Source organism: Ruegeria sp. D4 (genome assembly GCF_056534475.1).
Genome location: NZ_JBQFPJ010000013.1, coordinates 1 through 56,110, shown reverse-complemented (window position 1 = coordinate 56,110; position 56,110 = coordinate 1). Strand labels below are relative to the sequence as shown.

Annotated in this window: 57 protein-coding genes and 3 tRNA genes (1 of these 60 cut by a window edge); 39 read left to right on the top strand and 21 right to left on the bottom strand. The window is 58.2% G+C overall.

Going from position 1 to position 56,110, the window contains the following annotated elements; translation table 11 throughout:
• The 8 genes from ACR0MI_RS16655 to ACR0MI_RS16620 all read left to right on the top strand — a co-directional run.
• A protein-coding gene (locus ACR0MI_RS16655) for a DUF1330 domain-containing protein (RefSeq protein WP_170616557.1) crosses the window boundary here: on the top strand, positions 1–195 show its 3' portion. 99 nt of this gene lie to the left of the window's left edge; only the last 195 of its 294 coding nucleotides appear in the window; its start codon lies off the left edge, out of view; the stop codon is at positions 193–195.
• A gap of 42 nt (positions 196–237) precedes the next feature.
• Complete coding sequence (locus ACR0MI_RS16650; RefSeq protein ID WP_170616560.1) at positions 238–687, top strand: tellurite resistance TerB family protein; 450 nt, start codon at positions 238–240, stop codon at positions 685–687.
• Between the two features lie 20 nt (positions 688–707).
• Positions 708–1,145, top strand: coding sequence for a tellurite resistance TerB family protein (locus ACR0MI_RS16645; protein WP_170616564.1), 438 nt, complete (start codon positions 708–710; stop codon positions 1,143–1,145).
• Positions 1,142–1,894, top strand: coding sequence for a PhnD/SsuA/transferrin family substrate-binding protein (locus ACR0MI_RS16640; RefSeq protein WP_170817287.1), 753 nt, complete (start codon positions 1,142–1,144; stop codon positions 1,892–1,894). The genes ACR0MI_RS16645 and ACR0MI_RS16640 overlap by 4 nt, the downstream gene beginning before the upstream one ends.
• Before the next feature lie 125 nt (positions 1,895–2,019).
• Positions 2,020–2,796 carry an ATP-binding cassette domain-containing protein gene (locus tag ACR0MI_RS16635; protein WP_170616569.1) on the top strand — a complete coding sequence of 259 codons (777 nt, stop codon included), beginning with the start codon at positions 2,020–2,022 and terminating at the stop codon, positions 2,794–2,796.
• Between the two features lie 33 nt (positions 2,797–2,829).
• On the top strand, positions 2,830–3,579 hold the full coding sequence (locus ACR0MI_RS16630) for a transporter substrate-binding domain-containing protein (RefSeq protein ID WP_170616571.1): 750 nt from the start codon (positions 2,830–2,832) through the stop codon (positions 3,577–3,579).
• Between the two features lie 82 nt (positions 3,580–3,661).
• Positions 3,662–4,549, top strand: coding sequence for an ABC transporter permease subunit (locus ACR0MI_RS16625; RefSeq protein ID WP_170616573.1), 888 nt, complete (start codon positions 3,662–3,664; stop codon positions 4,547–4,549).
• Complete coding sequence (locus ACR0MI_RS16620; protein WP_170616575.1) at positions 4,546–5,352, top strand: ABC transporter permease subunit; 807 nt, start codon at positions 4,546–4,548, stop codon at positions 5,350–5,352. The genes ACR0MI_RS16625 and ACR0MI_RS16620 overlap by 4 nt, the downstream gene beginning before the upstream one ends.
• Positions 5,353–5,465: 113 nt before the next feature.
• On the opposite strand, the gene ACR0MI_RS16615 is transcribed toward ACR0MI_RS16620, so the two are convergent.
• Together ACR0MI_RS16615 and ACR0MI_RS16610 are read right to left on the bottom strand one after the other, a co-directional pair.
• A tRNA-His gene (locus tag ACR0MI_RS16615) sits at positions 5,466–5,542 on the bottom strand.
• A gap of 47 nt (positions 5,543–5,589) precedes the next feature.
• Positions 5,590–6,072 carry a GNAT family N-acetyltransferase gene (locus ACR0MI_RS16610; protein WP_170616578.1) on the bottom strand — a complete coding sequence of 161 codons (483 nt, stop codon included), beginning with the start codon at positions 6,070–6,072 and terminating at the stop codon, positions 5,590–5,592.
• Between the two features lie 77 nt (positions 6,073–6,149).
• On the opposite strand from ACR0MI_RS16610, the gene ACR0MI_RS16605 reads away from it, so the two are divergent.
• Positions 6,150–6,338 (top strand): DUF6324 family protein, encoded by a 189-nt coding sequence (locus ACR0MI_RS16605; RefSeq protein WP_170616580.1) that lies wholly within the window; start codon positions 6,150–6,152, stop codon positions 6,336–6,338.
• Positions 6,339–6,342: 4 nt separating this feature from the next.
• Here the strand turns inward: ACR0MI_RS16605 and ACR0MI_RS16600 are convergent, their stop codons facing one another.
• Positions 6,343–6,774 (bottom strand): MmcB family DNA repair protein, encoded by a 432-nt coding sequence (locus ACR0MI_RS16600; protein WP_170619748.1) that lies wholly within the window; start codon positions 6,772–6,774, stop codon positions 6,343–6,345.
• A gap of 113 nt (positions 6,775–6,887) precedes the next feature.
• Here ACR0MI_RS16600 and ACR0MI_RS16595 point away from each other — a divergent pair, with 113 nt between their 5' ends.
• Both ACR0MI_RS16595 and ACR0MI_RS16590 read left to right on the top strand, forming a co-directional pair.
• Complete coding sequence (locus tag ACR0MI_RS16595; RefSeq protein WP_170616585.1) at positions 6,888–7,208, top strand: metalloregulator ArsR/SmtB family transcription factor; 321 nt, start codon at positions 6,888–6,890, stop codon at positions 7,206–7,208.
• Complete coding sequence (locus tag ACR0MI_RS16590; protein ID WP_170616588.1) at positions 7,205–7,630, top strand: SRPBCC family protein; 426 nt, start codon at positions 7,205–7,207, stop codon at positions 7,628–7,630. Before ACR0MI_RS16595 ends, ACR0MI_RS16590 begins: the two co-directional genes overlap by 4 nt.
• A gap of 215 nt (positions 7,631–7,845) precedes the next feature.
• Here the strand turns inward: ACR0MI_RS16590 and ACR0MI_RS16585 are convergent, their stop codons facing one another.
• From ACR0MI_RS16585 to ACR0MI_RS16565, 5 genes are all read right to left on the bottom strand, one after another.
• A complete protein-coding gene (locus ACR0MI_RS16585) occupies positions 7,846–8,151 on the bottom strand; it encodes a hypothetical protein (protein ID WP_170616590.1) in 306 nt (101 codons plus the stop codon).
• A gap of 59 nt (positions 8,152–8,210) precedes the next feature.
• Complete coding sequence (gene nusB, locus ACR0MI_RS16580) at positions 8,211–8,693, bottom strand: transcription antitermination factor NusB (RefSeq protein ID WP_170616592.1); 483 nt, start codon at positions 8,691–8,693, stop codon at positions 8,211–8,213.
• Positions 8,690–9,241, bottom strand: coding sequence for a 6,7-dimethyl-8-ribityllumazine synthase (locus tag ACR0MI_RS16575; RefSeq protein WP_170616594.1), 552 nt, complete (start codon positions 9,239–9,241; stop codon positions 8,690–8,692). Before ACR0MI_RS16575 ends, nusB begins: the two co-directional genes overlap by 4 nt.
• A 2-nt stretch (positions 9,242–9,243) precedes the next feature.
• A complete protein-coding gene (ribB, locus tag ACR0MI_RS16570; protein ID WP_170616597.1) occupies positions 9,244–10,365 on the bottom strand; it encodes a 3,4-dihydroxy-2-butanone-4-phosphate synthase in 1,122 nt (373 codons plus the stop codon).
• A 115-nt stretch (positions 10,366–10,480) separates the two neighbouring features.
• Positions 10,481–11,068, bottom strand: a complete 588-nt coding sequence (locus tag ACR0MI_RS16565; protein ID WP_480854921.1) for a riboflavin synthase — start codon at positions 11,066–11,068, stop codon at positions 10,481–10,483.
• Positions 11,069–11,209: 141 nt separating this feature from the next.
• Here ACR0MI_RS16565 and ACR0MI_RS16560 point away from each other — a divergent pair, with 141 nt between their 5' ends.
• The 3 genes from ACR0MI_RS16560 to ACR0MI_RS16550 all read left to right on the top strand — a co-directional run bounded on the left by ACR0MI_RS16560 (position 11,210) and on the right by ACR0MI_RS16550 (position 15,729).
• Complete coding sequence (locus tag ACR0MI_RS16560) at positions 11,210–12,505, top strand: capsular polysaccharide export protein, LipB/KpsS family (RefSeq protein ID WP_170616603.1); 1,296 nt, start codon at positions 11,210–11,212, stop codon at positions 12,503–12,505.
• A gap of 80 nt (positions 12,506–12,585) precedes the next feature.
• Positions 12,586–13,719 carry a polysaccharide biosynthesis/export family protein gene (locus tag ACR0MI_RS16555; protein ID WP_170616605.1) on the top strand — a complete coding sequence of 378 codons (1,134 nt, stop codon included), beginning with the start codon at positions 12,586–12,588 and terminating at the stop codon, positions 13,717–13,719.
• Positions 13,720–13,722: 3 nt separating this feature from the next.
• Entirely contained in the window at positions 13,723–15,729 is a 2,007-nt protein-coding gene (locus ACR0MI_RS16550) for a capsular polysaccharide export protein, LipB/KpsS family (protein WP_170616607.1), read from the top strand.
• Here the strand turns inward: ACR0MI_RS16550 and ribD are convergent.
• The 4 genes from ribD to ACR0MI_RS16530 all read right to left on the bottom strand — a co-directional run bounded on the left by ribD (position 15,726) and on the right by ACR0MI_RS16530 (position 18,245).
• On the bottom strand, positions 15,726–16,826 hold the full coding sequence (ribD, locus tag ACR0MI_RS16545) for a bifunctional diaminohydroxyphosphoribosylaminopyrimidine deaminase/5-amino-6-(5-phosphoribosylamino)uracil reductase RibD (RefSeq protein WP_170616609.1): 1,101 nt from the start codon (positions 16,824–16,826) through the stop codon (positions 15,726–15,728). The two genes, ACR0MI_RS16550 and ribD, sit on opposite strands and share 4 nt — an antisense overlap.
• Complete coding sequence (gene nrdR, locus ACR0MI_RS16540; RefSeq protein WP_039525240.1) at positions 16,823–17,293, bottom strand: transcriptional regulator NrdR; 471 nt, start codon at positions 17,291–17,293, stop codon at positions 16,823–16,825. Before nrdR ends, ribD begins: the two co-directional genes overlap by 4 nt.
• 121 nt (positions 17,294–17,414) lie before the next feature.
• Positions 17,415–17,828 (bottom strand): secondary thiamine-phosphate synthase enzyme YjbQ, encoded by a 414-nt coding sequence (locus ACR0MI_RS16535; RefSeq protein ID WP_170616680.1) that lies wholly within the window; start codon positions 17,826–17,828, stop codon positions 17,415–17,417.
• Between the two features lie 18 nt (positions 17,829–17,846).
• Positions 17,847–18,245: a hypothetical protein gene (locus tag ACR0MI_RS16530; protein WP_480441964.1), complete on the bottom strand. Its 399-nt coding sequence runs from the start codon at positions 18,243–18,245 to the stop codon at positions 17,847–17,849.
• 446 nt (positions 18,246–18,691) lie between these two features.
• On the opposite strand from ACR0MI_RS16530, the gene ACR0MI_RS16525 reads away from it, so the two are divergent.
• Positions 18,692–19,714 (top strand): AraC family transcriptional regulator, encoded by a 1,023-nt coding sequence (locus ACR0MI_RS16525; protein ID WP_170817288.1) that lies wholly within the window; start codon positions 18,692–18,694, stop codon positions 19,712–19,714.
• Between the two features lie 185 nt (positions 19,715–19,899).
• On the opposite strand, the gene rpoD is transcribed toward ACR0MI_RS16525, so the two are convergent.
• The 4 genes from rpoD to ACR0MI_RS16505 all read right to left on the bottom strand — a co-directional run bounded on the left by rpoD (position 19,900) and on the right by ACR0MI_RS16505 (position 25,894).
• Positions 19,900–21,888 carry an RNA polymerase sigma factor RpoD gene (gene rpoD / locus ACR0MI_RS16520; protein WP_170616614.1) on the bottom strand — a complete coding sequence of 663 codons (1,989 nt, stop codon included), beginning with the start codon at positions 21,886–21,888 and terminating at the stop codon, positions 19,900–19,902.
• Between the two features lie 114 nt (positions 21,889–22,002).
• The gene (gene dnaG, locus ACR0MI_RS16515; protein WP_480854917.1) at positions 22,003–23,952 is read right to left on the bottom strand and encodes a DNA primase; all 1,950 of its coding nucleotides are present in this window, start codon (positions 23,950–23,952) and stop codon (positions 22,003–22,005) included.
• 78 nt (positions 23,953–24,030) lie between these two features.
• Positions 24,031–24,327: a hypothetical protein gene (locus tag ACR0MI_RS16510; protein ID WP_170616618.1), complete on the bottom strand. Its 297-nt coding sequence runs from the start codon at positions 24,325–24,327 to the stop codon at positions 24,031–24,033.
• 136 nt (positions 24,328–24,463) lie between these two features.
• Complete coding sequence (locus ACR0MI_RS16505) at positions 24,464–25,894, bottom strand: Glu/Leu/Phe/Val family dehydrogenase (protein ID WP_170616620.1); 1,431 nt, start codon at positions 25,892–25,894, stop codon at positions 24,464–24,466.
• Between the two features lie 330 nt (positions 25,895–26,224).
• Between ACR0MI_RS16505 and ACR0MI_RS16500 the strand changes: the two genes are divergently transcribed.
• Genes ACR0MI_RS16500 through ACR0MI_RS16490 form a run of 3 tightly spaced genes read left to right on the top strand, consistent with a single transcriptional unit; the run spans position 26,225 to position 28,960 of the window.
• Positions 26,225–27,862, top strand: coding sequence for a Tad domain-containing protein (locus ACR0MI_RS16500; RefSeq protein ID WP_170616622.1), 1,638 nt, complete (start codon positions 26,225–26,227; stop codon positions 27,860–27,862).
• Complete coding sequence (locus tag ACR0MI_RS16495) at positions 27,859–28,392, top strand: TadE family protein (protein WP_170616624.1); 534 nt, start codon at positions 27,859–27,861, stop codon at positions 28,390–28,392. Before ACR0MI_RS16500 ends, ACR0MI_RS16495 begins: the two co-directional genes overlap by 4 nt.
• Position 28,393: 1 nt before the next feature.
• Positions 28,394–28,960, top strand: coding sequence for a pilus assembly protein (locus ACR0MI_RS16490; RefSeq protein WP_170677620.1), 567 nt, complete (start codon positions 28,394–28,396; stop codon positions 28,958–28,960).
• A gap of 1 nt (position 28,961) precedes the next feature.
• On the opposite strand, the gene ACR0MI_RS16485 is transcribed toward ACR0MI_RS16490, so the two are convergent.
• Complete coding sequence (locus ACR0MI_RS16485) at positions 28,962–29,432, bottom strand: hypothetical protein (protein WP_170616628.1); 471 nt, start codon at positions 29,430–29,432, stop codon at positions 28,962–28,964.
• Between the two features lie 159 nt (positions 29,433–29,591).
• Here ACR0MI_RS16485 and ACR0MI_RS16480 point away from each other — a divergent pair, with 159 nt between their 5' ends.
• Entirely contained in the window at positions 29,592–30,503 is a 912-nt protein-coding gene (locus ACR0MI_RS16480) for a pirin family protein (RefSeq protein ID WP_170616630.1), read from the top strand.
• A 15-nt stretch (positions 30,504–30,518) separates the two neighbouring features.
• Here ACR0MI_RS16480 and ACR0MI_RS16475 read toward each other — a convergent pair whose 3' ends face one another.
• The gene (locus tag ACR0MI_RS16475; RefSeq protein ID WP_170817289.1) at positions 30,519–31,106 is read right to left on the bottom strand and encodes a TetR/AcrR family transcriptional regulator; all 588 of its coding nucleotides are present in this window, start codon (positions 31,104–31,106) and stop codon (positions 30,519–30,521) included.
• Positions 31,107–31,206: 100 nt separating this feature from the next.
• On the opposite strand from ACR0MI_RS16475, the gene ACR0MI_RS16470 reads away from it, so the two are divergent.
• From ACR0MI_RS16470 to ACR0MI_RS16405, 14 genes are all read left to right on the top strand, one after another.
• Entirely contained in the window at positions 31,207–31,455 is a 249-nt protein-coding gene (locus ACR0MI_RS16470; protein ID WP_170616634.1) for a hypothetical protein, read from the top strand.
• Positions 31,456–31,579: 124 nt separating this feature from the next.
• Positions 31,580–32,866 (top strand): homoserine dehydrogenase, encoded by a 1,287-nt coding sequence (locus tag ACR0MI_RS16465; protein ID WP_170616636.1) that lies wholly within the window; start codon positions 31,580–31,582, stop codon positions 32,864–32,866.
• Between the two features lie 70 nt (positions 32,867–32,936).
• The gene (gene glpX, locus ACR0MI_RS16460) at positions 32,937–33,920 is read left to right on the top strand and encodes a class II fructose-bisphosphatase (RefSeq protein ID WP_170616638.1); all 984 of its coding nucleotides are present in this window, start codon (positions 32,937–32,939) and stop codon (positions 33,918–33,920) included.
• 93 nt (positions 33,921–34,013) lie between these two features.
• Positions 34,014–35,756, top strand: coding sequence for a single-stranded-DNA-specific exonuclease RecJ (gene recJ, locus ACR0MI_RS16455; protein ID WP_170616640.1), 1,743 nt, complete (start codon positions 34,014–34,016; stop codon positions 35,754–35,756).
• 109 nt (positions 35,757–35,865) lie between these two features.
• Positions 35,866–35,940 (top strand) — tRNA-Glu (locus tag ACR0MI_RS16450).
• 22 nt (positions 35,941–35,962) lie between these two features.
• Positions 35,963–36,037 (top strand) — tRNA-Glu (locus ACR0MI_RS16445).
• 296 nt (positions 36,038–36,333) lie between these two features.
• Complete coding sequence (locus tag ACR0MI_RS16440) at positions 36,334–38,073, top strand: ABC transporter substrate-binding protein (protein ID WP_170616642.1); 1,740 nt, start codon at positions 36,334–36,336, stop codon at positions 38,071–38,073.
• Between the two features lie 62 nt (positions 38,074–38,135).
• Entirely contained in the window at positions 38,136–39,185 is a 1,050-nt protein-coding gene (locus ACR0MI_RS16435; protein WP_170616644.1) for an ABC transporter ATP-binding protein, read from the top strand.
• Between the two features lies 1 nt (position 39,186).
• Positions 39,187–40,263: an ABC transporter ATP-binding protein gene (locus ACR0MI_RS16430; protein ID WP_170616646.1), complete on the top strand. Its 1,077-nt coding sequence runs from the start codon at positions 39,187–39,189 to the stop codon at positions 40,261–40,263.
• On the top strand, positions 40,260–41,123 hold the full coding sequence (locus ACR0MI_RS16425; RefSeq protein WP_170616648.1) for a carbohydrate ABC transporter permease: 864 nt from the start codon (positions 40,260–40,262) through the stop codon (positions 41,121–41,123). Before ACR0MI_RS16430 ends, ACR0MI_RS16425 begins: the two co-directional genes overlap by 4 nt.
• Positions 41,120–41,917: a carbohydrate ABC transporter permease gene (locus ACR0MI_RS16420; RefSeq protein WP_170616650.1), complete on the top strand. Its 798-nt coding sequence runs from the start codon at positions 41,120–41,122 to the stop codon at positions 41,915–41,917. The genes ACR0MI_RS16425 and ACR0MI_RS16420 overlap by 4 nt, the downstream gene beginning before the upstream one ends.
• 143 nt (positions 41,918–42,060) lie before the next feature.
• Positions 42,061–42,330 (top strand): DUF2160 domain-containing protein, encoded by a 270-nt coding sequence (locus ACR0MI_RS16415; RefSeq protein WP_480441983.1) that lies wholly within the window; start codon positions 42,061–42,063, stop codon positions 42,328–42,330.
• Between the two features lie 66 nt (positions 42,331–42,396).
• Positions 42,397–42,792 (top strand): BlaI/MecI/CopY family transcriptional regulator, encoded by a 396-nt coding sequence (locus ACR0MI_RS16410; protein ID WP_170616654.1) that lies wholly within the window; start codon positions 42,397–42,399, stop codon positions 42,790–42,792.
• Positions 42,779–43,876, top strand: coding sequence for a M56 family metallopeptidase (locus ACR0MI_RS16405; RefSeq protein WP_170616656.1), 1,098 nt, complete (start codon positions 42,779–42,781; stop codon positions 43,874–43,876). Before ACR0MI_RS16410 ends, ACR0MI_RS16405 begins: the two co-directional genes overlap by 14 nt.
• A gap of 9 nt (positions 43,877–43,885) precedes the next feature.
• On the opposite strand, the gene ACR0MI_RS16400 is transcribed toward ACR0MI_RS16405, so the two are convergent.
• Together ACR0MI_RS16400 and ACR0MI_RS16395 are read right to left on the bottom strand one after the other, a co-directional pair.
• A complete protein-coding gene (locus ACR0MI_RS16400) occupies positions 43,886–45,289 on the bottom strand; it encodes an MATE family efflux transporter (protein WP_480441973.1) in 1,404 nt (467 codons plus the stop codon).
• A gap of 184 nt (positions 45,290–45,473) precedes the next feature.
• Positions 45,474–46,382, bottom strand: coding sequence for a LysR substrate-binding domain-containing protein (locus ACR0MI_RS16395; protein ID WP_170616659.1), 909 nt, complete (start codon positions 46,380–46,382; stop codon positions 45,474–45,476).
• Positions 46,383–46,476: 94 nt separating this feature from the next.
• Between ACR0MI_RS16395 and ACR0MI_RS16390 the strand changes: the two genes are divergently transcribed.
• On the top strand, positions 46,477–47,997 hold the full coding sequence (locus tag ACR0MI_RS16390; protein ID WP_170616661.1) for a trimethylamine methyltransferase family protein: 1,521 nt from the start codon (positions 46,477–46,479) through the stop codon (positions 47,995–47,997).
• A gap of 134 nt (positions 47,998–48,131) precedes the next feature.
• Positions 48,132–50,600 (top strand): FAD-dependent oxidoreductase, encoded by a 2,469-nt coding sequence (locus tag ACR0MI_RS16385; protein ID WP_170616663.1) that lies wholly within the window; start codon positions 48,132–48,134, stop codon positions 50,598–50,600.
• A 154-nt stretch (positions 50,601–50,754) separates the two neighbouring features.
• Here ACR0MI_RS16385 and ACR0MI_RS16380 read toward each other — a convergent pair whose 3' ends face one another.
• On the bottom strand, positions 50,755–51,384 hold the full coding sequence (locus tag ACR0MI_RS16380; protein WP_480854909.1) for a LuxR C-terminal-related transcriptional regulator: 630 nt from the start codon (positions 51,382–51,384) through the stop codon (positions 50,755–50,757).
• 221 nt (positions 51,385–51,605) lie between these two features.
• On the opposite strand from ACR0MI_RS16380, the gene ACR0MI_RS16375 reads away from it, so the two are divergent.
• Genes ACR0MI_RS16375 through ACR0MI_RS16360 form a run of 4 tightly spaced genes read left to right on the top strand, consistent with a single transcriptional unit; the run spans position 51,606 to position 55,933 of the window.
• Entirely contained in the window at positions 51,606–52,847 is a 1,242-nt protein-coding gene (locus ACR0MI_RS16375; RefSeq protein ID WP_170619745.1) for a pyridoxal-phosphate-dependent aminotransferase family protein, read from the top strand.
• A gap of 28 nt (positions 52,848–52,875) precedes the next feature.
• Positions 52,876–54,072, top strand: a complete 1,197-nt coding sequence (locus ACR0MI_RS16370) for a malate--CoA ligase subunit beta (RefSeq protein WP_170616667.1) — start codon at positions 52,876–52,878, stop codon at positions 54,070–54,072.
• Positions 54,072–54,962: a succinate--CoA ligase subunit alpha gene (gene sucD / locus ACR0MI_RS16365; RefSeq protein WP_170616669.1), complete on the top strand. Its 891-nt coding sequence runs from the start codon at positions 54,072–54,074 to the stop codon at positions 54,960–54,962. The genes ACR0MI_RS16370 and sucD overlap by 1 nt, the downstream gene beginning before the upstream one ends.
• Positions 54,962–55,933 (top strand): 2-hydroxyacid dehydrogenase, encoded by a 972-nt coding sequence (locus ACR0MI_RS16360; protein ID WP_170616671.1) that lies wholly within the window; start codon positions 54,962–54,964, stop codon positions 55,931–55,933. The genes sucD and ACR0MI_RS16360 overlap by 1 nt, the downstream gene beginning before the upstream one ends.
• Positions 55,934–56,110: the final 177 nt, after the last annotated feature.

Below are 56,110 nucleotides of genomic sequence, written 5' to 3'. Positions count from 1 at the left end.
GCAAAGTTCATGGTCCGCGGTGGTGAATACGAAATCAAGGAAGGCACCTCGCGGTCGCGTACGGTCGTGATTGAATTTCCAAGCTATGAGGACGCGCTGGCCTGTTATGATAGCGACGCCTATCAATGTGCCAAGGCTTTGCGTGACCCGGTCGCGACCAGCGATCTGGTGATTGTTCAGGGCTATGACGGGTAGTCCACGCTTGGCGACCTACAAAATATGGGATAAGCTGCGCTCATGCTAAAAAAGCTTTTTCAGGCCTTTCGCCCACCCCAGCAGACGACCCTGCCCGACCCGGATGCCGAACTGGCTCTTGGGGCCCTGATGGTGCGGGTGGCACAGGCGGATCGGGATTATAAGCTTGAAGAAATCAGCCTGATCGACAGGATTTTGGCCCGCCTCTACCAGCACAACGCGATCGAGGCTGCAAAAGTGCGGGCAACTTGCGAAAAGCTGCACGCGGCGGCCCCCGACACCGACACATTCGGCAAGCTGATCCGCGAAACAACAGACCTGAAAGAACGGTTGGCGGCTTTGGATGCCTTGTGGGAGATCGTGCTGGCCGATGGCAACTCTGACGAAGGTGAAATGAAAATCGTGGAAGAGGCCCGGATTGCCATGGGCCTTAGCTTCAAGGACAGCCAGATTGCCCGCGAACGGGTGCTGTCACGCTTGGAAGCTGAATAAACCGGATCTATATCTCTCTCATGTTCAAGGATTTTCTGTCACGGCTTTCCCAGCCTCAGCCCGACCCGCTTGCCGAAGACGATGCCCGATTGGCGCTGACCGCCTTGCTGGTTCGTATCGCGCGGTCCGACAACGACTATGCAGACTCTGAAATGGCGCGGATCGACCGGATTTCGGCGGAACGCTACGGCCTGTCCCCTTTCGAGGCCGCCGGTCTTCGTGCCCGCGCGGAAGACCTTGAAAGCGAGGCACCCGACACCGTGCGCTTTACCCGCGCCATCAAGGAAGCCGTCGCCTATGACGACCGGCTGGCCGTCGTTCAGGCAATGTGGTCTGTGGCTCTTGCCGATGGGCAGCGCTCGGGAGAAGAGGATTCGCTTCTGCGATTAGTGGTCAGTCTTCTGGGTGTCAGCGACGTGGACTCCGCGCTAGCCAGACAAAAGGCTGCCAAATCGTGACGGCGATGCTGGGCATGTACGACATGCCCGCGCTTTACGCGGCCAATGACCGGTTCTGGAGCTTGATTCGTGCGGAACTTGGGTTCGGCCCGACGCACCTGACCCGAGACCAGGATTTCTGGGAGGTCTGGCAAGACCCCGATCTGGTTTTGTCGCAAACCTGCGGAATGCCCTACCGCACAAGCCTGCACGGAAAAGTGCAACTGGTCGGCACGCCCGATTATGGCCTGCCCGACTGCCCAACCGGCTATTACTGCTCCGTGTTTGTGGCCCGCACCGATGACACACGCCCTTTGTCCGAATTGGCGACCGGCATCTTCGCCTATAACGAGGCGTTGTCCCAATCTGGGTGGTCCGCACCTGTTACTCATCTATCCGCTTTGGGCCTGCGCCCGGGTGAGTTGCTTGAAACCGGCGGCCACGCGCGCTCCGCCAACGCGGTCGCGGACGAACGGGCCGACTATGCCTCGCTCGACCTGCTGACCTGGACGCTGCTCAGGGAACACACAGAACTGGGATCGCAACTGCGCGAAGTCGCAAGAACGGAACCGACACCGACGCTGCCCTACATAACTGCCCTTGGGCAAGACGCCGGTCGCATCGCCGGGGCCGTCAGAAGGGCCATTAACCGTTTGTCAGATGCCGACCGCCAGGCACTGCACATCAACGGTTTGGTCGACATCCCGGCCGAGCGCTACCTGGCGGTTTCCACGCCCCCGGCCCCGCAAGCGTTCGGGTCGCACGACTGAACAAATTGAACAGCTGAATTGTTCAATTTGGTCGTTTCCCGATGGGAACATGTTATTTGCGCATTGCATTGCCCAACATTTTGCGCCCTATTACCGCACTAACACTCACAACAACTGGACGACCCGTGACAGATTCCACTCCCGTTATCGAGATCAAGAACCTTCACAAAAGCTTCGGGCATCTGGAGGTGCTGAAGGGGGTGGATATTACAGCCAGGCGCGGGGACGTTGTATCGCTCATCGGATCCTCCGGTTCCGGAAAGTCGACCCTGCTGCGGTGCTGCAACCTCCTGGAAGACAGTCAGGAGGGCGAAATCCTGTTCAAGGGTGAGCCAGTTCGCTGGAGTGGTGACAGCCATCATCGCCGGCCCGCAGACCCCAAACAGGTCCTGCGCATCCGGACCAACCTGTCGATGGTATTCCAGCAGTTCAACCTTTGGTCCCACATGACCATTCTGCAAAACGTGATGGAAGCACCCGTAACCGTTCTGGGCCGCAACAAGGCCGAGGTTGAAGACAGCGCGCGCAAATACCTGGAAAAAGTGGGTATCGGCGACAAATGTGACGTCTATCCGGCGCAACTGTCGGGCGGTCAGCAACAGCGCGCAGCTATCGCGCGCGGGCTGTGCATGGAACCCGAGGCGCTGCTGTTTGACGAACCCACTTCGGCATTGGACCCCGAATTGGAGCAGGAAGTCATCAAGGTGATCAAGGATCTGGCCGCCGAGGGCCGCACCATGATCATCGTAACCCACGACATGAAGATGGCTGCTGACATCTCCAGCCACGTTGTCTTTCTTCATCAGGGCCTTATCGAAGAAGAAGGCCTGCCCGAAGATATCTTTACCACCCCGGAATCCGAACGGCTTCGGGGCTTTCTCTCCGCCACCAAGGCGGCTTAACTGATCGATAGAATCACTAATGGGGAGTAACCAATGAAAAACCTGATTCTGACCACTGCAGCACTGGCGCTGACCGCAGGCATGGCAATGGCCGACACCGTCCGCATGGGGACCGAGGGCGCCTACCCTCCGTATAACTTCATCAATGACTCCGGCGAGATCGACGGGTTCGAGCGCGAAGTCGGCGATGAACTGTGCAAGCGCGCCGGTCTGGAATGCGAATGGGTCAAGAACGACTGGGATTCGATCATTCCGAACCTGGTTTCGGGCAACTACGACACCATCATCGCGGGCATGTCGATCACCGATGAGCGTGATGAGGTTATCGACTTCACCCAGAACTACTTCCCTCCGGCGGCATCGGCTTATGTCGGGGCATCCGAAGGTGTTGACGTAAGCAGCGGCATCGTAGCGGCGCAAACCGCAACGATCCAGGCCGGCCACGTGGCCGAATCCGGCGCGACCCTTGTCGAGTTTGCAACCCCTGAAGAAACCATCGCTGCGGTTCGCAACGGCGAGGCTGACGCTGTATTTGCAGACAAGGACTTCCTGGTGCCGATCGTCGAAGAATCCAGCGGTGAACTGGTATTTGTCGGCGACGATGTTCCGCTTGGCGGCGGCATCGGTCTCGGTATCCGTGAATCCGACGGCGAGCTGCGCGGCAAGTTCGACGAAGCCATTACTTCGATGAAGGCGGATGGCAGCCTGAACGAGTTGATCATCAAGTGGTTCGGCGAAGGCGTTCCGACATACAACGCTGACGGCTCAGTCGTTACCAACTAAAAACTCTGTCTGATGGTTCGGCGCCTCTTGGCGCCGAACCTGTCTTGGCCCCGCGCCGGATCCGACGTTCGAAAGACGCCTTATGTTCTCCTACTGTACCGATCCCGACACGCTCGGCACTTTCCGCTGGTTTTCCTGCTATCTGACCAATGGCGTGCATTGGTCGTTTTATCTTTCGTTCGTCAAGGTACTGGCCCTTCTGGCTGTCACCGCCCCTGTCGCGCTGAGCTTTGGTTTCGCAGGAGCCATGGCCGCCCGGTCACATTTCCCACCGCTCAGCTGGCTGGGCAAGGGGTATATCGCCATCGTTCGAGGCGTACCCGACATCGCGTTTTTCCTGTTCTTCGTGATTGCACTGGATCAGGCGTTCGAATGGACCCGCCACAAGGTCTTCTGCCCCGACTGGACCGATCCGATTCGACAGGGCAATGATTTCATCGTCTGTCAGGCCGCCAAGCTGCCGTTGGGCACTTCGCCGGAATGGGTGCATGAAACCTATGGGTTCTTTCTGGCCATCATCACATTCTCGATCGTATTCGGTGCATTCGCCGCCAACGTTCTGTTTGGGGGGATGCGCGCCGTGCCGCACGCCCAGCTTGAGACCGCCGAGGCCTATGGCATGACCCGCCGTCAGACCTTCTGGCGCGTGCTTGTTCCGCAAATGTGGGTCTATGCCCTGCCCGGATTGTCGAACCTGTGGATGGTGCTGATCAAAGCCACGCCCCTGCTGTTCCTGCTGGGGATTGAGGATATCGTCTACTGGGCGCGTGAGCTGGGTGGCACCAAGACGTCGAAATTCACGCAATACCCGCATGGTGACTGGCGCATGTGGTATTTCCTGTTCCTCCTGCTTTTCTATTTGGGCATGACCCGAGTATCCGAAATCGGGCTTGAACGACTGATGCGGCGACTGTCGCACGGTCAGGCAACATCCGGCGGAGAATTGCTGCGCAAGGAGACCACCGCATGAGCTGCCTGCAAACCATCCAGGACTATGCCCTGCGTTCGATCGGCTTCGGCGAGCGCCTGCTGCCGCGCAACGATTTTACCTTGTGCGAACAGTTCACCCTGATCGGATCGGGGATGATCTGGAACGTCTATTTCGGCCTGATGGCGCTGGCGACCGGGTTCTTTCTGGCCACCGCACTGGCCGTCGGCAAGTCGTCCGCCAACAAATGGCTGCGCAAACCGTCTGAATGGTTCATCTTCATCTTCCGGGGATCGCCGCTGTTCATCCAGTTCTTCTTTGCCTATTTCTTCTTCCTGTCGCTGAAGAAATCCTACCCCATGTTCGACGCCTTGACCTCGGCATGGCTTGGGGCGCTGATCGTTCTGTTCCTGAACACGGCCGCCTATACGGGCGAAATCTTCTATGGCGCCCTGCGCTCGATCCCAAAGGGCGATATCGAGGCGGCCGACGCCTACGGTCTGACCGGGTGGTCCCGTTTCCGCCGCGTTGTCTGGCCTACGATGCTGCGCCTAGCATGGCCTGCCTACACAAACGAGGCGATCTTTTTGTTCCACGCAACCACGCTGGTGTTCTTCTCGGCCTTCCCGGCCTGGCAACAACGCGGAGACGCGTTGTACTACGCCAGCTATTTTGCGGACAAAACGTTCAACCCGTTTGTTCCCTATCCGATTCTGGCCTTCTATTTCATCCTGCTAACACTGGTGATCGTCTGGGGGTTCGGCAGGGTGAACAAGCACCTGAACCGGCACCTGCCGCAGGCCAAACGGTCCAAAATGCGGCTTCGCCTGAATCTGGCGCGTTAACAAACGCTTTTGAATCAATGACCGGGTCTGGACAACTAGGCCCGAACGTCTATTGGCCCTAGCCCGATGCGGGTTAGGTTGCGAAAATCCGTACCTGAGAAAATAGGGAGAAGTGGTACCGCCTCCCTGGCTTGAACAGGGGACCTCTGGATCCACAATCCAGCGCTCTAACCAACTGAGCTAAGGCGGCACTCGTGAGGGGCGATGTACCGAACGCGCAGCGGGATTGCAAGAGGATTAAAGCTGAATTCTCCAGCTTTGTTCAACCAGATCGACGCCGAATGAATGCACCGGTTTGCTGCCCGTCAGTTGCCAACCGTGCGCCTTGTAAAGCGCGCACGCGGCCTTGTGGCTTTCATGCGTCCATAAGACCATTTCCTTGTAACCGGCAGTGCGCGCAAAGCTCATGCAGGTGTCCAGTAGCCGTTTGCCCAGCCCCTGCCCTCTTGCTTGCGGCACAAGCAGAAACAGCCGCAGCTTTGCCGTGTCACGGTCCAGCGACACGCAGAAAATACTTCCCAGCCTTTCGCCCGCCTGTTCAACAATCCAGCCGCGTTCCCTGGCCGGATCATGCGATGCGGTAAATGCGTCCAGAATACCGGCAACAAGCGGTGCAAATGTGTGGTCAAAGCCTTCGTCGCGCGTGTAGAGACGGTCGTGTTGGTCAACCAGCCACGATGCGTCGTCGGAACGAAACGGTCTGATAAGCGCATCTTTCATAAGCCATCTGACCGCAAAGGCGACTTGATTCTCAACCCTTTGCGCGCTAGCACGAATGCTCAGTCCCGGAGGCACTTATGGGCATCAATACCGAACGCGACATTCAGGCTAACCTGCAGATCGGTCCGACCGATCACGGCATGGTCCGCCTGTTCATCGAAGCCGATGGCGTCGAGATTCCGATGGATTTTGACCCGGAAGAAGCTGAAGAAATCGCGGAAGAAATTCTGGCCGCAGCACAGGCTGCCCGCGCGGTTCAGGGCTGAGCCTTTACAGCCTGGGGTCGCGAAAAGCGTGCAGCCTGCGGGCGCTGTCCATGGCAAATTTCTGGATCATCTTTTTTCTCCGCGCCGGGGCAACCTTGTCCTCTGGCGCCATTCGGACGATTTCTGCATCATAGGCATCGGCAATGATCAGGCCGGTTTCCGGCGGCAGCATCTCGGTCGGGAATTCGGTATCGACGGCCCAAAAGAAGCGGTCGCACCACTCCAGATAGCCGTGCCACTTGGAATCCGACTGATAGTCCACCCAACTGGATTTGCATTCAACAACCCAAAGCTCGCCCTTGGGGCCAAGCCCCATCACGTCCACACGCAATCCACGCGCGGGAACAAATTCTTCAATTGAAACATACCCGTGGGTCAGAAGGTGGCGTGAAACCCCGCGGGCCAGTTTCTGGCCGGGCTGCATTTCCAGTGTCATTCAAAATATGTGAACAATTCATGAACAAATATCAAGCCCCTCAAACATGTTGACATGATACCATTCAGTATCATAAAAACGTGATACCAATCGGTATCTCTTTGAGGTGACCAATGAACACACAAACACAATTTGCATTCCGGGCGCTGGCCGACCCTACCCGCAGAGACATTGTAAGAATGCTGGCATCGGAGGATCTGACGATAGGCCAGTTGACGGACCGGTTCGACATGACCCGAGCTGCCGTCAAGAAACACCTGACCGTTCTGTCCGATGGCGGTCTGATTACGGTCGAGGCGCGCGGGCGAGAGCGCATCAACCGCCTGGAACCCCAAGGCATGGCACCCGTTCTGGACTGGTTCAGCTATTTTGATCAGTTCTGGGATGACCGTCTGAACAATCTGAAGGAAGCTATTGAAGGGAAAAAGAAATGACCAATGCTGTTTTGCAAAAGACAATCTTCCTGCGTGCCGAACCTGAAACGGTTTGGGCCTATCTGACAGATCCTGACCGCTTGGCAGAGTGGTTTCACAAACCCAAACACCCCCTGACCGAGGGCGGCAAGCTGGAGATGTTTGGAACCACCAGCGGCGATCTGCTGATCTGGGGTGAAGTCAAAAAGGCACGCCCTTTCGAATACCTTGAATACACGTTCACCGTGAAGCCGATGGGAGACGCCGTCAGTATAGTAAAATGGACCCTGGAACCCGTTGCCGGGGGCACGAAGCTTGGCCTGCTGCACGAAGGCCTGCCACAGGGCGCCGAGGCCTACGGCCTGATCCTGGCGCTGGATAACGGTTGGGATGAACATTTCGGCAAGATGCGCACCGCATTGCACGAAACAGTTGATGCCTGACCCCTTGTGCAAACCCGCTGCAACCCCTACTTAGGCGCGTGGCGGGTTCTGCCCTTCTTGTGACTGGTAGCATTCTGGTGGCCTTAAGCAATTCCGAGGGGGCTGGCTCTGTTCAGGTCCTGGCCTGATTACCCGGCGCCCACCTGTACATACAGGTCCTCGGGAATCACACCGCACGGTTGACTGGTGGTCCCGCCACATTTTCCGCTAAAAAATCAGCGCTCTGCGCCAGTTTCCTGCTTCACCAAGGCGGGTTCAAATTTGTGGACAACCGGGGTTCCCCGGCGTGGCCCCTGCGGCTTTTCCGCCATGCTCATGACGGCATAGGCAAATTGCACCCCGGCAAAAACGATTCCATTCATGAACCAGATCATCAGCAATGCAATCAGGCCAAGTTCCGACCCGGTGATCAGATTGCGCAGATTGGCGACGTTGAAAACCAAAAGCACCGTAACGAAAGCCGCCGAGATGACAAATCCCCAGGCAACCTGAGTGATGTACAACCGTATCAGTTTGGGCATGGCGGGCCTCCTTGCGCTCTGACATTCAGTCTAGCGCTTGTCGGTCGCCGGTAAAGGCGTCAGAACGCCTCGGGCTTGGCCTCACGCGCCATGTGATCCAGAACGGCGTTCACGAATTTCGGCTCCTTGCCTTCCGGGAAAAAGGCCCGTGCTACATCGACGAATTCGGTGATTACCACTTTGGGCGGCGTGTCGCTTTGGGTCAGTTCGGCGCCTGCGGCGCGGAAGGTTGCACGCAAAGTTGGGTCGATGCGCGCGATGGGCCATTTCGCGACCAATGCGCGATCGGTCATCTGGTCGATCGGCGCCTGATAGTTCACGGCATCATCCACGAGCTTTCGAAAAACGCTGATGTCGCCATCCAGCATTTCTTCGCCCTCGTAAACTGCGCCAAACCGGTGATCCAGAAACTCATTAACAACCTGTTCGGTCGTTTGTCCCGACTGCTCCATCTGGAACAACGCCTGCACAGCGTAAAGCCGGGCGGCGGATTTCATCAAGCGTTTCTGGTTGGCCGGTTTCGGCGCGTCTGTCTGGGTCATGCTGTCGTGGGTCCGTTGCTGTCGCCCGCCACAAGGATGGACTCGGACGGCGGCTTGAAGCCGACGCCCTTTTTGGAAGAGCCCCACTTACGGCTGAGCGCGATCAGATGCAAGGCCGCAGCGGCCGCTCCGCCACCTTTATTCATCTTTTCAGGGTTTGCGCGGACTTCTGCCTGATCGTCATTCTCGACAGTCAGGATACCGTTACCGATGCACAAGCCCTGCAAGCCCATGAGCTGAATGGCCCGGCTGGAATCGTTGCATACCGTTTCGTAATGAGTGGTCTCACCGCGGATAACGCAGCCCAGCGCGACATAGCCATCAAAGTTGCACTGACGATCGGCCATGGCGATGGCGGTTGGGATTTCCAGCGCACCGGGCACCTCGACAACCTCGCAAGTGCCACCTGCCGCTTTGATCTCGGCCTTGGCTCCGGCGATCAGGTTGTCGGCAATCGCGCGATAAAAAGGCGCGGCCACGATCAGCAGTTTCACCGGTTCATCGAATGTCGGCGTCGGCAGAACGCCATGTTTGTCTTGTTCAGCCACGATCAGTCATCCTTGAGTATGGAGCGGGTGCCGACGATGGACAGGCCAAACGCATCGAGCCCCAGATAAACGGTTTCCGGCGAGTCCGTCAGCAACACCAGTTGCTGAACGCCCATCTTGGACAGGATCTGCGCGCCCAGACCGGTTTGCTTGATGGTGCGCGGGCCTTCGTCCTCGGCCGCATACAGCGAGTTGCGCGGCTGGCGGAACAGGCACACGACCCCACGCCCTTCCTCGGCGATTTTCTCCATCGCCCGGGGCAGTTCCCGCGACGATTTCGGACCTAGGCCCAGGATGTCCGGCGCTTCGTGCAGGGCGTGAGTTCGGGTCAGGACAGGCTCGGGCGTGGTAATGTCGCCCTTGGTCATGACCACATGTTCAATACCGTGGGTCTGGTCCGTGAACAGACGCATCTCCCACTCGCCGCCATATTCCGACATCACCATTTCGCGTGAGGTTTCGACCACCAGGTTGTCATTGCGTGACCGGTACGCGATCAGATCGCTGATCGTACCGATCTTCATGTTGTGCTCTTTGGAAAATGCGACCAGATCGGGCAGGCGCGCCATGGTGCCGTCCTGTTTCATGATCTCGCAGATCACGCCCGAGGGGTTCAGCCCCGCCAGACGCGAAATGTCCACGGCGGCCTCGGTATGACCGGCACGCACCAGCACCCCGCCCCGCTTGGCCCGCAGCGGGAAGATGTGACCGGGGGTGGCGATTTGCGCCATCGTGTTCTGCTCATTGATTGCGGTCGACACAGTTAGTGCGCGGTCAGCTGCGGAAATACCAGTTGATACACCTTCACGCGCCTCGATCGACACGGTGAAGGCGGTTTCATGCCGGGACGAGTTGTTCACCGCCATCATCGGCAGGCCCAGCGCGTCGACCCGTTCGGCGGTCATCGGCAGGCAGATCAGGCCGCGCCCGTGGGTGGCCATGAAATTGATTGCCTCGGCATCCGCGAATTCGGCGGCGATGACCAGATCGCCCTCGTTCTCGCGATCTTCGTGGTCGACCAGGATATACATCCGGCCTTTGCGCGCCTCATCGATGATTTCCTCGATCGGACTTATCGCGTCACGCAACTGGGCCTCGACCGGACCGGGGGTTTCAAAGCTCATGGGGCAGCCTTTCGCAAGAGCACGTATGAGCGGCTGGATAGACCACCATTCGCCCAAAGGCCAGACCACATGCGGCGTCAGCGGACCAGAACGCGGCGTTGTTCGGCCTTTAAGTTCAGGACATTTCCGCCAGCCGCGCAACATATCTGGCCAACGTGTCGATCTCAAGATTGACGCGGTCGCCCATTTGAACATCACCCCAGGTCGTGACCTCCTTGGTGTGCGGGATGAAGTTGATCCCAAAGTCGCAACCTTCCACCGCGTTGACAGTCAGCGAGGTGCCGTTCAGGGCAACCGATCCCTTGGGCGCAATGAACTTGGCCAAATGCTCGGGTGCGCGCAGTGTGACACGGGTGCTGTCGCCCTCGTCTTCAATGCCAACCACCTCAGCGACCCCGTCCACGTGGCCCGAGACGATATGCCCGCCCAGTTCGTCTCCAACCTTCAAGGCGCGTTCAAGGTTGACACGCTTGCCAACCTGCCAGGCGTCGAGGTTGGTTTTTGACACGGTTTCAGCACTGATCTGGACATCGTACCAGTCGTCGCCCAGCGCGATAACGGTCAGGCAGACCCCGTCGCTGGCAATCGAAGCGCCAAGATCGATGCCCGCAGTATCATAGCCGGTGCTGATCCGGGCCCGCAGATCGCCTTGCTGTTGCAGCTCGGTGACAGTGCCAACATCGGTGACGATCCCTGTGAACATTCTGTTAACCCTCAGTTCCTAACCTGTGTCTCGCTTCCACAGCCGAGGTAAGCCCAAGCGGCTTCCCGGGCAAGCCCCGGCTTGCCGGGAAATCGCCAAACGGGCATAGTTTTGACAATTAATACGAATACAGCAGTCCCGATGACCCACCTGCCCCATGCCCCGGATCGCCGTGTGTTCCTGTTTCTGCAGGGACCTCATGGCCCGTTTTTCAACGCCCTTGGGCGCATGTTGCGCGCATCCGGCGCGCAGGTCTGGCGCGTCGGCTTCAATGCCGGCGACCACGCGTTCTGGTTCGATCGCTCAACCTACATTCCGTTCCTGGACAAACCAGAGCATTGGCCGGAAACCCTGACCCGGTTGATCAACGACCTCGATATCACAGACATCGTACTCTATGGCGACACGCGTCCGATCCATGCTCAGGCAGTCGAAATCGCAAGGGAAAGGGGCATCACCGTCCACGTGTTCGAAGAAGGCTATCTGCGCCCCTGGTGGGTCACATATGAACGCACGGGCTCGAACGGAAATTCCCGGCTGATGGACCTGAACGTTGACCAGATGCAGCAGGCCCTGGCCCAGTCAGATACGCAATCACCACCACCGTCCCATTGGGGCGATATGAGGCAACATATCTTTTACGGTGCCCTGTATCACTGGTTTGTACTCTTCCTGAACCGCCGCTATCGCAATTTCAGACCTCATCGGGACCTGCCGGTATCGAAGGAGTTTCGACTGTACTTCAAGCGTTTGTCCCTTATGCCATTTCACCGGCTACAGCGGATCTGGGCAACGACCCGCGTTCGGCTGGGCGGTCACCCCTATCACATGGTCCTGCTGCAACTGGGTCATGACAGCTCGGTTCAGGCGCATTCCGGGTATTCCTGCATGAGCGATTTTCTGGATCAAATTCTCGAAGGTTTCGCAAAGGGCGCGCCAAGACATCATCGGCTGGTGATCAAGGAACATCCGCTGGAAAATCATCGCGAACCATTGCGGCGACGCGTACGTGAACTGTCGGCCCGGTACGGGATTGACGATCGCGTCTACTATGTTCCTGGTGGCAAGCTTGCCGGACTTCTGGATGATGCGAATTCTGCGGTCACGATCAATTCGACCGCCGGCCAGCAAGTGTTATGGCGCGGCATTCCCCTGCGAATTTTCGGCAAGTCCGTCTATGACAAACCCGAATTCGTGTCCGGGCAGGCCCTGACTGCTTTCTTCGCGAACCCGGTCGCCCCTGACAGCGGCGCCTATCGGATCTATCGCCGGTTTCTTCTGGAAACCAGCCAGGTGCCCGGTGGGTTCTATTCACGCCGGGGGCGGCGGCAATTGTTGCGACGGGCTGTCGACATGATGTTGCGGCCGCAAGATCCATATCAAACAGTTCTGTCAGGCAAAGCGGCGCTGACGCCACAGTTGAGAATCGTTCAGTGAATCTGGACGGTTGTTTCTGGAAGTCACACCACATTGCGGGTAGCCTGCGCAGAAAGAAAGATAATTGAGGTATATCGGCAGTGAAGCGCTTTCCAATCCGGTGGATACGGGGGGTAACTCTCGTGGCGGCTTGCGGCTTTCTGGCTGCGTGCCAGCTTCCTAAATCCGGCCCGAACAAATCTGAAATCCTTGCAGGTTCTGTGCAGAATGGCGGGAATGCATTTGTCGTGGAAGTGGATGACCGCGTTGCCAAGGCAACATCTGCCGTGCCCCAATACGGCTTCTCTGCCGCCTTCAGCACTGCCCCGAACCTGACCGCAGACACCGTTCGCCCCGGCGATGTTCTGGGGCTGACAATCTGGGAAAACGTGGATGACGGCTTGTTGGCCAGCGAGACGGGACCGGCCACGACACTCGACGAAGTTCAGGTCGACAGCGAAGGCTTCATCTTTGTTCCCTATGCCGGTCGTTTGCGGGCTGCCGGCAACACACCGGAAGAGTTGCGCACCCTGATCACCAGCAAACTGCAGGACCAGACCCCGGATCCGCAGGTCGAAGTTCGTCGTGCTGCCGGTGACGGCTCGACCGTGTCCCTGACCGGAACCATTGGCGCACCGGGGATCTACGCGATCCAGCGCCCGACCCGCTCATTGTCCGGGATGCTGGCGCAGGCCGGCGGCGTCACTGTCTCGTCCGACATTGCGCTAGTCACGCTGATCCGTGGCGATCAGCGCGGGACAATCTGGTACGATGATCTGTTCCGCAACCCCAAGCTGGACGTCGCCCTGCGCGGTGGCGACCGCATTCTGGTTGAAGAAGACAGCCGCTCCTATATCGCGCTGGGTGCAACCGGAGGGCAATCCCGCGTTGCATTTGACAGTCAGGACCTGTCCGCGCTGGAAGCCCTGGCGCAGGTTGGCGGTCTTCAGTCGCTGTCGTCGGACCCTACCGGCATCTTCGTTCTTCGCAAAGAACGTCAGGATGTGGCGCGCAATGTGATGGGCCGGGCAGATCTGCAAGGGGATCAAAGGTTGATCTATCTGCTTAATCTGACGGCTCCGAACGGCCTGTTCATTGCGCGGGACTTCGTGATCCGCGACGATGACACGATTTACGTGACCGAAGCGCCCTATGCGCAATGGAGTAAGTCTATTTCGTTGATTGCGGGTGGCCTGACCCCGATCGCCAATGTCGCAACACTGACCGGCTACTGATGTATGTTGCCGCAAGAGGACACCGCAGCCGGGGCTGAACGCACCCGGCTGTTTGCCTACAACGGCGGGTTTCTCACATCACGGCGCATCTGGCGGATACTGTCTCTGGCCGGGTTTGATATTCGTCTGGGCCTGCCGAAGCCCGGTGATCTGGTTGGTGTCTGGGGCAACAGCCCAACCGCGCATCGCGGGCTGAAGATCGCGTCGAAGCACCAGACACCGGCATTGCGGGTCGAGGATGCCTTTCTTCGGTCCTTGCACCCGGGGCGCTCAGGCGAACCGCCGCTGGGTTTGCTGCTGGACCGTTCAGGTCTGCACTTCGACCCTGATCAACCGTCGGATCTGGAAACCCTGCTGGCCAGACATCCGCTGGACGACACGGCCCTGCTGGACCGTGCGCGCGGCGCGATGGCGCGAATGCAGGAACTGCACCTGAGCAAGTATTCAGCCTTTGATCCAGACGTCCAAGCCCCGGACCCCGGCTATGTTCTGGTTGTCGACCAGACCATGGGCGACGCCGCCGTAACTGCCAGCAAGGGGGACACGGCCCGCTTCCGCGAGATGCTGGTCATCGCGCAAGAGGAAAACCCGGGTGCCGAAATCCTGATAAAGACACATCCGGAAACGCAGTCAGGGCACCGGCCCGGCCACTTTACCGATCAGGACCTGTCTGGCAGGGTGCGGTTTTTCAATGATCCGGTCAGCCCCTGGACCCTGCTGGAAGGCGCGATTGGTGTCTACACACTGTCTTCACAACTGGGGTTCGAAGCCATTCTCGCCGGCCACAAGCCCCGGGTGTTCGGGCAGCCCTTCTACGCCGGATGGGGGCTCACTCAGGATGAAACACCTCTTGCAAGACGCCAGAGAAACCTGACCCGCGCGCAATTGTTCGCCGCTGCGATGCTGCTTTATCCAACATGGTACGATCCGTACCGCGACCAGTTGTGCGAGCTTGAGACCCTGTTAAACACGCTCGAGGCGCAGTCACGCGCCTGGCGGCAGGATCATGGCGGCTGGACCGCATCGGGCATGCGACTGTGGAAACGACCGCACTTGCAGCGGATGTTCGGCCGACAGCGCAAAATTCGTTTCACTGCCGATCCTCCTGGCGCTTCGCAACGGCCTCATATGGTGTGGGCCAATCAGGCGCGGGATCTGGACGGCGTTACCAGGGTTGAAGACGGGTTTTTACGATCACGGGGGCTGGGCGCCAATCTTGTGCCTCCGCTGTCGCTGGTGACGGACGATCTGGGAATTTACCATGACCCGACGCGCCCCAGCCAACTGGAAAACCTGATCACGGCCCGGGAAAACCTGCGACCCGATCAGGCGCTCCGGGCCGAGCGGCTGGTTACCCAAATCATCTCGAACAGTCTGAGCAAATACAATACCGGCACCCACCCGCCCGAATTGCCGGTCGGGCACCGCATCCTGATCCCGGGTCAGGTCAAGGACGACGCCTCCATCCTGCTGGGCTGTGGAACCGTGCGCTCGAATTTGGACCTGCTAAGGGCTGCGCGTGAAGCAAACCCGGACGCGATCCTGATCTACAAACCTCATCCAGATGTCGAGGCGGGTCTTCGGGAAGGCGCAATCGAAGCCGAAGGTCTGGCAGATATCATTGTTCCGCACACAAACCCGGGCATTCTGTTGCCACAGGTACATGAGGTCTGGACCATGACGTCACTCATGGGGTTCGAGGCCCTTTTGCGTGGTGTCCCGGTGACAACGCTTGGCGCGCCATTCTATGCTGGATGGGGTTTGACGCAGGATCTGGGTACAGTTCCCGCCCGGCGAGGCGCGCGACCCAGCCTGTCGGGTCTGGTTCATGCGGTCCTTATCGACTACCCCCGCTATCTGGATCCGAAAACAGGCCTGCCCTGCCCGGTTGAGGTCGTACTGCAACGACTGGCCGAGGGGTATGATGCTCCACACGGGCCTTTGAATCGTCTGCTGTCAAAGCTTCAGGGTGCATTCGCAACCCATGCTCACCTGTGGCGCGGGCGCTAGCGCAAGGCCCGCGACCAGCGATGCAAAATATCACCGCCAACAGCGCGTGTTTCGATCAGGTCGAACCGGGGCGCTTCGTTCAGTTTATCAAGACCCAGCGCCCCAATCGCAGACAGGCCTTCCGCACCGATGGTCAGCCCGGCACTGAACCCGACCAGTTCATCGACCAGATCCGCCGCCAGTAACGATGCGGCCAGAGCGGAACCGCCTTCGCAAAAGATACGTGTCAGGCCGGCATGTCCAAGCTGCTGCAACAGGTCCGCCGGATCAATGTGGTGTTCCTGCAATGCACACGGGATCAGGCGCGCACCCATGCCCTGCCAGGCATTGGCACGATCCGGATCCGGATGCGGGCCGTGACATATCCAGACAGGAACGTCAGAGGCTGTGCGCGCAAGCTGCCCCATCAGCGGCAGGTCCAGATGGCGCGATACAACGACCCGAACCGGCTGTGACGCAATGCCCAGATCACGCACTGTCAGGGATGGGTCATCCGCACGCGCGGTGCCCGCGCCGATCAGTACCGCGTCGTGATGCGCCCGCATGGCGTGGACCAGACGCCGCGCTTCGGGTCCAGTAATCCACTGGCTATGACCGCTGGACGTTGCAATCCGCCCGTCAAAACTGCTGGCCAGTTTCAAAGTTACAAATGGGCGGCCCTGTTCGGTCTTCAGAAAAAAACCCGCATGGGCCTTGGCCGCATGTTCATCCAGCACGCCGGTTGTCACTTTGATACCGGCCTCACGCAGCATGGCCAGGCCCTGCCCGGCCACACGCGGGTCGCTGTCTTCGATGGCTGAAACGACCCGCCCCACGCCGGCGTCAATCAGGGCCTGCGCGCAAGGAGGTGTTTTGCCATGATGGGCACAAGGTTCTAGCGAAACATAGGCGGTTGCGCCATGCGCGGCATCTCCGGCCTGTTTCAGAGCTTCGGTCTCGGCATGAGGGCGCCCGCCCGGCTGCGTCCACCCGCGACCGACGATCCGGCCATCACGCACGATGACACACCCTACGGAAGGGTTGGGCCAACACGTGCCTTGCCCGCGCTGACCCAAGGATAAAGCCAGCGCCATATATCGCTTATCTGTTTCGCTCACTCGTCCGTCGAAGGCTGCGGCGGGCGCAGTTCGTGGACAAACTCCTCGAAATCATCGGCCGCCTGGAAATTCTTGTAAACGCTCGCAAAGCGAACATACGCCACCGTATCAATCCGGGCCAGCGCTTCCATGACGATTTCACCGATTTTGTTGGACGGGATATCCGTGTCGCCCATGCTTTCCAGGCGCCGCACGATACCCGAGATCATCTGATCGATCCTGTCCGGATCGATGGGGCGTTTCTGCATCGAGATCCGGATCGAACGCTCCAGTTTATCCCGGTCAAAATCCTCGCGCTTGCCGTTGGTCTTGATCACCACAAGATCGCGCAACTGCACCCGTTCATAGGTGGTAAAGCGTCCGCCACAGGCCGGACAGAACCGCCGCCTGCGGATCGCGACGTGATCCTCTGCCGGGCGTGAATCCTTGACCTGAGTATCGATATTTCCGCAAAACGGGCAGCGCATCCGCCGTCTCCTCGTCCCTTGTTCCGCCTCTTTTTGTAAGCGCTGCGGCTTACTTATCCACAACTATAGGGCAGCCGCTAGGGTTTGGGTAGTCGGAATTTTTCACCGCAATATAAAGGGGTCATGCAAAATGTGCAGCGACCCGACGTTCATGCGGTGCAGTACGGTGTTCGATCAGATAGATCCCCTGCCACGTCCCAAGCACAGGCCGCCCCGCCGCAACAGGTATGGAAAGTGAAACCGGCATAAGGGCCGCTTTGATATGTGCGGGCATGTCGTCAGGGCCTTCGTAGGTGTGCCTCAAATATGCCATCGAAGGATGATCTGACGGAGGCACGAGCCGTTCAAAGAACGCATGCAGATCGGTCTGAACCTCGGGATCCGCGTTTTCCTGAATAAGCAGAGAGCAGGATGTATGCCTGACGAACAGCGTAAGCAAACCGTCGCCCGCAACCGAATTCACCCATCGGCAAACGTCGCCTGTAAATTCATAGAGACCGGCGCCGCGCGTTGAGATGGTGAATTCGATCTGCAAAGCTCTGCTTACCATTACCTAGTTTATGAACTGCCGGCGGTTACACCGTCCATTTGCGCCCTGAACTGACATGCTTTCACCAACCTGAAAGCCAAGCGACACACTGCTTTGCTGAGGTGCGTTTTTCGGTGGTGTCAGGGAAAACTGAACAGCCGTTCGGCGACCTGTCGCCTCGCTTGGGCCATAACCCCGGACAACATACACCCGTTGCTGCCAACCGGCCCCAAGCGTCCGACGCGCGAAATCGGCCGCGGCGCACCAATAACCGTCTACATCCTGGCGTGCTCTTGGGATCACCTCAAAAACCGAATTGTTGACGGCGACCGTCTGAAACCCGTTGGGCGCGGCCCCGGCTGTCATCGGAGCGGAAATCGCCACAGTGGCAAGAACCATTGAAGTCATGACCCGTTTCATCATTTTCGACCTTTCCTGTTTCTGACTGCCGCATAGACTAGTATGCCAGAATCGGCGGAACAGTGGTCCTCACGATCTATTCAGACGCGCAGCCAAAATCTGTGAACCGGTGCCCCGGACCCGCCCAAGCATATTCCGGCCAAGCCAAAAAACTCAATAAAAAGAAAACGATCTTGTGGGTGCAGCGTGTCGGGGAACCCTTTGAACCGGGGTGGTAGTCCGGCTCTCTGGGCTCTGGCCTCTTCCCCAAAAGGCGCGGACCCGACAGCAATATGTACATAAGAATTGTCAAAACTCGGTCATGTGCACACCAGTCAAATCCTTGTGTGAATTTGCCAATCGCACCGAAATCCGCCCCTCAGAACTCGGCTTCCGCCACAAAAGTTGGTGCGCGGCTCATCATTGGTATTAAGATCAGCTTCAGATTTGAGAACGGATTACGCCGAGCCATGGAAGTTGATATTTGCCGCATTCAGCGATTGGCCAAGACGCTGGACGAAGAAACCGGACAAACTGCGCTTACGGATCACGTCCTGCGGCAAAGCGGGCTCAGTCGGGCTGGAATTGCCCCGCCGGCAACCACTTATCATGCAATAAAAGAAGCCCAGTTCGTCCGGTATGCATGCGATGCGGTCAATGACATCACTTTCGCCGCCCGGGCAGGCATCCGATTTGATGAGTCATCTACTCTTACGGCCTATATCAGTAAATACTCCAGGAACTTGCGCCAAGCCATTGAGAACACGTGTTACTTTCACTGGATGATTGATCCTGCACTGATTTTCAATCTGCGCCTTTCAGACGACTCGGCAGTGTTTGAAATCGACTGGAAGGACGCCAGTTATTCCCGCTACCACAGACGCACCGAGTTCCTGCTATTTGCGGCCATAGCCCGACTGCACGCCCTGACCCAGTCAGATTTTCACCCCGTCGAGATGCGCTTTCAGCACGAAATCGGTCAACGCGCGCCGGAATATGAGAAAATAGGAGGGTTTCCAGTAGTTTTCGGCGCCGAACGGATGTGCATCGTCCTGTCTCTGTCCTCGCTTGATCTTCCAATTCCAACTTACGACCCTACACTGCGCGCCCATCTGCTTGATTATGCCGAGCGTCTGCTGGCCGACCGGCAATCCCAAAGGCAGAAGACACGCGCAAGGGTTGAAGGACTGATCACCCGGTCCCTGCCCGGAAACATTATCCAGGCAGATCAGGCAGCTGCCGATTTGGGTCTTAGCCCTCGCACACTGGCCCGCAGGCTGGCCGATGAAGGGACCAGCTATCGCAACATCGTTGAAGACCTGCGATGTGATCTTGCGCAGACCTTTCTGCGAAACGGGATGAACCTGTCCGAGATTTCTTATTCTCTGGGGTATGCCGATCAGGCCGCGTTTTCGACGGCGTTCAAACGTTGGACCGGCCAGCCTCCGACCACATTTCGCGGCCGCGTCGATCGCCCGCTGAACCGCGTTTGAGCGTAGCCGGGGGTCATCAATGAGACCATCTCGCCCCGGCCCGTCCCATGAGTGGACCAGACGGATATAGAAATCCCGCTGTCCCTCTTCTTGTGAGTTCTCGCCAATTTGACTTTCAGACAGGACAACAAGATGTGAACGCCCCGGGAAAAGAAAAAGGCGCCTCGATCGGGGCGCCTTTGTAGTTACTGATCCAGGAAGGACCGCAGTTTTCTTGACCGGCTGGGATGCTTCAGCTTGCGCAGCGCTTTCGCCTCGATCTGGCGGATCCGTTCGCGCGTCACGCTGAACTGCTGGCCAACCTCTTCCAGCGTGTGGTCTGTGTTCATACCGATGCCAAAGCGCATCCGCAGAACGCGTTCCTCACGCGGGGTAAGCGAGGCCAGAACCCGTGTGGTCGTTTCCTTGAGGTTTTCCTGAATGGCGCTGTCCAGCGGCAGCACGGCATTTTTGTCCTCGATGAAATCGCCCAACTGGCTGTCTTCTTCGTCGCCGATCGGCGTCTCAAGGCTGATCGGTTCCTTGGCGATCTTCATCACCTTGCGAACCTTTTCCAGCGGCATCTGCAGCTTTTCGGCCAATTCTTCCGGCGTCGGCTCGCGACCGATTTCGTGCAGCATCTGGCGACCGGTGCGAACCAGCTTGTTGATCGTTTCGATCATGTGGACCGGAATACGGATGGTGCGCGCCTGATCCGCGATCGAGCGCGTGATCGCCTGACGGATCCACCAGGTCGCATAGGTCGAGAACTTGTAGCCGCGACGGTATTCGAACTTGTCGACCGCCTTCATCAGGCCGATATTCCCTTCCTGAATAAGATCAAGGAATTGCAGGCCACGGTTCGTGTACTTCTTGGCAATCGAGATCACCAGGCGCAGGTTGGCCTCGACCATTTCCTTCTTGGCCTGACGTGCCTCTTTCTCGCCCTTTTGAACCTGCTGAACGATGCGGCGGAATTCGCTGATGTCCAGACCGACATATTGCCCGACCTGAGCCATATCGTTACGCAGTTCCTCGACCTTGTCGGTCGAGCGTTCGATGAACATCTGCCAGCCGCGGCCCGGTTTTTCGGCCATCTCGGCCAGCCAGTTCGGATCCAGTTCGCGACCACGATACTCATCAATAAACTCACGGCGGTTGATACGCGCCTGATCCGCCAGCTTCACCATCGAACTGTCCAGCGACATGACGCGGCGGTTGATGCCGTAAAGCTGGTCGATCAGCGCATCGATCCGGTTGTTGTGCAGGTGCAGACCATTCACAAGCACAACGATCTCGGCCCGTAACTTCTGGTAGGTCTCTTCATCCTTGGCGGTGAAAGATCCATCTTCATTCAACGTTGCCGAAATACGGCTGTCCTGCATTTCGGACAGCATCGCGAAATCAGACGAAATCCGCTCAAGCGTGGTCAGAACCTGCTCTTTCAGCGCCGTCTCCATCGCCGCCAGCGACATGTTGGCCTGTTCGTCTTCATCGTCGTCGTCGTCGGTGGCAATTGGGTTGCCATCCGCGTCCAGCTCGGGCCCGGTGTCTTTGGCGGGTTTGGCAGCCTGAACCGCTGACGTGTCCACCACCGGCTCCTCGACATCGCCGTCCTCGTCCATCTGGTTGCCGAACGTGGTTTCCAGATCGATGACGTCGCGCAGCAGAATGTCTTCGGACAAAAGTTCGTCATGCCAGATGGTGATGGCCTGGAAGGTCAACGGGCTTTCGCATAGACCGGCGATCATCGTGTTGCGGCCGGCTTCGATCCGCTTAGCGATTGCAATTTCACCTTCCCGGCTCAGCAGTTCGACGCTGCCCATCTCGCGCAGATACATGCGCACGGGGTCGTCGGTGCGATCCAGTTTCTCGGTGGCGGCACCCGACAACGCAACCTCACGGTTGCTTTCCGTTGTGGTCAGCTCGGTCGAGCCTTTGTTCTCTTCTTCTTCGGCCTCTTCATCTTCGATGATGTTGATGCCCATTTCGGACAGCATCGACATAACGTCTTCGATCTGTTCCGAACTGACCTGATCAGGCGGCAGAACCTGATTGAGCTGGTCGTAGGTGATGTAGCCCTTCTCGCGGGCCTCGGCGATCATCTTCTTGACCTGGGCCTGGCTCATGTCCAGCGAGATTTCCTGTTCCTGCTCGTCTGATTTGCGATCTTCGGACGTGTCTTTGGCGGCCATTCAATGCTCCTGCAGGGATGGGTGATTCGTTTGAACCGAATCATTAGCGCGTAGAAGTGATTCGGCCACCCGTTTACCCGTTTTTCTTTTCCAGTGCCTTACGAAAACATCACTTTAGCGGCGTTTCCGTTCGAATTTGATGCCGGACATGATGGCCTCGAACGCGTCTTTCTCGTCGCGGTTGATCCGCGCGCCGTTGTCGGCGATGTCAAAAACGGCCCTGTCCTCATTCTGGCTGCGGCTTGTACGGTTGCGCTCTTCGGCGGCTTGCGCCAGCCGATAGGTCAGCGCCTCATCTGCCAGTTCGGACAGTTCCTCCGCAGCTTCGGCAATCTCAGCATCCAACCCCCGGAGCGCTTTGATTTTTGCGAGTTCCTCGGCCAGCGTCATCTCGGCCTTTTCCACGTCGCCCGGTTTGTGCACGCAGGGGATGACTGCGACATGGCGAAGGGCCAGAAGGTTTTCAAGGGGTTCGGCCCCCAAAGTTCCCACTATGTGATCTTTCAGATTGTCCGGGTCATCAATTGCGTGGCGCAGGATGACCTCGCGCAGCGCCGAGTGGTCTGGATCGTGGCAGTCCATCTCCTCCAACTGGTGTTCGAACTGCACGACAACCTTGGGGTTCAGAATGGCGATGGCCAGAATGACCGCTTCGCGCATCTGGATATCTGCATTCTCGGACGAGGCCAGAAACGAGGCGCGCGCGCCCGGCGAAGCAGGCTGTCTTTGTGGCTTCCATTTGCCGCCCGACTGCCATTGGCGGTTTTGCGGTTGGCGTTGCGGACGGAAAAGCTGCCAGCACAGGTCTTTGACTTCCCGTTCATAATGAGAGCGTATTGATGCATCTCGGATCAACGCCGTCTTGTCCTTCAGAGCACGCTCCAAAGCCGCTCTACGCTCCGGGCTGTCGAAAACTATTCCCTCGGTCTCACGCTGCCACAGTAGCTTGACCATGGGCATGGCACCTTCCAACACGGCCTGCACAGCCGCAGGCCCTTCGGCGCGCAAAAGATCGTCGGGGTCTTTGCCTTCGGGCATCAGTGCAAAGCGCAAGGATTTTCCGGCTTCCAGAAGCGGCAAAGCCAGATCGACGGCCCGCATCGCCGCCCGCAGGCCGGCCGTGTCGCCATCCAGCGCAATGATCGGTTCATCCGAGATGCGCCACAGCAGTTGTAGCTGGTGTTCGGTAATCGCGGTTCCCAGCGGCGCAACCGCCGCCTCAAATCCAGCCTCGGCCAGCGCGATCACATCCATGTAGCCTTCGGCCACGATCAGGGGCTGCCCCTTCCCGGCCGCCTGCCGCGCGGGACCCTGATTGTAAAGGCTCCGGCCTTTGTCGAACAACTCCGTCTCGGGCGAGTTCAGGTACTTCGCGTTGTCATTGGGGTCCATCGCGCGGCCACCAAACGCAATGCAACGCCCGCGAGGATCACGGATCGGGTACATGATCCGGTTGCGGAATGTGTCATAGGGCTTCTTGCCCTTGTTCGAGGGTTTGGCCAGCCCGGCCCCGAGGATCAGATCCTCGGCCACGTTCTTGCCCCGCAGATGATCCCACAGCGCTTGCCAGCCATCCGGGGCAAAGCCGATTTCCCACCGGTCCAACGCCTGTTCGTTAAGCCCGCGACGCGTCAGATAATCCCGCGCGGCCCCACCTGCCCCGGTCTTGAGTTGCAGGCGAAAGAACTGGGCGGCCTGCTCCATCACATCAGCCAGTTGCGCGCGGCGGTCCTGTTTTTCCTGTGCTTTCGGGTCGCGTTGCGGCATGGGCATACCCGCCTCGCGCGCCAGAATCTCGACTGCTTCGATGAACGAGACATTCTCGGTCTCTTTCACAAAACTGATCGCGTCGCCTTTGGCGTGGCATCCGAAGCAGTAGTAGAACCCCTTCTGGTCGTCGACATGAAACGAAGCCGTCTTTTCGTGATGGAACGGGCACGGCGCCCACATGTCACCCTTGCCCTGATTGGACTTGCGCTGATCCCACATGACTTTGCGTCCGACGACCTGAGACAGGCTTAGCCGGGTGCGCAATTCATCCAGGAAACCGGGGGGCAATGACATGTGTCGAACCTGCCAGAAATGAAAACGCGCGCCAAGAGGATGGCGCGCTTATCCACAAGGAATATAGCCAGCTGTGGATTATTGCTGAAGACATAGCTCCAGCCAGGCCGCGCCCAGATCCTTTTTGCGAACGTCGCGCATCTTTTGCTCATACACCCAAGGGGTGATCAACGGAATCGCTGCATTGTAGTTTTCGGGCCAGGTCGGGCCGCTGTCAGCGACCGCCTTCGCAACATCGCGTTCCTTGACGCGATCCAGGCGGGCGTTCTGAATAGCGGCCACCACGTCGGCCTGATACTTGCAGCTTTGTTCTTTGGTCTCAGCCGCGGCCAGAGGCGTTGCCAAAAGAATGGCGGCGATGGCGATGCGCAACATTGAAAGTCCCCCGGGATTCGTTTCACTCGCGGCAACTTACCTGTGCGCCAAAGCGCCCGCCACAACCGATTTCCCGAATTCGTTGAATTGATCGGAGGCGACCCGGGTTACCTTGCGCCCGGATCGCCTCAATGCATCAAAGTCCCTTGGCCCGATAGCTTTTGGCAACTCTGTCGATGGCGACGATATACGCCGCAGTCCGCAGGTCCTCGACATCATCGCGGTTGTGCCAGACCTCACGCATCGACTGATAGGCGATACGCATCGTGTCATCCAACCCCGAGCGAACCAGTTCCAGTTCGTCCGCGCCCCTGAGGTACTTGGACTTGAAGTTCGGGGACATTGACCACGCGTCGCCCAGATATCTGTCCAGCCGCTCAAGTTCGCTGACAATCAGTTCGTGGCGAGCTTCCTCCTGCCGGCGCTGCATCCGCCCAAACCGGATATGGCTCAGGTTCTTGACCCATTCGAAATAAGAAACGGTCACACCGCCCGCGTTTGCGTACATGTCCGGAATGATAACGACGCCCTTTTTCCGAAGGATATCGTCCGCACCGGCAGTCACCGGACCATTCGCGGCCTCGATAATCAACGGCGCCTTGATCCTTTCTGCGTTGGAAAGGTTGATGACACCTTCCAGTGCCGCCGGGATCAGAATGTCACATTCGGCCTCAAGGACGGCAGCGCCCTCTGCGGTATGCGCCGCATCCGGATAGCCGCTGACGCCGCCATGCTTCACAATCCAGTTCCGCACCGATTCAACGTCGATGCCATCCGGATTGTGCAGGGCACCGTCCCGCTCAATGATCCCGATAACGCGCGCGCCATCTTCCTCGCTCAGGAACTTTGCGGCGTGATAGCCCACGTTTCCAAGCCCCTGAACGATCACGCGCTTGCCATCCAGACTTCCGGACAAGCCGGCCTTCTCGATGTCGTCCGGGTGCCGGAAGAATTCACGCAGCGCATACTGAATTCCGCGACCGGTTGCTTCGACGCGCCCCGCGATACCACCCGCGTTGAGAGGCTTGCCCGTCACACAAGCACGCGCATTGATATCCGTCGTATTCATGCGCGCGTATTGGTCGGCCATCCAGGCCATCTCACGCTCGCCGGTTCCCATGTCCGGGGCGGGCACGTTCTGCGATGGGTTGATCAGGTCGCGTTTTGCCAGTTCATAGGCAAACCGTCGGGTGATCTGTTCCAGTTCGTGTTCTTCATACTGACGCGGGTCAATACACAAGCCGCCTTTGGAGCCCCCGAACGGCGTCTCGACCAGCGCGCACTTGTACGTCATCAAGGCAGCCAGCGCCTCGACCTCGTCCTGATTGACTTCCATGGCATAGCGAATACCGCCTTTGACCGGCTCCATGTGTTCGGAATGGACCGACCTGTATCCGGTAAATGTATGGATATCACCGCGCAGGCGCACACCGAAACGGACGGTATATGTGGCGTTGCACACCCGGATCTTCTCTTCAAGTCCCGGCGGCAGATCCATTAGGGACGCGGCCCTGTTGAACATCAGGTCAACACTTTTACGAAAGCTGGGTTCAATAATGCCGGTCATAAATTCCTCCGTACCGGAAACTGACATATGTCACGACTTTTTGTCGCACCCTTCATGGAAAGCCGCAACGCCCAACTGCACTTTTTTAATAAGAATGCCCTCAAGGCGTATGCGCAACTGTTACTGAGTCGTTTGGTTTGGCCGAGTTGCAGGAGATTGTCGCCAAAACACAAACAGACCCTTTAGCATACCTATATTATCCTCACTTGAGTGGCGAAAAGGTCAAAACCAGGCCTTTTTTGCCCAATTGACGCCATGTTTCAAAGCTAGCTTTAACCCAATTTTATTTTCCTATGTCGCACACGTTCTGTGCGAAGCGGAGGCATCAAAATGAAAAAGTTCTCGCTTATTGCCGGTAGCATTTTGCAGAAACGCAAATCTTCCACGTTGCGGCAGTTCGTCGAAAATGAAGACGGCACATTTTCATATTTTGTGCTGTTTGTTTTTTTGGGAATGTTGGCCGCAGCGGGTGTCGGCGTCGATTTAATGAACCATGAACGCGACAGAGCCAAACTACAGGCCACTCTGGACCGCGCCGTTCTCGCCGCAGCCGATTTGGATCAGAAAGAAAGCCCGAAGACCGTTGTTGAGTCCTATCTCGACAAGGCAGGGCTTTTGGAAAATCTCAAGACCGTCGACGTACAAGACAGTTTTGGTACGCGAAGAGTTTATGCGACGGCCGAAGCAGTGATACCGACAAATTTCATGGCCCTGTCAGGTATCAAAACTTTGACCGCGACCGCAGCCAGCGCCGCTGAAGAATCAATCGGAGCCGTTGAAATTTCGCTGGTTCTCGATATTTCGGGTTCAATGTCCGAAAATTCGGCCACCCCGGGGATCAGCAAAATCGATGTTCTGAAAGAAGCAGCATCTGATTTCGTTAAACTGATGCTCGACAAACCAGGTGAAAGCCAGATATCGATCTCGCTTATACCCTATGCGACGCAGGTTAATGCGGGCGCTTCCCTGCTGGACCAATTCACGAATGTCACGCAGGAGCATAGCTATTCGCACTGCGTGAATTTTATCCCTGAGCAATACAGTGATTCCGATCTCCTGCGGGGTGACAGGCTGGAACGGACAGCGCATTTTGACCCGTTCACTTATTCTGAGGGTTCGATCACTCTGCCTGTTTGCCCTGTCCGCGCCGGCAGCGCGATCACACCTGTCACGGATGACCTGGGCAAATTGCTTGACCAGATCGCACTTCTTTCACCCGGCGGAAACACGTCGATTGATGTTGGAATGAAATGGGGCGTTGCGCTTCTTGATCCCGGCATGAGCGGTATTGTCTCCGATCTGTCCCTTGAAACGGATGCGGCATATGCGCCGAAGACAATAGTCCCTTCCAAGTTTGCGAATCGTCCGACAAACTATGACTCGGACGTTCTGAAAATTGTGATCGTTATGACCGATGGAAAGAACACCGATCAGTACATGCTGAATCCGTCACTGAGGGAAGGTATGTCGGACGTATGGTACAACCCCGAAGCAGAAGAATACACCGTTTATCACTCGCAGGGACAGCCGAACTTTTTCTGGCCTCAGCAAGACCAGTGGGCAGACCATCCGTTCGGCAACCCTGAGCCCGAAACTGCCGACAACGAAGAGGTGGGTACGGCTTTCCGCCTGACATACCCGCAACTGTTCAACCGTGTGTCTTTGGCTTGGAACGCCAATTACAACTACTACTGGCAGTCCAGTGCCTGGGCTGAGTGGTACTCTGCAGCGTTCTCCAAAGTAGAAACCGCTGCCAAGAACCAGCACACCAAACACATCTGTGACGCAGCAAAAGACGAGGGCATTATCGTATATGGTATCGCCTTCGAAGCACCAAGAAGTGGCTATCGGGTTCTTCGGGACTGCGCTAGCTCGCACAGCCATGTCTACGACGTGAGCGGACTGTCGCTTGAAGACGCCTTTTCTTCGATCGCATCATCGATCCGCAAACTGAGGTTGACACAATGACTCAGAGTATTTTGCCGCTGATGCACCGGTTATTTGGGTCTGAAGATGGAAACGCCACGATTGAATTCGCTATTATCTTTCCGGCGTTCATGTTTTTCATCCTAGCAGGCGCAGAACTGACATTATTGACGACACAGCAGGGTATGTTGGAACGTGCTGTTGACCAGACCGTTCGCGACATTCGACTTGGAACAGGGAATAATCCGCAGCACGACGAACTAAAAGACACCATTTGTTCACGGGCTCAGTTCATCAAAAACTGCTCCTCCAACCTTCGGCTAGAGATGATCCGTCAGAGTGCCTTCACCGGGGTCGTGCTGTCCGATACACCTGACTGCACGGACAACTCCGAACAGGTAGATCCTGTTCTGAACTTCACCAATGGTCAATCCAATGAATTGATGATCCTGCGGGCATGCGCGCGGATTGATCCGGTGTTTCCGACCTCGACAATCGGCAAAACCCTCGTGGATGAAACCGGTCAATATGCGCTAACGGCTACGACAGCCTTCGTACAGGAACCTTTGTAAGATGACGTCGATCATGACAAAAATGGCAAAGTGTCTGAAATCGTTTCGGCGGGATGAACGTGGTATTATTACCGTAGAGGCCATCATGGTCTTTCCACTACTGTTCTGGACGGTATCGATGACCTTCGTCGCGTTCGAAGGCTTCCGTCAAAGCGCGTCAAATCTGAAGGCCGCATTTACCGTAAGCGATCTTATCTCTCGTGAAACTCAAACTATTACAGATGTTTACATAGATTCTCTGCACGAATTGATGGAGAAGATGGTCAACAATAATTCGCAAATGAATTTGCGTGTTTCGCTGATTGTTTTCGATGAAGAAGATGATCGCCACTATGTGCGGTGGTCGTCGACTCGCGGCTATGACGTCAAGTGGACAGATGACAGCATTCACGAAATTCGGTCCCAGCTTCCGCCGATGCCCAACCAAGACACTTTGATTCTGGTTGAAACGTCAAATGAATACGTTCCGATTTTTTACACGGGATTTAAATTCGCAACCGGAGTTACTTTCGAAAACTTTGTCTTTACTCGCCCGCGTTTTACCAACGAAATTGCGGCCTCGGTCTAGGTCAATCCATTTCAGCCAGAAGTGCGGACAACATTTCGGACATGAACTTGGTCTCGGCGGCGGCAGTCATGCCGCCGACCCCCACACGATGACCCAATCGCCACCAAAGGCCTGGCGCCCAGGTGTTTTTTCCCTTGCCGGTCGTGCGAACAAGAAACCCGTTTGATGGTTTGAAGGCAAACACGCCGCGATCAACAGTTTCAATATCTTCGACATTGGCAATGACCTGCCCCGCTCCGGTGCGCAACTCAGCTCGAGTCAGTTCGATACGGTCTGTTGTGGCGTGCCACATGCGATGTGCCAGCCAGAACGCCCCGCCCGCGATCACGAAAAGGAAAACCTGCCATCCCAAGGCAGGTGGTGCCGCCAAGGCGACGTAAAGTACCAACGCTCCAACTGTGCCCAGCATTCCTACACCTGCCCATCGTCTGGGTGATGATGCCTGAACTGTTGCCAGCACTTCGTCCTGCATGGGGCCCTCTTTCTTTGCCTCGACTTCCCTTACCTGCTTTGCGAAATAATGGACAGGGGGTCCCGACCTGCGCGGCGTCGCACATTGCGCGCGCGTTTTTGTCAATTGACCGCGCAGGCGCACAAATTACATGGTTGTCATGTAAATCAGGAGGCAAAAATGTCCCTCAGGCCTACTTTGGAAACCAGACAATCCGTTCCAACACGGGAAGGCGCCGGTGTGCATTTGCATCGTGCCTTCGGGTTTCAGGACCCGTCCGAACTCGACCCATTTCTTCTTTTCGACGATTTCAGGAATGAGAACCCGCAGGACTACCAAGCAGGATTTCCGTGGCATCCGCATCGCGGAATTGAGACCATTACTTATGTTCTGTCCGGGACCGTCGAACACTCGGATTCACTGGGCAACACCGGAACGCTTGGCGCCGGTGACGTGCAGTGGATGACGGCAGGTTCGGGGATATTGCATCAGGAAATGCCACATGGAAACGCCAGTGGTCAGATGCATGGGTTCCAGTTGTGGGGAAACCTGCCCTCTGACCAGAAGATGACTGCACCCCGGTATCAGGACGTTCAAAGCCGGGAAATCCCCGAGATCACGGATGATGACGGCACCACGGTTCGTGTGATCGTGGGTACGTTCTGGGGGAAAACCGGCCCTGTCGACGGCATTGCGGCTGATCCGCAATACCTGGATATCCGCATCCCGGCAGGCGTCAAAAAAACTTTTCCCATAGACACTTATCGCCGGGCCTTCGCTTATGTTTTCGATGGTCAGGCCGCGTTTGCCGACGCGTCACAACCCACCGGCGTTCTGCTGGAAAAAGAGGTGGCGGGGCAAGAGGTCAACATTCGCGACATGTCAGGCAACCGGACGCTGGTCCGCTTTGGGTCTGGCGACGAAATTACGGTTCAGGCGGGGCCGCAAGGAGTTCGGTTCCTGCTGATCTCCGGTGCGCCGATCAACGAACCGGTCGCCTGGCACGGGCCAATCGTCATGAACACCCGGGCCGAGCTGAAACAAGCCTTTGAAGAGCTTCGAAACGGAACCTTCATCCGGCCAGCACACTAAGGACGGGCGGGCAGATCACGTCGCAACGGCGCGACAGACCATGTCCCAGTAGATCTGCTCGACCTGATCCAGTGACAACCTCCCGCCTGCCCGATACCAGGTCATCACACCATTCAGCATTGCGATCACAGCAAAGCTTGCGATCCTGGTGTCGGGTACTTTGAACAGGCCGGCGACATGACCGTCACGCAGAATACCTTCCAGTGAATCCTCGTACCTGCGGCGCAGATCTTCGATTTCCGTGAAATTCTCGGGCGTCAGGTTTCGCAACTCCATATACGCTATGAACACCTCGTCCGGGCGTTCCAGGTGAAAGCGAATGTGAAATCCGACAAAGCGGCGCAAGGCATCGCGTGGATGTTCGGATTTGTCCTGTGCCTCATACGCCGACAGAAGCTCCTGCATATGGTCGCGCATCAGACGGAAAAGCAGACTTTGCTTATCTGGGGTGTAGTTATACAAAGCACCGGCCTGCACACCGACCTCGGACGCGATCTGGCGCATTGAAACCGCCGCATACCCATGTCGGGCGAACAAAGCCAACGCTGCCTTGCGGATCCGCGGGCCGGTTATGTCAGAGTGTGAACCTTGGGTACGAGCCATAGGCCGACAGTATCTGAACGTTTGTTCAAATAGAACCCCGCTTGAACCGAACGGGCAAAAGGTGCATCACAATGGCGACTGCAACAACAACCGGCTTGTCATGAAACCCCTGCCCCTGCTGTTTTTGATGCTTGTCTTCGCCGCCTGCGCGGACATTCCTGAGCTGGAAGGCAGCGAGTCGCCAACCGTGCGCAAGTCCACGTTTCCCCGCTTGATCCCACTGAGCGAAGCGTTGGGCCCACCGGTTGATCCCGTAAGCGAAGCGGCCGAGGTCGAAGAGGACCTGAATGCGCGTGCCGAAGCGCTGGCGAATAAAGCGCAGGCACTTCAGAACGCAGAAATCGACTGATTGCCGGATTTCATTGGCCGCGCTGTCCTCTGACGCATTGCACCGACCCCATGAACCCGCTAAGGCAGCGCCTGACGGATGAAAAATCCAGACTGGCGAATACGAGCGGAAAGGAATCCACCGAATGACACAGGCGCTGCGGCTGGGAATTGCTGGCTTGGGGACCGTCGGCGTGGGTGTGATCCGGATCGTCCGCAAACATGCGGATCTGTTGCAGGCCCGGACCGGCAGACCAATTGAAATCGTGGCCGTTTCCGCCCGGGACTCCGGCAAGGATCGCGGTGTCAACCTGTCCGACTACGCTTGGGAAAGTGATCCTGTCGCGCTGGCCCGCCGAGACGACATTGACGTTTATGTCGAGCTTATGGGGGGCGAGAACGGCCCGGCTCTGGCCTCGGTCGAGGCGGCGCTGGAGACCGGTAAAGACGTGGTAACCGCCAACAAGGCGCTGCTGGCCGTCCATGGTCAGAAACTGGCGGAGCAGGCCGAAGCCGCAGGCCGTGTCATCCGGTTCGAGGCGGCGGTCGCGGGTGGCATACCTGTGATCAAATCCCTGACCGAAGGGCTTGCCGGGAACGACATCACCCGTGTCATGGGCGTGATGAACGGAACCTGCAATTACATTCTGACCCGGATGCAGTCCCAGGAATTGGGATACAACGCGCTGTTCGAAGAATGCGCCCAACTGGGGTATCTGGAAGCTGACCCTAATCTGGATGTGGGTGGCATTGACGCGGCCCATAAACTGGCGCTTCTGTCCTCGATTGCCTTTGGAACCAAGCCGAATTTCGACGGGATCGAAATCGAGGGTATTCAGCATATCAGCCTGGATGACATTCATCAGGCGGACGACATGGGATACCGGATCAAGCTGCTGGGCGTGGCACAGCGTACCCGGCGCGGACTGGAACAGCGCATGCAGCCCTGCCTGGTGCCAAGCGGCTCACCTCTGGGGCAACTGGAAGGCGGCACCAACATGGTGGTGATCGAGGGTGACTCGATCGAGCAAGTTGTTCTGCGCGGACCCGGTGCCGGTGAAGGCCCAACCGCCAGCGCTGTCATGGGTGACGTTTGTGATCTGGCACGCGGATTGCATATTCCGACATTCGGCCGACCGGCCTCGACGCTGCAAGAGGCTACGCCTGCGCGAACCGGATTGCCCGCGCCCTATTACCTTCGCCTTGCCCTGTTGGACAAACCCGGTGCGCTGGCGAAAGTTGCGGCCATTCTGGGTGATGCCGGAGTTTCCATCGACCGGATGCGCCAGTATGCCCATTCTGAAAACACGGCACCCGTCCTGATTGTAACTCACAAGACCACGCGCGCGACACTTGATGTGGCGCTGGAGGGGTTCAGGTCCACTGACGTGGTTTCGGGGGAACCTGTCGCGCTGCGCATCGAAGAGGTTTGACCCTTGCGGCCTGTGCCAGACGCAGGCTATGCCGGACAGAACGCCTTTATTGACCCAAGGATACCGACACATGAACGCTGCCAAGACCGATTTCAACGACCGAATGCTTTCTTTGGGCCTTGCCCGTGTGGCTGAACAGGCCGCGCTTGCATCCGCCTCGCTTGTCGGACGAGGCGATGAGAAGGCTGCCGATCAGGCCGCCGTCAACGCAATGCGTGAGCAGTTGAATCTGTTGGACATCGCAGGTGTCGTCGTGATCGGCGAAGGTGAGCGTGACGAAGCGCCGATGCTTTTTATCGGCGAAGAAGTCGGCACTGGAAACGGCCCCGGCGTCGACATTGCGCTGGACCCGCTTGAGGGCACGACCCTGACCGCCAAGGACATGCCGAACGCGCTGACCGTGATCGCAATGGGCCCGCGCGGGTCGATGCTGCATGCCCCGGACGTATACATGGATAAGCTGGCCATTGGCCCAGGGTTCCCGGAAGGCGTCGTCAATCTGGACATGAGCCCGCGGGAACGCGTCGAAGCGCTGGCAAAGGCCAAAGGCTGTGATCCGGCGGACATCACCGTCTGTATTCTGGAGCGCCCGCGTCATGAGGCCATGATTGCCGAAGTTCGTGACACCGGAGCCTCGATCCGGCTGATCACTGACGGTGATGTGGCCGGTGTCATGCACTGCGCAGAAAGCGAAGAAACCGGCATCGATATGTATATGGGCCAGGGCGGCGCACCCGAGGGCGTTCTGGCTGCAGCTGCGCTGAAATGCATGGGCGGGCAGATCTTTGGCCGCCTGCTGTTCCGCAACGATGACGAGCGTGGCCGCGCCGCCAAGGCAGGTATTACCGATTTGGATCGCGTCTATGCGCGAGACGAAATGGTGACAGCGGACGTGATTTTTGCTGCGACCGGCGTAACCGGCGGCTCACTGCTACCGCGTATCAAACGCGAGCCGGGCTGGGTTGAAACGACCACTTTGCTGATGCGGTCGAAAACCGGTTCGGTGCGGCGTATGTCCTATCGTACACCGATGTGGCCACATAGCGACGCATAGCGGCTTGCGCCGCTGCCTCCGGCGGGAGTATTTGTAAAAAGATGAAGAGGCCGGGTCCGCGAGGGTCCGGCCTTGGCGCATAAGGGGCATGGGATGAGCTTTCTTGGGGTCGAGCAGTCATTGACCGGACGCCGCTGGATCGGACCTACGCCGGACATCGAGCGGGCAACAGAAATGCTGGTGCAGCAGGCCGGGTTGCCCCGCGCTGTCTGTCAGGTGCTGGCACGGCGCGGCGTGCCAGCGATGGAAGCAGCAGGATTTCTTGAGCCCAAGCTGAAAGAACTGCTGCCGGACCCGCGTTCGATGCTGGATATGGAGAAGGCAGCAACGCGGTTCCTACAGGCCGTCAGGGCGCGGCAACGGATCGCCGTGTTCGCGGATTACGATGTGGACGGCGGAAGCTCGGCCGCATTGTTGCTGGTCTGGCTGCGACAGATGGGGATCAGCGCCACGCTTTATGTCCCGGACCGCATCGACGAAGGCTACGGGCCAAATGTTCCTGCCATGCAGACGCTGGCTGCTGAACACGACCTGATCATTTGTGTCGATTGCGGAACGCTGAGCCATGAGCCCATCGCGGCAGCCAACGGCGCGGATGTGATCGTTCTGGACCACCACCTTGGCGGAGAAACCCTGCCCGACTGCGCCGCGATCGTGAACCCGAACCGGCAGGATGAAAGTGGCGATCTGGGGTATCTTTGCGCGGCGGGTGTCGTTTTCCTGATGCTGGTCGAGGCCGGGCGGCAATTGCGCGACGCCGGTATCAAAGGTCCGGACCTGATGTCGATGCTGGATCTGGTCGCCCTGGCGACGGTTGCGGATGTAGCACCTTTGATCGGTGCCAACCGGGCCCTTGTTCGTCAGGGACTCAAGGTCATGGCCAGACGTCAACGCCCCGGGCTTGTTGCACTGTCGGATGTGTCCCGCATGGACGCGGCACCCAATTCCTATCATCTGGGGTTTCTGCTGGGGCCTCGTGTCAACGCCGGTGGTCGCATTGGTCAGGCCGATCTGGGTGCCCGCCTGCTGAGCACGGAATCGACAGCAGAGGCCGAGGCCTTGTCGCAGCGGTTGGATGAGTTGAACACCGAAAGGCGTGATATTGAAAACGCGGTGCGTGCCGCTGCGCTTGATCAGGCGGAAGAACGCGGACTGGATGCGCCGCTGGTCTGGGCAGCGGGTGAAGGCTGGCACCCCGGCGTCGTGGGCATCGTTGCCTCTCGCCTTAAGGAAATGGCGAACCGCCCTGCCATTGTCATCGGCTTTGACGGGGATGAGGGCAAGGGGTCTGGTCGATCCGTATCGGGCATCGATCTGGGTGCTTCGATCCAGAAGCTTGCCGCCGAGGGTCTGCTGGTCAAGGGCGGTGGCCACAAGATGGCGGCGGGTCTGACGGTCATGCGCGATAAACTGGACGCGGCGATGGAACGGCTGAGTGAATTGCTGGCCAAACAGGGGGCCGGTCAGGGCGGCCCGGCGGATCTGAAGCTGGACGGTGCGTTGATGCCCGGAGCGGCCTCGGTCGAGTTGATCGAACAGATCGAAAAGGCCGGCCCGTTCGGCGCCAGCGCCCCTGCCCCGCGTTATGCCCTGCCTGAGCTTCAGGTGCGGTTTGCCAAACGCGTCGGCGAGACGCACCTCAAGCTTTCATTGTCCGATGGGCTGAACGGCGGTCTGGACGCCATTGCATTTGGTGCGTTCGACGGCCCCATGGGCGAGAAGCTGTTGAATCACGGAGGAGCCCGCTTTCATTTCGCGGGCCGACTTGAGGTCAACACATGGGGCGGACGTCAAAACGTTCAGCTTCGGCTTGAGGATGCTGCCGAGGTAAATTGAAGGCTGTTTCCTGACCCTGAAAGCACCGCCAAAAAAGTTTCACATCCCTGCGTTTTTCGGCTTGCGGGGGTGGGAGGTAAACCGTAAAAGGCCCTCCACAAGCCAGCGTGGCCCGTTCGTCTATCGGTTAGGACGCCAGGTTTTCAACCTGGAAAGAGGGGTTCGATTCCCCTACGGGCTGCCACTTGTGCTTGACTGGACCAAGTGGCCCGTTCGTCTATCGGTTAGGACGCCAGGTTTTCAACCTGGAAAGAGGGGTTCGATTCCCCTACGGGCTGCCATTTGCACTTTCCTTAATCAAAGTTTCAGAACCAAATATCTGGCGCCTGGTCGCTGGTTCACTTGAGGTTAGGTCAGTTGTTCTCCGGACTTTGAGTGCTCTTTCCCGATTCCGGCGAAGTCAGCAATCCTTGCCGTGACCCCTCCCGAATTCCTCTTTCAATATAATAAAAACAAAGAGTTACGCATCTGCATTTTCATTTACTAAAAAATTAGTTTGACAGGCGCGCGAAAAATCGCTGATGGTATCTGACATCCGGTTCCCACCGGAGAACCATAAATTTTTGGGAGGAGACAGATGCGGAGACATCTACTTTCCGCAGTGGCGGCGGCTGCCGTCATTGCGGGGCACGGTCCTGCTTGGGCCGACGAAGCCGCAGCACAACGCTGGATCGACGACGAATTCCAGCCATCGACCCTGTCGAAAGACGAACAGATGGCTGAAATGCAGTGGTTCATCGAAGCTGCACAGCCTTACGCGGGCATGGAAATCAACGTCCTGTCTGAAGGCATCCCCACTCACTCGTATGAATCCGAGGTTCTGACCAAGGCATTCGAAGAGATCACCGGCATCAAGGTCAATCACCAGATCCTTGGTGAAGGCGAAGTGGTTCAGGCCGTTCAGACTCAGATGCAGACCGGCCGGAACCTCTATGACGGCTACGTCAACGACAGTGACCTGATCGGCACCCATTCCCGCCTGCAACTGGCCTATCCGCTGACCGACATGATGGGCGGCGACTGGGCGGCGACAACCTCGCCGACGCTGGATCTGGATGACTTCATGGGCATTCAGTTCACCACCGGTCCGGATGGCAAGCTGTATCAGTTGCCCGACCAGCAGTTCGCAAACCTTTATTGGTTCCGCAAAGACTGGTTCGACGATGAAGCCAACAAGGCCGCGTTCAAGGAAAAGTATGGCTATGACCTGGGTGTTCCGGTCAACTGGTCGGCCTACGAAGACATCGCCGAATTCTTCACCAACGACGTGAAAGAAGTCGATGGCGTCGCGATCTACGGCCACATGGACTACGGCAAACGCGCGCCTGACTTGGGCTGGCGTATGACTGACGCCTGGCTGTCAATGGCTGGTGCCGGCGACAAGGGTGAGCCGAACGGTATTCCGGTCGACGAATGGGGCATCCGCATGGAAGCGGGCACCTGTAACCCAGTTGGCGCTTCGGTGTCGCGCGGTGGTGCTGCCAACGGTCCGGCTGCGGTCTACGCGATCCGCAAATGGGACGAATGGCTGCGCAACTATGCGCCTCCGGGTGCGGCGTCCTATGACTTCTACCAGTCGCTGCCGGCGCTGAGCCAAGGCAACGTGGCCCAGCAGATCTTCTGGTACACCGCATTCACCGCCGACATGGTGAAGCCGAAGTCCGAAGGCAACAACACCGTGGATGACGAAGGCACGCCGCTGTGGCGGATGGCGCCCAGCCCGCACGGCCCCTACTGGGAAGAAGGCCAGAAGGTTGGGTATCAGGACGTGGGTTCCTGGACTTTCCTGAAGTCGACTCCCGAGGATCGTGCTCAGGCAGCGTGGCTTTATGCCCAGTTCGTGACGTCCAAGACTGTCGATGTGAAGAAGTCCCATGTGGGTCTGACTTTCATCCGCGACAGCTCGGTTAACCACGAGTCCTTCACCGAGCGCGCACCCAAGCTGGGTGGTCTGGTCGAGTTCTACCGCTCGCCTGACCGTGTGGCATGGTCGCCGACCGGCATCAACGTTCCGGATTATCCGAAGCTGGCCCAGATCTGGTGGCAGCAAATCGGTGACGTGAACTCGGGCGCCTTCACCCCGCAAGAGGCGATGGACCGTCTGGCTGAAGAGATGGACATCACCATGGCCCGTATGCAGGCCGCGGATGAAAGCGCCGGTGTCTACGGTGGCTGCGGCCCGCGCCTGAACGAGCCGCAGGATGCGTCCTTCTGGCTGGAAAAAGCGGGTTCGCCCAAGGCCAAGCTGGAGAACGAAAAGCCGCAGGGCCAGACCGTCAACTATGACGAACTGGTTAAGCGCTGGCAGTCCCAGTAACAGCAACATCGTAGGCCGGGTTTAAGCCCGGCCTACCCTAAAATGCCCCGCGAGTTTCCCAGATGATCGAACTTCAAGATGCCACCAAACGGGTCGGCAACGTCATCCATATCAAATCCACAAACCTGACCCTTCATACAGGCCACTTCAATGTATTGTTGGGTGCAACCGGCTCGGGCAAGACCTCTCTGATCAAGATGATGGCCGGGCTGGACCCGATAGCCTCGGGCAGGGTCCTGATGGATGGGCAGGATGTCACGCGACTGAACACGCAGAAGCGTCAGATCAGCCTGGTGCACCAGTTCTTCGTGAACTATCCGCATATGACCGTTTTCGAAAACATCGCCTCGCCGCTGCGCGTGGCGGGTATGGCGAAAAGCGAAGTCGAAGGCCGCGTTGAAGAAGCGGCCGACCTGCTGCAACTGCGCCCGATGCTGCACCGCCGCCCACATGAGTTGTCGGGTGGACAACAACAACGGACCGCACTGGCGCGTGCCATTGCGAAAGAGAGCCGCGCCGTCTTCCTCGACGAACCGCTGGCAAACCTGGACTACAAGTTGCGCGAAGAACTGCGCGAGCAACTGCCCGACCTGTTTGCAGGGCGTGGCGCGGTCGTGGTCTATGCCACCTCGGAACCCGAAGAGGCGTTGCTGCTGGGCGGCTACACCGCACTGATGGAAGACGGCCGCGTGACCCAGTTTGGGCCGACCGCCGACATCTATCGCAACCCGGAAAACATCGCGGCGGCGCGTGTCTTCTCGGACCCGCCGATCAATGTGGCGCACATTACGGTTTCCGGTGCCCAGGCACATCTGGCGGGCGGCGGCGGCTGGCCGGTCACTGACATGGCCGACGGAGATTACATGGTCGCCGTGCGCCCGCACCGTGTGACCCCGTTCCGCACCACAGACGCGGATGTGGAACTGACCGGGCGCGTGATCGTGACAGAGCTGTCGGGCTCGGATTCCAGCGCGCATTTCCAACATGGGAACGACGCTTGGGTTTCGCTGGCCGCCGGTGTGCACCCTTATCGGGTGGGCGAGGATCACAGTTTCTACATGAACCCGGCCCATTGCCGGTATTTCGGCCAAGACGGCAAAAGGGTAGCCTGACATGGCACAGATCAAACTTTCAAACCTTCGACACAGCTATATGCCCGCGCCGAAAGGCCCGGAAGACTATGCGCTGAAGGAAATTGACGTGACATGGCGCGATGGGGGAGCCTATGCGCTGCTGGGCCCGTCGGGCTGCGGCAAGTCTACGTTGCTGAACATCATCTCGGGCCTTCTGACACCGTCCGAGGGGCAGATTTTGTTCGACGACCGCGACGTAACGGCCCTGCCCCCCGATCAGCGCAACATCGCGCAGGTGTTCCAGTTCCCGGTGATCTACGACACAATGACCGTGGGCGAGAACCTGGCCTTTCCGCTGAAGAACCGGGGCGTGGATGCTGCCACGATCAAGCGCCGTGTCGATGAAATTGCCGAGATGCTGGACGTCACGGATATGCTGGGCACCCGCGCCTCGGGTCTGAGCCCGGACAACAAGCAGAAGATCTCGATGGGCCGCGGATTGGTGCGCGACGACGTGAATGCGGTGATGTTCGATGAACCCTTGACCGTGATCGACCCGCATCTGAAATGGAAGCTTCGGTCCAAGCTGAAAGAACTGCACCAGCGCGTCAAAGCGACAATGATCTACGTAACCCACGACCAGACCGAGGCTCTGACTTTCGCGGACGAGGTGGTGGTGATGCAGGAAGGCGAAGTGGTTCAGATTGGCACGCCCGTCGAACTGTTCGAACGCCCTCAGCACACGTTTGTCGGCCACTTCATTGGCTCACCCGGCATGAATGTCCTGCCCTGCGAGGCGAAAGGCGACCGTGCTATCTTTGAAGGCCATGAGGTAATGCTGGAAGGCCCAACTCATGGTGATGGGGGCCGCACCGATCTGGGTATCCGGCCCGAGTATATTGGATTTGGCGACACCGGCATTCCCGCACACGTAACGAAAGTCGCCGACATCGGCCGTCACTATGTGATCAGCGCGATGGTCGGCACTACTGCCCTCAAGGCGGTGACCGAACATAGTGTGCCCGAACCCGGGTCACAGGTTTTCCTGCAATTCAAACCCGAACAATCCCGCGTCTATCGCGACGGCTGGATCGCAACTCAGGAGCGGGCGCAATGAGAACGGAAAACCAAAAAGCGTGGTTCTTTGTCCTGCCTGTGCTGGCGCTGGTCGCGTTCAACGCGCTGGTTCCGATGATGACGGTGGTCAACTACTCGGTGCAGGAAACATTCGGCAACAACCAGTTCTTCTGGGAAGGCCTTGGCTGGTTTGAACAAATCCTGCGGTCCGACCGGTTTCAGGCCGCGCTTGGACGGCAATTCCTGTTCACCGCGCTGATCCTGCTGATTGAAGTCCCGCTGGGCATCATCGTTGCCCTGTCGATGCCGCGCAAAGGCTTCTGGGTGCCGGTCTGCCTGGTACTGATGGCCCTTCCGATGCTGATCCCATGGAACGTGGTCGGGTCGATGTGGAACATTTTCACCCTGCCAAAGATCGGTCTGCTGGGGTATTTTCTGAATGACGTTCTGGGCATCAACTATGACATGACGCAACAGCCGCTATCGGCCTGGATCACTGTCATCATCATGGATGTCTGGCACTGGACCTCGCTGGTGGTTCTGCTGTGCTACGCGGGTTTGGTGTCGATCCCGGACGCCTACTATCAAGCTGCGAAGATCGACGGCGCCAGCCCCTGGTCTGTGTTCCGATATATCCAGCTGCCCAAGATGAAAACCGTCCTGACCATCGCCGTGCTGCTACGCTTCATGGACAGTTTCAACATCTACACCGAACCGTTCGTTCTGACTGGTGGCGGCCCCGGCAACTCAACCACCCTGCTGTCGATCGACCTTGTGAAAATCGCGCTGGGACAGTTCGACCTTGGCCCTGCGGCCGCGATGAGCCTGATCTATTTCGCCATCACGCTACTGGTCTCTTGGGTCTTCTACACTCTGATGACAAAGGATGACGCGCAATGAAGAAGCGGTCCATCATCCCGATCCTTTATATCGCGTTCCTGATGCTGCCGATCTACTGGCTGGTGGCAATGTCCTTCAAGACCACGAACGAGATCCTGTCGGGCTTTTCCCTGTTTCCCCAGACCTTTACGCTGGAGAACTACATCACCATCTTCACCGATCCGACATGGTACTGGGGCTACATCAACTCGATCACCTATGTGACTCTGAACACAGTACTTTCTGTCTGCGTTGCCCTGCCAGCCGCTTATGCTTTTTCGCGCTATCGTTTTCTGGGCGACAAACAGTTGTTTTTCTGGCTGCTGACCAACCGGATGGCACCGGCTGCGGTCTTTGCGCTGCCGTTCTTCCAGCTCTACTCCTCGATCGGTCTGTTCGATACGCACCTGGCCGTGGCGCTGGCGCATACGCTTTTCAACGTGCCGCTTGCCGTCTGGATTCTGGAAGGGTTCATGCGCGGCATCCCGAAAGAGCTGGATGAGACCGCCTATGTCGACGGTTATTCCTTCCCGCGCTTTTTCGTCACGATCTTTCTGCCCAACATCAAGGCAGGCGTGGGCGTTGCTGCGTTCTTCTGCTTCATGTTCTCGTGGGTTGAAATGCTGCTGGCCAAGACCCTGACTGCGGTCGAGGCCAAACCCATCGCCGCCGTGATGACGCGCACCGCCTCAAGTGCCGGGTATGAACTGGGCCTGCTGGCGGCAGCCGGGACGCTTACAATCATCCCCGGTGCCATCGTCATCTGGTTTGTCCGCAACTACATCGCGCGCGGTTTCGCGATGGGACGTGTGTGAGGTTCGATATGCGCAAACTCCTTCTCACCCTTCCCTTCCTGCCGTCGTCGGCCCTTGCACAGGCGAAGGCCGGTTGGGGCAATGTCGGCCAGCAAGATGAAAAAGGGTTCTCGTGGACTGACCCCTTGTGGCCCGACTTCTGGATGGCCTGGACCCCAGCCACGCTGGCCGTGTTCGTCGGCATCTTCTCGGCCATTGCGCTGATTGGCCTGCTGGAAGGGTTCAAATTCCGCGAAGGCATCGAACGGCGCGGCGTGCTGGGGCTGACCACCACGCTGGGCGACAGGCTGTTTATTACCCTGCTGGGCTCGGCCTATATCTTCCTTGCCTGGCTGGGCCTGATGGGTCAGCCCGTCTGGACACCACTTTTCCTGTCCATCGGCTGGGGCATTTTCGTCTTCTGGAAAGTTTAAGCTTTGCGAAACAGCGAAAGGATGCTTGTCTGTCAGGCATACTAAGAAATGCGACACGAAAGACCGATGCGAAAGAAAAAAACAACAAACCTCCTGACCGAAGTAGAACTCGAGTTCATGAACGAACTCTGGGCGCTGGGTCAGGGCTCGGTCCGTGACGTGCTTGATTGTCTGCCACCAGAACGCAATCTGGCCTATACGTCCGGCGCGACCATTCTGCGCATTCTCGACGAGAAAGGTTTCGTCGAAAGCCGCAAGGACGGAAAAACGCTGATCTACAGACCACTTCTGGAAAAAGACAGGTATCAGGCGCGTTCGCTTCAGAACCTGTCCCGCACATTGTTCGACGACACACCCGCCACGTTGGTGGCGCGTCTGGTCGATGACGCGGGGCTGAGCGAAGCCGATCTGGAGGAAATTCGGGCACTGGTAGAGAGGAGACTGCAAAATGACAGCGGTTAAACCGGTTCTCGATACGTATCTCGAATTGAACATCGTGCTTGGCCTGTCAGCCCTTATCTGGCTGCTGGCTCGCGCGACATTGGCGAAGACTCCGATGCGAAACAGCTTTGTCGCGCAGTTGCGCGCGCTCAAAACGCTGTGCGTTTGCGTGGTACTCAGTCCTCTGCTGGCGCTTGGCGCTTCGGCATTGGCGGGGCTGGCATGGCCCGGTCGCGCAGTGGCGCTGGGTGACATTGCGGTTGCCGCTTATCTGCGCGGCGAAATCGCGATGCCAGCGGTCCAGTTCGAGGCATTGCTCAACACCCGCGAACGCTGGATCGATCATATCGTTTCGGGTGAGTCTCTGGCTTTGATTATTGTCCTGATAGCTCTGGCGATGATCTCGGCGCTGTATCTTGTCCGCGCTGTGCGTGATGCGATTTCCATTCGCAACACGATCGGGACAAGTTTTCTGTGGCGCCGCTCTCGCAAAGTGGACATTCGCCTGTCGGACCGCATCACGGTGCCCTTCGCGGTGCGCGGTCTGCGCCGCCGTCACGTGGTTTTACCCAGTCACTTGCTGAATACGCCGCGTGAAATGCGGTTTGCTCTGGCCCATGAGTTTCAGCACATCCGCGCAGGTGACGTGGAATGGGAACTTGGGTTCGAACTATTGCGCCCCGTTCTTTTCTGGAACCCGGCCTATCAGCTTCTGAAATATCAGTTCGACCGGTTACGGGAACTGGCCTGTGATCAGTCGGTTGTTGCCCGCAAAGGGATCGACGCGCGCGACTATACGTCCTGCCTGCTGGATTATTGCGCCCGTACAGTCGCGATGCGGAACCCGAAGGTTCTGAATGTAGCGCTGGTTTCCGGTGGAAAGGCCAAGCGGGTATTGCAGCAGCGGGTGATCGCGCTGACCGATACGCAGGTGGCCACGGCTCCTCTGCCGGTTCTGTTTTTGGGTCTGACGCTGACTTTTGCGACCTTGCTCGCGCTTGGATCAGCCTCGCTTCGGCAGACACATGACTGGAGCCATGATCGGCTGATGCTGTCGACGGTTGTCAATCTGGAACGGCTGGAGGCCCGTAACCAGGGTAACTGATCCCTCAGATCACCAACCGCGACGCCCGAACAGCGAGTGGATACGGTTTTGCCCTGTAAAGGGGTCGATCTTCCGCGGGTGTGCCAGCCCTGCGACGACGCGCTCGACCAGAACCCATCCCACCAGGGCAAAGATTACCCCACCAAAGGCCTGTCCCAGCAACACGCCAGAAGCGCCCGCCAGCTTGGATCCGATAACGACAAAGACCCAAGTTCCAACGGTATGTCGCCCCCAGTTGATCCAGGTCGAATAGACCGGGTGCCCAAGATTGTTGAAACTGGCGTTCGCGACAAAAATCACTCCGTTAAAAAACGAAGCCAGCGCCAGCGGTCCGCAAAACAGGTAGATCAGCGTCCGTGTTTCGCCTTGCGCTGCAAACAAATCCGCGATTGGTGCACGCAGAAGAAACAGGATAGCCGCCATTGCCACGACGTATATCCCGGTAAACCGGATTCCGGCCCAAAAGGCGGCCCGCACACGATCATATCGTTCGGCCCCGAAGTTCTGCCCGATGATCGGACCGATCGAGCCTGACAAAGCAAACACCACGGAAAACGCCACCGGCATCAGGCGGCCGATCACGGCCATCCCCGCCACCGCGTCAGTTCCATATTGAGCAATTTCCCGAACTACGATGGCGTTTCCAATCGGAGTTGCGACATTGGTCAGAACCGCTGGAATTGCGATGGTTCGCACAGGGCGCAGATCGTGCGCAACCTGTGACAGCGATGGCCGCATAAAGCCCCGGTGCACGCGCAACGCGGGCAGTATCGCGGCTGCCAGCATACAAAGCCTTGCCAATACGGACGCAATTGCGGCGCCATCCAGTCCAAGCCCCACTGCGAAGATCAGAACGGGATCCAGGACGGCATTCACCAAACCGCCGTAGATCGTCGCCATCATCGAACGTCGCGCATCACCATGCGCGCGCAATACAGCCATCGCCGTCATGGCAACGGACATGACGCACATTGTCGGCAGGATGATCGAAACATAGCGGACCGAAAGCCTCAGCACCTCGCCCTCGGCGCCCAGAAGCGACAGTAGAAAGGTCAGGTTCATCAGAACCAAAGCCGAAATCAGGATACCACCAATCAGCCCCAGAACCGCGACGCTGGATGCATAGTGGCGCGCCTGCTCTGGCCTGCCCGCGCCCAGTTCACGTGCAACGAGCGCCCCGGCGGAGATCGACAGCCCGATATTGATGGCGTTGGTAAAGAACAACAATGTCCCCGCATAGCCGACCGCCGCAGCCAGAGCGTCATTGCCCAGCATCGAGATGAATATCATGTCCACAAAGTCGACCGCGAAAATTGCCATCAGACCAATGCTGGTGGTCAAGGACATGCGCGTCACGTGCCGCATCAGGCTGCCGTTCAGAAAAACGGCATCGTTGCCGGACTGACCTGCCATGTTGTTCGTTGCTCCTGTTCAGGCGCTTTGTGTCACCTTGCAGCCGTTTGGGAAGGGGCGGCAACCCCAATTCACCCGGGCGGCGCAGATCAGGAACGGTTGCAACGGGGCTCAGTCGGCAGCCATTCCAAAACCCGTCACCGGTAGCGGAAAACGCTCTGCATGGCCGCCAGCGACCCTCTCGTCAGGCACCTTGCTTCACAGACAATATCCAATCCCGCACGATTTCGGCCTTGGGTGTCAGCTCCCGGGACTTCGACCAGACCAGGTAGATCCCCTTCCCTGTTTTCCAGGTCCACTCCGACCGCGCAGCAAGCAGGCCCTGCTGAACCAATGGGGCAACAAGATGGTCCCACCCAAAGGCGAACCCCTCGCCCGCAATCGCGGCCTGAAGCACCAGCGCGTAGTCATTCAGGCGCAGACCGCTGCGCGGAGGTATTTCCGTCACCCCGAACTCCCAGAACCATTGCCGCCACGAAGGGCGTTCACGAATTGGTTCCTCAAGATGGATCAAGCGCTGGCTGAGAAGCCCCGGCACATTTCTGAGATTTACCGCTGCCGCCATCACCCGGGGCGACGCGACGGGATAGATCACTTCCTCGGCGATCAACGCACATTCGCAATCCGGCCAGTCTCCGGCCCCAAGTCGAATGGCCAGGCTGATCGTTTCAACATTCAGATCAGGCTCTCGATCGCTGGATTGCAGGCGCAGGTCGATATCCGGATGGATGCGCTGAAAGGACCCGATGCGCGGCAAAAGCCAATAGTTGTTGAATGCCGAAGACGCGCTGAGTGTCACGTGATCATTGCTGGCAAATTGCCGGATGGATTCGGCGGACTGCGCAAGCTGTTCAAACGCGCGTGTCACGTCGGCAAACAACTTGCTTCCAGCATTTGTCAGGCTGATCTTACGATGGCTACGCTGGAACAGAAGAACACCAAGCGAGCTTTCAAGTTGCTTGATCGCCATACTGACCGCTGGTTGTTGAACGTTCAATTCCTGCGCCGCATGTGTGAACGATCCAGTCCTTGCTGCGGCCTCGAAAAAGACGAGGTGGCGCGGTGAGGACAGATGTGACCAAAGCTTTTGCATAAGCTGTGTTTATCTAATTCATCGAAATTTTCAAACGTCACAAAGGCCCACCCAGACGATAATTTCAGGACAGACAGATTCAGAGAGGGCATTCATGGCGCGCCGGGCACGCAGTTCAAGAACACGGGGAAATGCGCCAACTGGCGCACCGCCCTCACCCTATATTCGCCGCATCATCCCGCATTTCGATGTGCTTGATGAGGATCAGATCGTTCGGCTTGAGGAACAGGTCGACTGGATCCTGCAAGACGTGGGCATCGCCTTTCGCGACGACCCCGAGGCGCTTGCGCTTTGGAAGCGCGAAGGTGCAAAGGTTGACGGCGACATCGTGCGCGCGCCGGCCGATTGGATTCGCAACCTGTGCTCTCAAGCTCCGGCCGAGTTCACACAACTGGCCCGAAACCCGGACCGATCAGTCACTATTGGCGGCAAGCATCAGGTTTTCGCGCCGATTTACGGCGCCCCTTTTGTACGCGACCTCGAAGGTGGGCGCCGATATGGCGATATGGCCGCCTTCCGGGATCTCGTGCGACTAACTTATCTGCACCCGAACCTGCATCACGGTGGCTTCGTCACCTGTGAGCCTTGTGACGTTCCGGTCAGCAAACGGCATCTCGACATGCTGTTCGCGCACATGAACCTCAGCGACAAACCGCATCTGGGCGCGATTACGGAAATGAGCCGCGCGCAGGACAGCGTCGACATGGCCGAAATCGTGTTCGGCGCTGAGGTAATGGCCGATAACTGCGTCATCATGGGGAACGTGAACACGAACTCTCCACTTTTGGTGGACCGTGTGGTGACTGAAGCGGCACGGGTGTATTCAACCCGCGGGCAAGGCATGGTCGTGGTGCCCTTTATCCTTTCGGGGGCAATGGGGCCGGTCTCAACCGCGGCGTCCGTGGCACAGGCCATGGCCGAAGCGATGATGGTCTGTGCGTATATTCAGCTAATCCGCCCGGGCGCGCCTTTTGTGCTGGGCAACTTCCTGTCGTCGATGTCGTTGAAATCGGGCGCACCCACTTTTGGAATGCCCGAACCTGTCATGTCGAACTATGCTATTGGTCAACTGGCACGCCGCGCCGGGTTGCCGTTGCGGTGCGGCGGGTCCCTGACAGCATCGAAGATCGAGGACGCCCAAGCGGCATACGAAAGCGCGGATTCCATGCATTCCACTATGCTGGCAGGGGCAAATTTTGTCTTGCACTCGGCAGGCTGGCTGGAAGGCGGATTGTGCACCGGTTTCGAGAAGCTGATCATGGATGCGGACCGGCTTGGATCCTATCAGAAAGTCCTGTGCCAGGGGCTGGACACTTCAGACGACGCGCTGGCTCGGGACGCATACGACGAAGTCGCCCCAGGCGGGCATTTTCTGGGATGCGGCCACACGATGCGCCACTACCAGACAGCATTCTACGAACCCAGGCTCAGCGACAGCGAGAATGTCGAAAGCTGGGAAGAAAACGGTTCGGAAGACATGCGCCAGCGCGCCCACAGTCGCTGGAAGCAGATGCTGAAAGAATATGAGGAACCTCCGATCGACGCCGCGCTGCGCGAAGAACTGGAGGCATTTGTCGCCAGACGCAAAGAGGAACTGCCCGATGCCTGGTACTAGGAAAACAGCCACCGCGACCCCCCCTGCCAACGTCGTGACCGTAACCGCAATGATCGCGTGGGCTACGCAAAGAACACTTCGGGCCCAACCCGGCCTTTCTTGAAACGCTGAAAGCTTAACCAAGGACACCTTCAATGCCCGAAATTCAAAAAGACGATACAGCCACAGGCAAACCGCTTCCTTCCCACGCCAAGGTTGTCGTCATTGGCGGCGGCGTCGTCGGATGTTCGATCCTTTTTCACCTTGCCAAGTTCGGGTGGAAGGATGTCGTACTGCTGGAACGCGATGAACTGACTTCCGGTTCAAGCTGGCATGCCGCCGGGCAGATACACACAATCAGTTCGGACCCCAACATAAGCCGCCTGCAAAGCTATACGATTGATCTGTACAAGGAAATCGAAGAGACATCGGGCCACTCGGTTGGCCTGCATATCACTGGGGGCTTCTACGCCGCGTCGACCAAGGAATGGTACGATTACCTCAAACGCGAACGCTCAAAGGCGCGGTACATGGGGCTCAATCAGGAATTCATAAGTCCAAGGGAACTGGCCGAGCGCCATCCGCTGATCGACCCCAAGCATTACCACGCAGCCCTTTGGGACGATCAGGACGGTGATCTTGACCCTTCGGGCGCGACCTATGCCTTTGCCAAATCGGCCCGTTTACACGGCGCGCAGTACTTTACCCATTGCGGTGTGACCGCGATGAGCCAGCGCCCGGACGGAAGCTGGGATCTGACGACGCCGAAAGGCACGATCAATGCGGAACAGGTGGTCAATTGCGGTGGCCTCTGGGCCCGCGAAGTCGGCCAGATGTCCGGCATTCACCTTCCGGTACAGCCGATGGAGCATCACTACCTGATCACCGACAAGATCCCGATGATCGCCGAGCGCATGGAAAGCATGGGCGAAGCCGGTCGCCTGCCCGCGGGTATCGATTATGAGGCCAACATCTATTTCCGGCAGGAACGGCAGGGCATGTTGCTGGGCACCTATGAGCCAAAGTCGACCCCCTGGAAAGTCGGCGGGACCCCGTGGGATTTCGGCCACGAGTTGCTGCAGCCCGATCTCGACCGCATCGCCGAACGACTCGAAATGTCGTTCGAACGGATACCGGCAATCGGCGAGGCTGGCCTCAAGGACATGATTAACGGGCCATTCACTTTCGGCCCGGACGGCAACCCGATGATCGGCCCGGTTCCGGGGATGAAGAACTATTGGGTCGCGGTGGGTGTCATGGCGGGGTTCTGTCAGGGCGGCGGCGTTGGTCTGACCATGGCGGAATGGATGATCGACGGAGAACCCTCGATCGATGTCTGGGCCATGGACGTCGCGCGGTTTGGCGAGTTTGCGACGCCGGATTGGGGAACCGTCAAATCGGCTGAAAACTACGAACGCCGCTTTGTCATGACCTTCCCCAACGAGACCCTTCCCAAGGGCCGGATGCAGAAAACCACCGCGCTTTACGATCGTCTGGTCGCGCAGGGTGCCTTGATGGATCAGGGCTTTGGACTTGAAAACGCCCAGTGGTTTGCGGACGGTCCCGAGGACGCCCACGAGGATCCGACTTTCGAGCGCAACCGCTCGTTCGATTATGTCAAACGCGAGGTGGACGCCGTGCAGAATGCCGTCGGCGGCATCGAGATTGCCAACTTCGCCAAGCACGAGTTCAAAGGCAAAGGCGCGCGCGCTTATCTGGACCGTATTGTGGCGGGCTATGTTCCTAAACCCGGCCGCCTGACCCTGACACCGATGCTGACCCCAAAAGGCAAGCTGTACGGTGACCTGACCGTTGCCTGCCTGGCCGAGGATCACTTTATGCTGTTTGGGTCGGGCGCGATGCAGGAAGCGCACCGCCGCTGGTTCGAAACGGATCTGCCGGACGATGTCGCTTATGCCAATGTTTCAGACGACTGGCACGGGATAGCGCTGTCCGGTCCCAAGTCACGAGAGCTGTTGTCGCGTATCACCCGCACCGATGTCAGCGCCGACGCCGTGAAATTCCGCGATCTGCGACAAACCTTCGTGGGCGGGGTTCCGGTCATTTTGAACCGTATCAGTTTTTCGGGCGAGCTTGGTTTTGAAATCTACTGCCGCCCCCAATACCTGTTGCGGCTTGCCGAAACGATCGAGGGTGCCGGGGCTGATCTGGGCTATCGCTGGTATGGCGCACGTGCGCTCATGTCGATGCGGCTTGAAAAAGGCTGGGGTGTCTGGACCACGGAATTCCGGCCGGATTTCAATGCAGTGGAAAGCGGAATGGATGTCTTCATCAACTGGAAGAAAGATTTCGTCGGCAAGCAGGCGACCGAAGGTTTCCGTGCCGAGGGTGTGAAACAAAAGCTTGTGACCATAACAATCGACGTCGAAGGGATCGATGTCTCCAGCGACGAAGCAATCCTGAAGGATGGCGCGGCGGTAGGTTACGTCAGCTCAGGCGGATATGCGCACCGGATGGGTAAATCCATGGCGATGGGCTATGTCGCGTCGGAGCACGCAGCGCCCGGAACGGTCCTTCAGGTGGAAATCCTCGGCGAGTTCTACGATGCCGAAGTGCTTGGCGGCCCGCTTTACGATCCCAACGGCGCCAATATGCGATGCTGAAATTTTGTACGGGGCGCCCGCCTGGGCGCCCTTCGCAATTCTGACGGAACCAGCGGAGTTCAGGTGGTCCCTGAACTCCATCGCAGCAATGGCTGTGTTTCGTCGCCGGATTATCCGGCGAACGCCATACGATCAGCCGCAAAACGAGCCTCACTCATTCAGGCGCTGACTTCGAAGAATAGTAATATGCGATCGCCTGAGCGCGGTTTTTGACGGACAGTTTTTCATAAATATTGGACAGATGAAATTTGACCGTATTCGTCGATATTTGCAGCTCTTTCGACAGGTCACGATTTGGCAGTCCTTTGGCCAAAGCCTCCAGGATCGCGCGTTCTTTGCGTGACAGGCCATGAATCGGATCCTGATGCATCTTCCTGACATCGATGAAGGGAAACACCATCTTGCCGGCAGCAACGTCGGCGCAGGTTTCAAGCAAACCCTCCACTTCACCTGACCGTGGGGCAAACCCTGCGGCCCCGGCCTGCATGGCCAACCTGGGAACGTCGCCGGCCTCGTCGCCATACACAATGAAACGGGGTGCGTTTTGCTGTTCACGCAGCACCTCGATCAGTTTGGCAGCACCCAAAATCGGCAGGTTCCACGCCACGACGCAGACCTGCACAGGCACCCGCATCACCGCGCCCAGAAACCCCTCGGCTGTGGCGGACGTGGCCACCAAAGAGAATCGCGGATCACGTTCAAAAATCTCCGACATCGCAGACAGGACGAGCGGATTGTTGTCGGCCAGCATGACGTCAATCGGGTATCGGGGTTTTTCAGTCATTTGATTTTCCGCCCAAAATTCTCAAAACCTACCCATTCCGGTAGGTTCGATCTCAGTACACCTTTGTATTCTTACACTAATGGGTAGGTTTTTGCCCACCCAATTAGATGCCCAAAAGCAGTATTAAGTTACGTTGCGCGTTCGGGCAAGTTTCAGTTTTGCTGATCGCCAACGCGACACACGGGCTCCGCCAATCATCCCGTAGCTGAGGAGGATCACAAATGACGTTCCAGGTTTATCCCCCGCTGGAAATCCCCGAGACCCTGGCGGCCGGACCCGGCCCCGGCAATACAGACGCCCGCGTTCTGCAGGCGTTTTCCAGCGCGGGTGTTGCAGACCACATGCAAGGCGATGTTTTGCGCGGAATGGTCGAATGCAAATACATGCTGCGCGAAATCTGGGGTACCGACAACGCCTATACCTTCGCCGTCGCCGGCACCGGTTGGAGCGCGCTGGACACCATGTTCTCGGCCGTGATGCCGGGCGACAAGGTGGTCGCCTTTTCGAACGGTACGTTTTCGGGCATCGACTCGCTGACCCTGCGGATCAAGGCCGCGACACCGCAGGAACACGCCTCCAGCCCGCTGGACCCGCAGGCGGCAAGCGTCGTCGTGATCGAAGTGCCTCATGGGCAACCGGTTACGGGTGAAATGGTCGAAAAGGCCCTGGCTCGCCATAAACCGAAATGGGCCTTCATGGCGCATTGGGAAACCGGATCGGGGCGCATCAACGATCTGCGCGGTTTCTCGAATGCCTGCGAACGGCATGGGGCCATGGGCCTGATCGACGCGGTTTCTTCCTTGGGCGTCGAGGATTTCCGGATTGATGATTTTCCCGGTATCGCAGGCTGGGCATCCTGCCCGCAGAAAGGCCTGTGCTGCCTGCCACTGACCTACGCGCCGGTCAGCTTCACCGACTCGTATATCAATTCGCTGAAGGCGACGGGTGCATATACCTATGTCCACAACCCGATTTTCGAAGCCCGCCACTGGGGCATCGTCGACGGGCAGGATGTCGAAAAGGGAACCTATCACCGCACACATTCGGGCTACGCCGTTGCCGCGTTTCACGAGTCGCTGCGCCTGACCCTTCAGGAGGGGCTGGCCAAGCGATCCGCATCATATCGCACACACGAATGCGTATTGCGCGACGCTGTGACCGCGCTTGGCTGCGAAGTGACCTCGGACATGCCCAGCCTTGTCGTGCTCAATCTGCCGACAGAACTGGCAGGTCGTGAAATGGAACTTGTTCAGAATTGTCGGGCGCGCGGGTTTGGCATCTGGCCCACGCTCAGCGCCCCGGTGCAGGTTCGGATCGGCATTCTGAACCAGCTCAACCATCAGGCCGTCAGCCGCATCGTGCGCCTGTTCTCCGAAGCTCTGCATGAGTTGGGAGGCACCGTCGATTTCGAAGAAATCGAGGCGCTGCTGGAAAGCCGCTACGGCACATCGATTGCCGCGTAATCGCACTGCATGAACGGGAGGAATGCAGATGGATATTCATGAATATCAGGCCAAAGAGGTCCTTTCGAAGTTTGGGGTCGATGTCCCGCCAGGTGCATTGGCCTACAGCCCCGAGCAAGCCGCCTACCGCGCTCGCGAGCTTGGCGGCGACAAGTGGATCGTCAAGGCGCAGGTGCATGCAGGCGGGCGCGGCAAGGCTGGCGGCGTCAAGCTGTGCAACACTGAAAGCGAGATCTACGAGGCCTGTGACAACCTGTTCGGGCGCAAGCTGGTTACGCATCAGACCGGCCCGGAAGGCAAAGGCGTCTACCGCGTATATGTAGAGGCCGCCGTGCCCATCGACCGCGAGATTTACCTGGGTTTCGTGCTTGATCGCTCCAGCCAGCGGGTGATGATTGTCGCGTCGTCCGAAGGCGGAATGGAGATCGAGGAAATCTCGGCCGAACGCCCGGACAGCATCGTACGCTCAATCGTGGAACCGGCTGTAGGGTTGCAGGAATTCCAGGCGCGCGAGATCGCCTTCGAACTGGGTCTGGAGCCTCGTCTGGTACAGCAAATGGTCCGCACCCTTCAGGGCTGCTATGCCGCATTCAGCGAATTGGACGCGACCATGGTCGAGATCAACCCTCTAGTCATAACCGGCGATGATCGCGTTCTGGCGCTGGACGCCAAGATGAGCTTTGACGACAACGCCCTGTTCCGTCACCCGCAGATTGCTGAACTGCGCGACAAAAGCCAGGAAGACCCCCGTGAAAGCCGCGCGGCTGATCGTGGCCTGTCCTATGTCGGCCTCGAAGGCAATATCGGCTGCATCGTGAACGGTGCCGGTCTGGCCATGGCCACGATGGACACCATTAAGCTGGCCGATGGGGAGCCTGCGAACTTCCTCGATATCGGCGGCGGTGCTTCACCCGAGCGGGTCGCCAAGGCCTTCCGCCTGGTTTTGTCGGACAGCAATGTTCAGGCGGTTCTGGTCAACATCTTTGCTGGAATCAACCGCTGTGACTGGGTTGCAGAAGGTGTCGTGCAGGCATTGCGCGAACTGGACATCGACATTCCTGTCATCGTGCGTCTGGCCGGTACGAATGTCGAAGAGGGTCAGAAGATTCTGGCCAAATCCGGTTTGCCGATCATCCGTGCAACCACCCTGATGGAAGCCGCCGAACGCGCCGTTGGCGCATGGCGCAACGACCTGTCCCAAAACACCAAGATGAGGGCTGTGTAATGAGCATTCTTCTCGACCGCGACAGCCGCGTTATCGTTCAGGGTATCACCGGACGCATGGCGCGTTTTCACACCAAGGACATGTTGGAATACGGCACCAATGTTGTCGGCGGCGTTGTCCCCGGCAAAGGTGGCGAAACCGTCGAAGGCGTGCCGGTTTTTGACACCGTCAAACAGGCCGTCGAGGCCACGGGTGCCGATGCCAGCCTTGTCTTCGTTCCGCCACCGTTTGCAGCGGATTCGATCATGGAAGCGGCGGATGCCGGCATCCGCTATTGCGTCTGCATCACCGACGGCATCCCGGCCCAGGACATGATCCGGGTCAAACGCTACATGTACCGCTACCCGCGCGACAAGCGCATGGTGCTGACCGGGCCGAACTGCGCCGGAACAATCAGCCCGGGCAAGGCGCTGCTGGGTATCATGCCCGGCCATATCTACCTGCCGGGCAACGTGGGAATCATCGGGCGCTCGGGCACGCTGGGCTACGAGGCTGCAGCGCAGCTCAAAGAACGCGGAATCGGTGTGTCTACCAGCGTCGGCATCGGTGGCGACCCGATCAACGGTTCGTCCTTCCGTGACATCCTTGAACGGTTCGAACAGGACGAAGACACCGAGGTCATTGCCATGATCGGAGAGATCGGCGGCCCGCAAGAGGCCGAAGCGGCGGAGTATATCCGTGACCACATCACCAAGCCCGTGGTGGCTTATGTCGCGGGTCTGACAGCCCCCAAGGGCCGGACCATGGGCCATGCAGGTGCGATCATTTCGGCCTTTGGCGAAAGTGCCTCGGAAAAGGTTGAAATCCTTTCTGCCGCAGGTGTGACCGTGGCGGAAAACCCCGCAGTCATCGGCGAAACGATCGCCCGCGTCATGGGAAAGGCCGCGTGATGGTTAAACCTTCAGTCCTTGTAACACGCCGCTGGCCAGCTGCGGTCGAGGCGCAACTGGCCGAAAGCTATGACACCGTGCTGAACACCGGAGACAAACCCATGTCTCCGGCCGAAATACGCGATGCGCTGAAACGGTATGACGCGGTGTTGCCGACCGTGACCGACACACTCAGCGCCGAGGCGCTGGATGTGCCTGCCGCGCAGACCAGGATCTTGGCCAATTATGGTGTCGGCTACAGTCACATCTGCGAACCTGCAGCCCGCGATCTGGGTATGACTGTCACCAACACGCCCGACGTGCTGTCCGAATGCACCGCCGATCTGGCCATGACCTTGCTGCTGATGGTGGCCCGTCGTGCAGGTGAAGGCGAACGGGAACTGCGCGCCGGAGGTTGGTCCGGCTGGCGCCCTACCCATCTGGTTGGCACCAAGGTCAGTGGCAAGACACTGGGCATTATCGGTTTTGGCCGCATCGGTCAGGAAATGGCCCGCCGCGCCCATCACGGATTCGGCATGAAGATCATCGTGCAGAACCGCAGCCAGGTATCGCCGGACGTTCTGGGCCAATGCAACGCCGTTCAGGTGGACACGGTGGACGAACTGCTGCCGCAATGCGATTTCGTCTCACTGCACTGCCCTGGCGGCGCGGCGAACCGCCACCTGATCAACTCGCGCAGGCTGAGCCTGATGAAACAGGACGCCTTCCTGATCAACACCGCGCGCGGCGAGGTGATTGACGAATGGGCGCTTATTCAGGCCCTGATGTTCGACATGATCGGCGGTGCTGCGCTGGATGTGTTCGACGGCGAACCACGTATCAGCCCGGACCTTCTGCAATGCGACAATCTGGTGATGCTGCCGCACCTTGGCAGCGCCACCCGCGAAGCGCGTGAAGCCATGGGGTTCAGGGTTCTCGACAATCTCAGTGACTTCTTTGCCGGCCGCCCGCCCCGGGACCGTGTAATCTGACCTTTTCCCTCACTTCCTCCCGCCGGTGATCCCGTCGGGAGGCCTTTTCAGGAGGTTTCCACGTGAACGCCCCCCACCGCACAAATGGTTTTTTCACCCAGTCTCTTTCGGATCGTGATCCTGAGCTTTTTGGCTCGATCCGGTCCGAGTTGGGGCGCCAGCGCGATGAAATCGAGC

Coding starts and splice junctions, on each gene's coding strand:
- rpoD (WP_170616614.1), bottom strand. CDS start 21,888: ATGGCCGCCAAAGACACGTCCGAAGATCGCAAATCAGACGAGCAGGAA.
- ACR0MI_RS16590 (WP_170616588.1), top strand. CDS start 7,205: ATGACCAATGCTGTTTTGCAAAAGACAATCTTCCTGCGTGCCGAACCT.
- sucD (WP_170616669.1), top strand. CDS start 54,072: ATGAGCATTCTTCTCGACCGCGACAGCCGCGTTATCGTTCAGGGTATC.
- glpX (WP_170616638.1), top strand. CDS start 32,937: ATGAACGCTGCCAAGACCGATTTCAACGACCGAATGCTTTCTTTGGGC.
- ACR0MI_RS16420 (WP_170616650.1), top strand. CDS start 41,120: ATGAAGAAGCGGTCCATCATCCCGATCCTTTATATCGCGTTCCTGATG.
- ACR0MI_RS16435 (WP_170616644.1), top strand. CDS start 38,136: ATGATCGAACTTCAAGATGCCACCAAACGGGTCGGCAACGTCATCCAT.
- ACR0MI_RS16485 (WP_170616628.1), bottom strand. CDS start 29,432: ATGCAGGACGAAGTGCTGGCAACAGTTCAGGCATCATCACCCAGACGA.
- ACR0MI_RS16410 (WP_170616654.1), top strand. CDS start 42,397: ATGCGAAAGAAAAAAACAACAAACCTCCTGACCGAAGTAGAACTCGAG.
- recJ (WP_170616640.1), top strand. CDS start 34,014: ATGAGCTTTCTTGGGGTCGAGCAGTCATTGACCGGACGCCGCTGGATC.
- ACR0MI_RS16630 (WP_170616571.1), top strand. CDS start 2,830: ATGAAAAACCTGATTCTGACCACTGCAGCACTGGCGCTGACCGCAGGC.
- ACR0MI_RS16600 (WP_170619748.1), bottom strand. CDS start 6,774: ATGACACTGGAAATGCAGCCCGGCCAGAAACTGGCCCGCGGGGTTTCA.
- ribB (WP_170616597.1), bottom strand. CDS start 10,365: ATGAGCTTTGAAACCCCCGGTCCGGTCGAGGCCCAGTTGCGTGACGCG.
- ACR0MI_RS16530 (WP_480441964.1), bottom strand. CDS start 18,245: ATGATGAAACGGGTCATGACTTCAATGGTTCTTGCCACTGTGGCGATT.
- nusB (WP_170616592.1), bottom strand. CDS start 8,693: ATGACCCAGACAGACGCGCCGAAACCGGCCAACCAGAAACGCTTGATG.
- ACR0MI_RS16585 (WP_170616590.1), bottom strand. CDS start 8,151: ATGCCCAAACTGATACGGTTGTACATCACTCAGGTTGCCTGGGGATTT.
- ACR0MI_RS16565 (WP_480854921.1), bottom strand. CDS start 11,068: ATGTTCACAGGGATCGTCACCGATGTTGGCACTGTCACCGAGCTGCAA.
- ACR0MI_RS16385 (WP_170616663.1), top strand. CDS start 48,132: ATGCCCGAAATTCAAAAAGACGATACAGCCACAGGCAAACCGCTTCCT.
- ACR0MI_RS16490 (WP_170677620.1), top strand. CDS start 28,394: ATGACGTCGATCATGACAAAAATGGCAAAGTGTCTGAAATCGTTTCGG.
- ACR0MI_RS16360 (WP_170616671.1), top strand. CDS start 54,962: ATGGTTAAACCTTCAGTCCTTGTAACACGCCGCTGGCCAGCTGCGGTC.
- ACR0MI_RS16430 (WP_170616646.1), top strand. CDS start 39,187: ATGGCACAGATCAAACTTTCAAACCTTCGACACAGCTATATGCCCGCG.
- ACR0MI_RS16525 (WP_170817288.1), top strand. CDS start 18,692: ATGGAAGTTGATATTTGCCGCATTCAGCGATTGGCCAAGACGCTGGAC.
- ACR0MI_RS16465 (WP_170616636.1), top strand. CDS start 31,580: ATGACACAGGCGCTGCGGCTGGGAATTGCTGGCTTGGGGACCGTCGGC.
- ACR0MI_RS16550 (WP_170616607.1), top strand. CDS start 13,723: ATGTTGCCGCAAGAGGACACCGCAGCCGGGGCTGAACGCACCCGGCTG.
- ACR0MI_RS16470 (WP_170616634.1), top strand. CDS start 31,207: ATGAAACCCCTGCCCCTGCTGTTTTTGATGCTTGTCTTCGCCGCCTGC.
- ACR0MI_RS16395 (WP_170616659.1), bottom strand. CDS start 46,382: ATGCAAAAGCTTTGGTCACATCTGTCCTCACCGCGCCACCTCGTCTTT.
- ACR0MI_RS16380 (WP_480854909.1), bottom strand. CDS start 51,384: ATGACTGAAAAACCCCGATACCCGATTGACGTCATGCTGGCCGACAAC.
- ACR0MI_RS16475 (WP_170817289.1), bottom strand. CDS start 31,106: ATGGCTCGTACCCAAGGTTCACACTCTGACATAACCGGCCCGCGGATC.
- ACR0MI_RS16620 (WP_170616575.1), top strand. CDS start 4,546: ATGAGCTGCCTGCAAACCATCCAGGACTATGCCCTGCGTTCGATCGGC.
- ACR0MI_RS16425 (WP_170616648.1), top strand. CDS start 40,260: ATGAGAACGGAAAACCAAAAAGCGTGGTTCTTTGTCCTGCCTGTGCTG.
- ACR0MI_RS16500 (WP_170616622.1), top strand. CDS start 26,225: ATGAAAAAGTTCTCGCTTATTGCCGGTAGCATTTTGCAGAAACGCAAA.
- ACR0MI_RS16645 (WP_170616564.1), top strand. CDS start 708: ATGTTCAAGGATTTTCTGTCACGGCTTTCCCAGCCTCAGCCCGACCCG.
- ACR0MI_RS16595 (WP_170616585.1), top strand. CDS start 6,888: ATGAACACACAAACACAATTTGCATTCCGGGCGCTGGCCGACCCTACC.
- ACR0MI_RS16495 (WP_170616624.1), top strand. CDS start 27,859: ATGACTCAGAGTATTTTGCCGCTGATGCACCGGTTATTTGGGTCTGAA.
- ACR0MI_RS16405 (WP_170616656.1), top strand. CDS start 42,779: ATGACAGCGGTTAAACCGGTTCTCGATACGTATCTCGAATTGAACATC.
- ACR0MI_RS16440 (WP_170616642.1), top strand. CDS start 36,334: ATGCGGAGACATCTACTTTCCGCAGTGGCGGCGGCTGCCGTCATTGCG.
- ACR0MI_RS16375 (WP_170619745.1), top strand. CDS start 51,606: ATGACGTTCCAGGTTTATCCCCCGCTGGAAATCCCCGAGACCCTGGCG.
- ACR0MI_RS16400 (WP_480441973.1), bottom strand. CDS start 45,289: ATGGCAGGTCAGTCCGGCAACGATGCCGTTTTTCTGAACGGCAGCCTG.
- ACR0MI_RS16390 (WP_170616661.1), top strand. CDS start 46,477: ATGGCGCGCCGGGCACGCAGTTCAAGAACACGGGGAAATGCGCCAACT.
- ACR0MI_RS16625 (WP_170616573.1), top strand. CDS start 3,662: ATGTTCTCCTACTGTACCGATCCCGACACGCTCGGCACTTTCCGCTGG.
- ACR0MI_RS16560 (WP_170616603.1), top strand. CDS start 11,210: ATGACCCACCTGCCCCATGCCCCGGATCGCCGTGTGTTCCTGTTTCTG.
- dnaG (WP_480854917.1), bottom strand. CDS start 23,952: ATGTCATTGCCCCCCGGTTTCCTGGATGAATTGCGCACCCGGCTAAGC.
- ACR0MI_RS16650 (WP_170616560.1), top strand. CDS start 238: ATGCTAAAAAAGCTTTTTCAGGCCTTTCGCCCACCCCAGCAGACGACC.
- ACR0MI_RS16480 (WP_170616630.1), top strand. CDS start 29,592: ATGTCCCTCAGGCCTACTTTGGAAACCAGACAATCCGTTCCAACACGG.
- ACR0MI_RS16610 (WP_170616578.1), bottom strand. CDS start 6,072: ATGAAAGATGCGCTTATCAGACCGTTTCGTTCCGACGACGCATCGTGG.
- ACR0MI_RS16415 (WP_480441983.1), top strand. CDS start 42,061: ATGGCCTGGACCCCAGCCACGCTGGCCGTGTTCGTCGGCATCTTCTCG.
- ACR0MI_RS16605 (WP_170616580.1), top strand. CDS start 6,150: ATGGGCATCAATACCGAACGCGACATTCAGGCTAACCTGCAGATCGGT.
- ACR0MI_RS16370 (WP_170616667.1), top strand. CDS start 52,876: ATGGATATTCATGAATATCAGGCCAAAGAGGTCCTTTCGAAGTTTGGG.
- ACR0MI_RS16505 (WP_170616620.1), bottom strand. CDS start 25,894: ATGACCGGCATTATTGAACCCAGCTTTCGTAAAAGTGTTGACCTGATG.
- ACR0MI_RS16510 (WP_170616618.1), bottom strand. CDS start 24,327: ATGTTGCGCATCGCCATCGCCGCCATTCTTTTGGCAACGCCTCTGGCC.
- nrdR (WP_039525240.1), bottom strand. CDS start 17,293: ATGCGCTGCCCGTTTTGCGGAAATATCGATACTCAGGTCAAGGATTCA.